This window comes from Nonomuraea antimicrobica (genome assembly GCF_039536965.1).
GTDB lineage: Bacteria > Actinomycetota > Actinomycetes > Streptosporangiales > Streptosporangiaceae > Nonomuraea > Nonomuraea antimicrobica.
Genome location: NZ_BAAAZP010000009.1, coordinates 116,035 through 169,745, shown reverse-complemented (window position 1 = coordinate 169,745; position 53,711 = coordinate 116,035). Strand labels below are relative to the sequence as shown.

Below are 53,711 nucleotides of genomic sequence, written 5' to 3'. Positions count from 1 at the left end.
ACCGACCTGACCCTGGTCAGCGCGAACCTCGGCGGGCACGTCGAGGTGCTGGAGTTCGACGACCTGCGGGTTCGCACGGAGAAGGTCACCGGTGCCGAGACCGCCGAGCGGGTCGCGCTGACCCGTGAGGTGTTCGAGCTGGCCGACTCGGTCAACGAGGAGGACCTCGAATGGGCCGCCCGCGTGTCGGTCGGGCTGGACCGCCTGGTCGAGGACTTCGCGCTGGACAGCCTGGCCTACTACCACCGGGGCCTGGACGGCGAGATCCACGAGCGGCTCGGGGCGGGCATGATCCTCGGCTCGTCCCTGCTCACCGCGCGGGGCGTCCCGGCCGCCGGGGAGTACGAGCTGCGCACCTCGCTGGCCATGCTCATCATGGACCGGCTGGGCGGCGGCGGCTCGTTCACCGAGTTGCAGGCGCTCGACTTCGCCCGCGGCCACGTGGAGATGGGTCATGACGGCCCCGCCCACCTGGCGATCAGCTCCCGCAAGCCGCTGCTGCGCGGGCTCGGCGTCTACCACGGCAAGCGCGGGTGGGGCGTGTCGGTGGAGTTCGACGTGACGCGCGGGCCGGTGACCGCGTTCGGGCTGCGCCAGTCCCGCGACGGCAGCTACGGCTTCGTGGTCTCGGAGGGCGAGGTCGTGGCGGGGCCGCTGCTGCAGATCGGCAACACGACCTCCCGGGTGGACTTCGGGTGCGACCCGGGCGAGTGGACCGACGAGTGGAGCGCCACCGGCATCTCCCACCACTGGGCGCTGGGCACCGGGCACCGCCTGGCCGACCTGCGCGCGGTCGCCGACCTGCTCGGCGTCGAGGTGGCGCACGTGCAGCCCTGACGCCCTGCGGGGCTCAGGCCGTACGCGTCGAGAAGGGCGCCACGCCCAGCCGGGACGCCAGCTCGAACGCCACCGCGCCGGCGAACACGCTCGACCGCAACGCCGAGAACTCCTCCCGGACCGTGCCGCGAAGCGGCAACACCAGGTCGGCGAACGCGGCCGGCCCGTCACGATCGTCGGCGACGACCACGACGGGTCGGCCGCGTTCGCGTGCCCGCGCCGCCACCTGGACGGCACGGGCCCGGCTGCGTCCCGGCGCGGCGATCACCAGCGTCGGCAGGCCGGAGGGGCGCGCCAGCGCCTCGACGTGCTCCCACTCCTCCAGGTCCTGCGCCGTCGCGAACGCCCCCGCTGCCTCGACGAGCTTGGCCGCGGCGAACCGCGCGCCGCCATAGCCCGGCCCGCTGCCCAGCACCATGGTCACCGGCGCCGCCGCGATCAGCTCGGCCACGTGCCGGGCCCGCGGCCACGTGGCGGCGGCCGTCTCCTCCACGGCCCCCGCCACTTCCCGCAGCTCACGGGCCAGGTCGTCCCGGCCCGGCGCGGCGCGACCGCGCACCCGGCCCAGCTCGACCGCCGACAGCAGCAGCGCCAGCAGACTGGCCTGGTAGGTCCGCAGCCCTGGACAGGGACGCAGGCTCGGCAACGGCGCCACCAGCGCCGCCTCGGCCGCCGCTGTCACCGGCGAACCCGCCGTCGAGGTGACCGCCAGCGTGCGGGCGCCACGGGTGTCCGCCTGCCGGAGCGCCTCGGCGACCAGCGGGTGACCGCCCGACGCGGACACCCCCACCACCAGCGCGGCGCGGGCCGTCTCCGCGCGTGGCAGGCCGTACTTCAGCAGGCGCAGCGCGCTCAGCGGCAGGCAGACGACGCCCGCCAGCTCCGTGAAGGCCATCTCCGCCGCGAGCGCGGCGTGGTGGGAGTCGCCGCTGCCCGTCACGTAGACGTGCTCGACCTTCGCCCACCCGGCGGCGACCTGCCGTGCCGCGGCCAGGACGGGGCCGTGCAGGGCGCGCACGTCACCGCCGAGCGCGTCGACCTGCGCCGCCATCTCCTCCAGCACGTACGCCATCGCCGCCTCCTTCGGCCGGTCTTCTTCAGCCGGTCTCCTTCGGCCGGTCTCCTTCAGGCGCCGGGCCGCCCGCGCACCGCCCGCAGGTACGTCTCCACCCGGCCGGCGTCGATCGGGCTGCCCCACCCGGCGCGTTCCAGGCAGGTGCCCACGAATGCGCCGTCGGCGCCCTGCGGGGAGCCCAGCAGCCGGGCCGCGTTGTCGTGGTTCGTGTGCCCGGCCAGCAGGATCGGCAGGCCCGGCACCGCCGTACGCACCTGGGCGACCAGGTCGAGGGCCACCTCCTCGCGCGGGCTCGACACGGCCACCGCGTCCGCCCCCACCTGGCGGGCCGCCGCGGCCACCTCCGCCACCGGCTTCCCGCCGCCCAGCCACGTGAAGTGCATGGACGCGATGTCGGCGATGATCCGGACGTCCCACGCGCCGATCTTGCGCCGGTACTCCATCACCGCCAGCGGGTCAGGCTGCACCAGGCCGTGCGAGGTCAGCGTCGCCCCGACGAGCGCGCCCACCCGTACGAAGCCCGCCCCCGTCACCTTCGCCACCGCCAGCGAGGCGCGCACCGCGTTCCGCATCACCTGCACGCCGACCAGGAACTCCGGTCCGGTCGCCGCGACGACGGCACGGACGACCAGCGTGAAGGCGGCCAGCCGCGCCGGATCCACGTCCTCGCCCGTGGAGTACACCCGGTCGACCGTCTGCACCAGGCAGCCGTCGGCGCCCCCGTCCCGCAGGGCGCGCGCCGACGCGACGGCCGTCTCGACGATTTCCTGAAGGCTGCCCTCCCGGTGGTAGGGCGTGCCGGGCAGCGGCTGGAGGTGGACCATCCCCAGCACGAGCTTGCCCTCCGGCCACCGCACTGTCTCGCCCACCCCTCTCCCCTTTCCCGGCGGAAGAGGCCCGGCGGACGAGCCCGACCCCGCCCGCCCGGACCGCCCCGGAGAGGCCCGCCCCCTCCAGGGGACAGGAGGAGCGCGCCTGACGCAAGACCGACGGGTCAGGGTTCGCCAGGATCGAAGCGGCGGCCTTTACAATGTAGATTCCGTTCCCGCCGCGTTCAGCGACCGCTCCACGGCGGCGTCCACGAGCCGGTGGACCTCCTCCTCGGTGAAGAGACCGGGCAGGGTCAGGCGTTCCAGGATGAGCCAGTTGAGCGCGAGGTAGACGAGCAGCACGGAGGTGGCGTCGCCGGGCAGGCCGGAGGCGGCGTGGAAGCCGAGGTTGGCGTCGACGTCCTCCCTGATGCGCTTGGTGAGGACCGCGCGGAGGTCGGGACGGCGGGTGGCTTCGAGGCGCAGTTCGAGCAGGGCGAGGTAGCCGGAGTTGAAGGCCGAGACCCGGTCGACCAGCTCGTGCATCAACTCGGCGAAGCGGGCGGCGTCCTGGACGCCCGCGCGGCCGCGGGCGATGGTGGCGTCGTCGGGCAGCAGCCGTTCGTAGATACGGCCGCCGACCTGGGTGAACAAGTCGTCACGGTTGGCGAAGTAGTTGGAGGCGGTGCCGGTGGGCACGCCCGCCTCGGCGTCGACGGCCCGGAAGGTGAGCCCGCGCGCCCCCTCCTTGGCCAGGACCTCGATGGCCGCGTCGATGAGCGCCTGCCGCCGCTCGGGGTTTTTCCGCATTGACACCACTCCACATGTAGTACTACCTTCAAAGCACTACAGACAGAGTACTACACAAGGAGTTGTGAGATATGCGAAAGCTGGTCTACTACATCGGCGTATCCCTCGACGGCTACATCGCCGGCCCCGACGCCGAGGTCGACTTCTACCCCCTGTCGGACGAGATGGCCGCCTGGATGAACGCCCGCTACCCCGAGACCGTGCCCACCCAGATCCGCGGGCTGATCGGCCTCGACGCCCCCAACCAGGTCTTCGACACCGTCGTGATGGGCCGCGGCACCTACGAGTTCGCCCTCGCCGAGGCCAGCACCAGCCCCTACGCCCACCTGCGCCAGTACGTGCTGTCCAGCACCCTGAAGATCGACGACCCGAGCGTGCACGCGGAGACCGGCGACGCGACCGCGCTCGTCCGGCGGCTCAAGGCCGAGGACACCGGTATGGACGTCTACCTGTGCGGCGGCGGCAGACTCGCCGCCGCCCTGCTCCCGGAGATCGACGAGATCATTCTCAAGAGCTATCCCGTCGTGGCGGGCGGGGGCATCCCGATGTTCGCGGGCGAGTTCCGTCCCACCCTGTTCAGCCCCACCCGCCGCGAGTCCTTCGACAACGGCGCCCAGGTCACCTGGCTCACCCGCCGCACCTGACCGGTGCCGGGCACGACGCGTCTAGGGATCCGTCGCGCCCGCCGCCACGGGAGCGGGGTCGCGGCGGAGCGGGCCGCGGACCTGGGCCGCAGCCTCCCTCGACGGCAGCGCGGCGACCAGCAGGGCGATGACCAGCAGGGAGGACAGGGACCAGAAGGTGTGGAACTGCCACCACGTCATCCCGAGGAGCGTCTCCACATGCAGGTAACCGGCGGCGGCCCAGGCGCTGGCCGCCGTGATCGCCGGCCACACGAATCGGGGCGGGCGCGCGATGAGGTACGGCACCGGCCACATCAGGTATTGGGCCCCGAGCCGGTACGTCACGACGAGGAAGACGAGGATCAGGACCGCGGTCAGCGCGACCGGATCGGCCTTCCGCCACCACCATCCGGCCGCGAGCAGCCCGATGAGCAGCACCGGCATGCCGATCTGGCCGAGGGCCGGCGAGACCGTCATGGTGCCGCCCGTCGCCAGGGCCGTCCAGCCCCAGTCGCCCACCACGGGGCGGGTGGACATGATGGCCTTCGCCAGCTCGACGAGCCCGGTGACCGGGGTGTCCAGGAACACCGTGCTGCTGACCAGGAACGCCCCGGGAACGGCCGCCGTCCAGCCGAGCACCGCCAGGCATTGCCGCCGGGCAGTGCCCGGCCGGCGGGCGTTGCCCGCCCAGACGGCCATCAGCACGCCGGGAACGAGCAGCACCGACCAGTTGGCGCAGGTCACCGAGAGGCCGATGAGCAGCCCGGCCCAGTGGGCGCGGCCGGCGCGGGCGGCGACCAGCGCGCCCACCCCCAGCGCCAGCGTGATCGGCGGGAACTGGCCGTGGATGCCGCTCACCATGATGCCGAGGGGCACGCACGCGTACTGGAACGCGCGCAGCGCCCCGCGCTCGTCGGCGAGCCTGGCCACCAGCGGGATCAGCGCCAGGTCGGCCAGGACGGGGACGATCCGGCCGCTCACCCCCCAGGAGAGCCCCACCAGCTCGCCCAGCCCCTGCTGGCCCGCCAGCACGTAGGCGAGGAACGGCAGGAAGTGCCAGCCGCCCTCGCGCATGTGCATCGTCGGGTTCAGGCCGTCGAGCACCTTGCCGGCCGCTTCGGAGAAGTCGTTGGCGAAGTCGTACGGCTGGCTCTGGTCGGCCACGGCCCAGGCCATGGCCGCGATCCGCAGCACGGCCCCGGCGCACAGCGCCGCCCACAGCGGGGGCGCCCATCCCCGGCGCTGGGCGAGCACGGCCAGCACGAGCCCGGCCGCCAGCAGGGGGCCTATCACCAGGGCCGGGCTCACTCTTCTCCTTCTGACCGGGTGCGCGCGGCTCTTCGCCGTAGGGGCCGTCCGCGAGACAACAAGACCGTAGCTTACGCATGAACCGCAGAACGTTGCCTGGAAATGAGCTGTGGGTCTCCTGAGTCCGATGAGAGAGGTTCGTCCCGTGGCGGTAGGGTCGCTGGGACGTGAAGGAAGGGAGACCGGGCATGCCGGAGTTGGCTGGAGCACGCGTACTCGTCACGGGTGGCGCGGGCTTCATCGGGAGGCGGTTGGTCGCGACGTTGCTCGCCGAGAAGGCCGAGGTGACGGTGGTCGACCTGAACGCCCACCCGGATCCGGCGGTGCGGTCGGTCGTGGGCGACCTGCGTGATCCCCAGGTGCGCGAGAGCGCCGTCTCGGCCGGGCTGGACGGGGTGGTTCACCTCGCCGCGGTCACCTCGGTGCTCCGCTCGGTGGCGGACCCGGCGGGGACGTACGAGGTCAACGTCGAGGCCACCGCGGGGCTGCTGGAGCTCGCCAGGCAACACGAGGTGCCGCGTTTCGTGCTGGCCTCGACGAACGCCGTGACCGGCGACGTGGGCAGCGCCCGGATCGCCGAGAGCCTCGCGCTGCGCCCGCTCACGCCGTACGGCGCGACCAAGGCGGCGGCGGAGATGCTGCTCAGCGCCTATTCCGGGGTGTACGGCATGCGCACGAGCGCGCTGCGCTTCGCCAACGTGTACGGGCCGGGCATGCTGCACAAGGACAGCTTCGTCCCGAGGCTGATGCGGGCCGCCGCAGCGGGCGACGGCGTCGAGGTGTACGGCGACGGCGCCCAGTTGCGCGACTACGTGCACGTCGACGACGTCGTCCAGGCCGTGTTGACCGCCTGGCACGAGGGGCACAACGGGCCCCTGATCGTCGGGTCCGGCACGTCCGTGAGCGTGAACGAGCTGATCGAGGCGGCCAGGAAGGTCACCGGGGCGCCCATCCCCGTCGAGCACGTGCCCGCGAAGCAGGGCGAGATGCCGGCGGTGGTGCTCGACATCTCGGCGGCGCGCGCGCTGGGCTACCGGCCCCGCCACGACCTGACCTCGGGCCTGGCCACGGTCTGGCCCGACTTCGCGCCGTCCCCCGCAGAATCGCCTGCGGACCGAAGAGACCCAACGGAGGATGCCGCATGACAGGCCCGGAGACTTTGGTGGACCCCGACGCCGCCGCGATGGTGGAGTTCGCCGCCCAGTACGGCTCGGACCTGCCGCCCGTCGCGATCGTCATCGCCGCCTACAACGAGGAGAACGGCATCGGCGAGGCGCTGGCCGGGATCCCGGCGGTGATCGACGGGATGGAGACCGCGACCATCGTGGTCGTCGACGGCTCCACCGACCGGACGGCGGCCGAGGCGCGCAAGGCCGGGGCCATGGTCTGCGACGTGCCGGTGAACCGCGGGCAGGGCGCCGCGCTGCGGCTGGGCTACCGCCTCGCCCGCCAGGGCGGCGCGCGCTACGTCGTGACGACGGACGCCGACGGCCAGTACGACCCGGCCGACATCACGCGCGTGCTCGCCCCGGTCGTGCGCGGCGAGGCCGACTTCGCCACCGGCTCCCGCATCCTGGGCCGGCAGGAGACCCACGACAAGGTACGCCGCCTGGGCGTGCACGTGTTCGCGTGGCTGATCAGCCGGATGACCGGGCAGCGGATCACCGACACCTCCTTCGGCCTGCGGGCGATGCGCGCGGAGGTCACCGGCGCGGTGACGCTCGCCCAGCCCCAGTACCAGGCGTCCGAGCTGCTGATCGGCGTGATCTCGCACGGCTTCCGGGTGATGGAGGTGCCGGCGACGATGCGACTGCGCGCCGCCGGCACGACCAAGAAGGGCGGGAACCTCGTCTACGGCTACCGCTACACGCGGGTCGTGGTCGGGACCTGGCTGCGCGAGCGCCGCCGCGCCTCCTCGTCCTCGCCCGCCGAGTCCTCGCCCGCGCCGGCGTCCGCGTCCGCGTCCACTGGGGCCGGGGCGGAACCCGTGCCGGTGCCGGCGAAGACGAAGTAGTGGAACAGGACGAACTTCGCGATGAACAGCACGCCGTAGACCCCGAGGAAGACGGCCCCCACGAACACCACGCGAGGGCCGTCCGTCGTGAAGATCTGCTGCCCCATCCGGTCGGCGACCCCGGTCGCCCAGGAGGAGACGAGCAGCCCGGCCACCGCGGTCAGCCAGTACGGCAGCAGCTCCCGCAGCGCCTTGGGCCGCCCGCGCAGTTGCCAGGCCCACCACCGGTTGAGCACGTAGTTGACGACGGCGCCGAGCGCCCAGGCGGCGACCGACGCGCCCTGCGGGCTGAGCAGCTCCAGCCCGTAGGTCGTCAGCAGGGTCAGCTCGCTCACCACGGCCGCCACCACCGAGCCGATCGCGTACCGCCCGAAAATACGCCCCATGGCGGTCTTCAGGAGACGGCGGAGACGGATCACGGCGCCGATCGCCCCGAACGGCCGGGCACCCGGACAACGCCCAGGACCGACTGGCCGAAGGGCACCGGGAGCACCCGGTCGAGCACCCGCGTGACCGGGACGACGACCCGGTCGTAGAGGCCCACCGCCCCGGCCTTGGGAGAGCCCGCCTTGCCCATGCGCACCGCGGCCCACCAGGCGAGCCCGCCCAGCAGGTTGACGGGGCGGGCCAGCTCGACGCCCAGCCCGGCGCGCCGGGCGGCGTCGGTGAGCGTGGCGGGCGTGTAGCGGCGGAAGTGCCCGACCTTGCGGTCGAACTCGCCGTACAGGCTCTGGTAGGCGGGCACCCACAGGACGATGGTGCCGCCGGGGACGACGGAGCGGGCGAGCAGGGTGAGCACGGCCGCGTCGTCCTCGAAGTGCTCCAGCACGTTGATCGCGATCGCGGTCTCGACCGGACGCTCCAGGCTGGAGCCGTGGGCCAGGTCGAACTGCGCCGCCTCGACCTCGCCGCGCCCCGCGAAGCGGGCCCTCATCACCTCGACGGCGTCGAGGTCGACGTCGGTGACCACGAGCCGGTCGAGGCCGGTGAACTGGCTGGCGAACTCGCCCAGCCCGGCCCCCACCTCCAGCACGCTGCGCCCGCAGTGCGGGGCGATCAGGTCGTGCTGGTAGCGGCGGTAGCGGGGCTTGTCGGGCCCGCCGTCCTCGCGCTCCGCGCTGCGGCCCGTGGCACGGGCGAACGCGCCCTCCGCGGCACCCTCGGCAGCGCTCACCGTGTCACTCCGTCCAGGGCTCCCCGCCAGTTCACCCGGGGCTGCATGGCGTTCAGATCGACCCGGTCAGAGTAGCGCTTGGCCACGTCGAACAGCGAGGTGATCAGCGTGTCGGAGAGCAGGTGCGGCTCGAGACCCAGCTCGACCAGGCCGCTGTGGACCACCTTGTAGTAGTGCTCCTCCTTCTCGACCCGGGGGTTGTCGAGGTTGTGGACGGTCACTTCGCCGGGGTAGCTCTTGGCGACCGTCGCGGCGATGTCGGCGACCGACAGGGACTCGGTCATCTGGTTGAACACCCGGAACTCGCCGCGCTCGGCCGGGTTCTCACAGGCGAGCTGGATGCAGCGGACGGTGTCCCGGATGTCGATGATCCCCCGGGTCTGGCCGCCCGTGCCGTAGACGGTGAGGGGGTGGCCGAGCACCGCCTGGACGACGAACCGGTTGAGCACCGTGCCGAACACCGCGTCGTAGTCGAACCTGGTGGCCAGCCGGTCGTCGAGCACGGTCTCGGCGGTCTGCTGGCCGTACACGACGCCCTGGTTGAGGTCTGTCGCGCGCAGGCCCCAGATCCGGCAGGCGAACTCCATGTTGTGGCTGTCGTGCACCTTCGACAGGTGGTAGAAGGAGCCGGGCCGCTTGGGGTAGAGCATCCGGTCCGTACGGCCGTTGTGCTCGACCTCCAGCCACCCCTCCTCGATGTCGATGTTGGGCGTGCCGTACTCGCCCATGGTGCCGAGCTTGACCAGGTGGATCTCCGGGTCGATCTCGGCGATCGCGTACAGCAGGTTCAGCGTGCCCACCACGTTGTTGACCTGCGTGTACACCGCGTGCTTGCGGTCGATCATGGAGTAGGGCGCGGCCCGCTGCTCGGCGAAGTGCACCACCGCCTCCGGACCGAAGTCGCGGATCATCTCGTAGGTGAAGTCGGCTTCCGTCAGGTCGCCCACGTAGACCTTGATGGTCTTGCCGGTCAGGTCCTGCCACGTCGAGACTCTGGTTTGCAGCGACTCGATCGGCACGAGGCTGTCCATGCCGAGTTCGAAGTCGTACTGCCGTCGGACGAAGTTGTCGGCGACGGCGACGTCGTGACCGCACTGAGAGAGATGCAGTGCGGTGGGCCACCCGAGATACCCATCACCGCCGAGGACCAAGATCCGCATTTACCTGATTTCCTGACTGCTCTACGACAAGCTTTCCGGACAGAGACTTCGTGCCTGCGTCGGCGCCCGCAGCCCAGGTGGGGGAACGAGTACCGTGCACGGCACGTACCCCACTCGTACCATATGGTGGGTTTGTATCTGTCCGTCTCGCGGGACTTCACAGCAGGTTGTGATGAACGGCCCCGGTTCGGTGACCCCTGCGCCCTGACAGATGTCCTGTCAAGTTCCGGTCAGGTCCTGTCCTTGATCTCGCAGAGGGCCGCGCCCGCCGTCACCGTCGCGCCGACCTCGGCGGAAAGACCGACCACGGTGCCGTCCTTGTGGGCGGCGAGCGGCTGTTCCATCTTCATGGCCTCCAGGACGACGACCGTCTCGCCCGCGCTCACGTCGTCGCCGTCGGCGACCATGACCTTGACGATGGTGCCCTGCATGGGGCTGACCAGGGCGTCGCCACCCGCCGCCGGAGCGGCGCCCGCACTCCTGCCGCGCCTTCCCCGGCGGCGGGCGGCGGGCGTCCTGGCGGCGCCGAGACCGGCGGGCAGCACGACCTCCAGGCGCCTGCCCGCGACCTCGACCGTGATGCGCTCCCGCTCGGCCGGTTCGGCGGCCGCGACCGGACCCGCGTAGGGGGCGAGGTCGCCCGCGAACTCGGTCTCGATCCAGCGGGTGTGCACGGTGAACGGCTCCGCGGTGAAGGCCGGGTCGCGCACCACGGCCCGGTGGAAGGGCAGCACGGTGGGCATCCCGTCGATCTCGAACTCGGCCAGGGCCCGCCCGGCCCGCCGCAACGCCTCCGTACGGGTGGCGCCGGTGACGATCAGCTTGGCGACCAGGGAGTCGTACGCGCCGGGGACGGTCTCGCCCTCCTCGTAGCCGCTGTCGAGGCGGACTCCGGGGCCGGAGGGGGCGCGCCAGCGGGTGATGGCGCCGGGCGCGGGCAGGAAGCCGCGGCCGGGGTCCTCGGCGTTGACCCGGAACTCGATGGAGTGGCCGCGGGGCCGGGGGTCGTCGTAGCCGAGCGGTTCCCCGTCGGCGATCCGGAACATCTCGCGGACCAGGTCGATGCCGGTGACCTCCTCGGTGACCGGGTGCTCGACCTGCAGGCGGGTGTTGACCTCCAGGAAGGAGACGGTGCCGTCCCGGCCCACCAGGAACTCGCACGTACCGGCCCCGACGTAACCGGCCTCGCGCAGGATCGCCTTCGAGCTGTCGCGGAGCAGCGCCTCCTGGCCCGGCGTGAGGAACGGGGCCGGGGCCTCCTCGACCAGCTTCTGGTGACGGCGCTGGAGCGAGCAGTCGCGGGTGGACACCACGACCACGCCGCCGTGGGCGTCGGCCAGGCACTGGGTCTCGACGTGACGGGGGCGGTCGAGGTAGCGCTCGACGAAGCACTCGCCCCGGCCGAAGGCCGCCACCGCCTCGCGGACGGCGCTGTCGTACAGGCCGGGGATCTCCTCCAGCGTGCGGGCCACCTTCAGGCCGCGCCCGCCGCCGCCGAACGCCGCCTTGATCGCGATCGGCAGGCCGTGCTCCTCGGCGAACGCGACCACCTCGGCCACGTCCGCGACCGGGTCGGCGGTCCCGGCCACCAGCGGGGCGCCGACCTTCTGCGCGATGTGCCGGGCCCGTACCTTGTCGCCGAGCGCGGTGATCGCGGCCGGGGGCGGGCCGATCCAGGTCAGCCCGGCGTCGATGACGGCCTGGGCGAAGGCCGCGTTCTCGGCCAGGAAGCCGTAGCCGGGGTGCACGGCGTCGGCGCCCGACCGCGCCGCCACCTCGATGATCTTCTCGATCGCCAGGTACGTCTCCCCCGGCGCGACCCCGCCCAGCGCGTACGCCTCGTCGGCCAGGCGGGCGTGCAGCGCGTCGCGGTCAGGGTCGGCGTAGACCGCCACGCAGCCGATCCCGGCGTCCCGGCAGGCCCGGATGACCCGGACGGCGATCTCACCGCGGTTGGCGATCAGCACCTTGCGCAGGCTCACAGTTGTCCTCCAAGACTCCAGCTCGACTCCCGCCAGCCGTCCGGGCCGGGCAGGAGGGGGCCGCGCGGCAGGCGGCGGGGGCCGCGCCGCACGGGCGGCGAGACGGGCGCACTACGGACGAGGTGGAGGGCCACGACGAGGGGCGCCCACTCTTCCAGCGTCGGAACGCCCCTGGTCACGCACATGGCGACGGCGGTGAACGGCACGGCGGGACGTTCACGCTCGGGGGATGTCACGGCGGGACGCTCCCGGTCGGCGGGTGTCACAGCGGGATGTTCCCGTGCTTCTTGGGCGGCAGGGCGTCGCGCTTGCCGCGCAGCAGCCGCAGCGCCCTGGTGACCTCACGGCGGGTCTCGCTCGGCCGGATGACCGCGTCCACGTAGCCGCGCTCGGCGGCCAGGTAGGGGGTGGCGAGGGTGTCCTCGTAGTCGGCGATCAGCTCGGCGCGCAGCGCGTCGGGGTCGTCGGCCTCGGCCAGGCGCCTGCGGTGCAGGACGTTCACCGCGCCCTGCGCGCCCATCACCGCGATCTGGGCGGTGGACCAGGCCAGGTTGACGTCCGCGCCGAGGTGCTTGGAGCCCATCACGTCGTACGCGCCCCCGTACGCCTTGCGGGTGATGACGGTGACCAGCGGGACGGTGGCCTCGCCGTAGGCGTACAGGAGCTTGGCGCCGTGCCGGATGATGCCGTTCCACTCCTGGCCGGTGCCGGGCAGGAAGCCGGGCACGTCCACCAGTGTGAGCACGGGGACGCTGAAGGCGTCGCAGGTGCGTACGAACCGGGCGGCCTTCTCCGAGGCGTCGATGTCGAGCGTGCCGGCCAGCCGCATCGGCTGGTTGGCCACCACCCCGACCGGCCGGCCCTCGACCCGGCCGAAGCCGACCACGATGTTCGGCGCGAACAGCTCCTGCACCTCCAGGAACTCCCCGTCGTCCAGCAGCGCGGCGATCACCTCGTGCATGTCGTACGGCTGGGCGGGCGAGTCCGGCACCAGCGCGTCGAGCGCCAGATCGGCGGCGGAGGGCGCCAGGTCGGCCGGGACGTCCTGGTGCGGCGGCTCGTCGAGGTTGTTGTCCGGCAGGTAGGCCAGCAGCGCGCGGGCGTAGTCGAGCGCGTCGTCCTCGTCCTCGGCCAGGTAGTGGGCCACGCCGCTGCGGCTGTTGTGCACCCGGCCGCCGCCCAGTTCCTCGAAGGAGACGTCCTCGCCGGTCACCGTCCTGATCACGTCGGGACCTGTGACGAACATGTGGGACCGCCCGTCCACCATGATCGTGAAGTCGGTGAGCGCCGGGCTGTAGACGTGGCCGCCCGCGCACGCGCCCATGATGAGCGAGATCTGCGGGATCACGCCGGAGGCGCGGATGTTGCGGCGGAAGATCTCGCCGTACAGGCCGAGCGAGACCACGCCCTCCTGGATGCGGGCGCCCGCGCCCTCGTTGATGCCGACGATCGGGCAGCCGGTGCGCAGCGCAAGGTCCATGACCTTGCAGATCTTCTGGCCGTACACCTCGCCGAGCGAGCCCCCGGCCACGGTGAAGTCCTGCGAGAACACGCACACCCGGCGGCCGTCCACCGTCCCGTGGCCGGTCACCACGCCGTCGCCGTAGCCGAGCGAGCCCTTCGCGAGGGCGTCCAGCTCGACGAACGAGCCGTCGTCCAGCAGGCGCTCGATGCGCTCGCGGGCGGTCAACCGGCCCTTGGCGTGCTGTCTGGCCGCCGCACGGGCCTCACCGGCGTGAACCGCCTCGTCCAGTCGTTCCTTCAGGCGGGCCAGGCTGCCCGCGGTGTCCTGCGATGCCATCATCACCACCGATAAGACTGAGTACCATAATGACGGTACTCAGTTTCTAAAGCGATGAACACCCCCGTCTTCCGGGGAGGATGACCTCTGTGCCGAAACCGCCCAGCAAACAGCCCACCGAGCGGCCCAGTAAGCGGCCCAGCAAGCGGCCCATCAACCAGCGCCTCGCCGAGGCCGCCGTGGCGCTGTTCGACGAGAACGGCTACGACGCCACCACGGTCGACGACATCGCGGCCCGCGCGGGGGTGAGCCGCAGCACGTTCTTCCGCTACTACCGGTCGAAGGAAGACGCGATCTTCCCCGACCACGACGCGCTGCTGGAGAGGATCGACGCGCGGCTGCGGGCGTCCACGGCCGACACCGCGATCGTCGCCATCACCGACGCCGTACGCATCGTGCTCGCCCACTACGTCGACGACGCCGAGGTGTCGCTGCGCCGCTACCGGCTCGTCCGCCGGGTGCCCGCGCTGCGCGACCGGGAGATCGCGAGCGTGGCCCGCTACCAGCGGCTGTTCCGCGAGTTCGTCGGCGCCTGGCTGGGCGACTCCCCCGACGCCGGGCTGCGGGCCGAGCTGATGGCGGCCTCGGTGGTGGCCGCGCACAACCAGGTGCTGCGCGGCTGGCTGCGGGCGGGCGGCACCTACGACCCCGCCGAACCCCTCGACCACGCGCTCGGTTACGTCATCGCCACTTTCCGTCACCTCGAACAGCCCCAGGACAAGGATCAGGTCGTCGTCGCCGCCTTCAGCCGCGGCGCGACCCCGCAGGCCGTCATGGCCGCCATCCGCCGCCATCTCGAGTCCCGCGCCTGACCGCCGGACCCCCTGTCCACCCGGCCCCCACCGGCCCGGATAACGGGCCGCCGACCGGGTCGGCGGCCGCCCGGCACGAGGCCGCTGTCCGCCATGCCATGTCATGGGACTTTCATTCATTAGTACTGACGTTTGCCACTTTTTGGTCGTGGCTCTTCCCGGAACCGGCAAGGATCGAGGTGGGGAGTACCTCGGTGCTTCTGATCACGACGGGGGGTGATCAGAGTGAGCTGGTGGCGACGTTGCTCGATCAGGACCCGCCTGGCCGTGCTGGCGAGCGCCGTCGTGGCGCTGTTGTGTGCCGCCATGGCCGTGTTCATCGTGGTCATGGTCCGGCAGGCGACCACCGAAGCCCGCTCCGACCGGCTCTTCGTCGAGGCGACGACCCTGGGCGCCCAGACGCGCCGGCACGTCCCCGATCTGAGCGAGAGCGCCCCAGGGCGGACGATCCAGGTGTTCGACCAGGCCGGCACCATGGTCGCGGCCACCCCCGACATGGCGGACAAGCCGCCGATGACGAACGTGCGCCCCGATCCCGACGCCTACTACACCACCGTCTCCTGTGACGAGCGGGTCTTCCCCCACGGGTGCATGATCGTGGTCGCCTACCCCTTCCACCGCCAGGAAGGCGTGTGGCAGCTCGACCTGGCCGTCCCGGCCGTCCCCTGGTACGTCGGCCCGGCGCTGATCTTCCCGCTCGTCGGCGGCTGCGCGCTGCTGGTCGCCGCGACCGCGGCGGGCGGCTACCGCCTGGTGGGCAAGGCGCTGCAGCCGGTGGACGCCGTCAGCGGCCACCTCTCCCAGATCACCGCCTCCAGCGACCTGTCGCACCGGGTGCCCGTGCCGAAATACCGCGACGAGCTGCGGAACCTGGCCGAGACCGCGAACCGGACGCTGGAACGCGCCCAATCGGCCGTGGACAAGCAGCTCCGCTTCGCCTCCGACGCCTCCCACGACCTGCGCAGCCCGCTGACCGCCATGCGCACCCAACTGGAGGACGCGCTGATGGACCCGCGGGGGACCGACTGGCCCCGCACCGCCGACGCGCTGCTCGACAGCGTGGGACGCATGCAGGCCCTGATCGGCGACCTGCTCCAGGTGGCCCGGCTGGACGCCGGCGTCACCGACCACCACGAGACGATCGACCTGACCGAGCTGGTGGCCGGCGAGCTGGAACGCCGCACCGCCACGACCGAGCTGCGCCACCGCCTCACGCCCGGCGTGCTGGCCGACTGCTCGCGGACCGCGCTGACCCGGCTGCTGAACAACCTGCTGGACAACGCCGAACGGCACGCCGCCTCCGCCGTCACCGTCACCCTGACGCTGGAGCCCGGCGCCGCGGTGCTGGAGGTACGCGACGACGGCGAAGGCATCGCCCCCGAGCAGCGCGAGGCCATCTTCCAGCGGTTCACCCGCCTGGAGGCGTCCCGCGCCAGGGACCCGGGCGGCACCGGGCTCGGGCTGCCGATCGCCCGGCAGATCGCCCAGGCCCACGGCGGCAGCCTGACCTTGCAGGACAGCCCTCGCGGTGCCCGGTTCGTCCTGCGCCTGCCCGCCCGCGCCGCCACCGGGCCGGTCCGGGCGGCGGCGCACGGGGCTCCCGCATCTCGCCCTCAGGACCGGCCGGAGGTCAGGTGATGAGTCCAGTCAGGTCCAGGTGACCGTGGAAGGGCGGGAGGCGTTCGCCCAGGAGGAGGCGGCGGGCGACGTGGGCGACCTGCCCGGCGGCGTAGCGGGCTTCGCCGGCGAGCTGGGGATATCCGGACAGCTCGCCGCCGATGAGGCCGACCGAGTGCCTGGAGCGTTCGGACAGGGCCGACGGGCCGCCCAGCCACTCGACCAGGGCGGTGAGGCGGTCGGCCGAGGCCGCGAGGTCAGGGCCGACCAGCCCGTGGAACGGGGGCAGGCCGGGGTGCGTGGCGTAGGGTTCCACGCTGAGGAACCCGCGTTCGTCGGCCGCGTAGACGACGTTCAGGCCGAGCTCGCGGGCGGCCGTGCGCGTGTCGTACTTGGCCGCGGCGCTGTCGCACTCCTCCACCAGGAGGTCGAGGCCGTGCAGGAAGCGCCCGGCGTTGTCCCGGGTGATCTCGTCCTCGACCAGGCTGACCTCCAGGTACGGATCGATCGCGGCGATGCGGCGGGCGGCGATGCGCGTCTTGGGCAGGCCGATGTCGGCGTGCCCGGCCCCGAGCCGGTTGAGGTTGGACAGCTCCAGCCGGTCGAAGTCGGCCAGCACGAGGTGCCCGCACAGATGTTCCTGGGCGATCACGACCGCCGCCTCCGCGCCCACCGACAGCCCGAGCACGCCGACGCGTTTGGTGCGCAGGAGCCGCTGCTCGGCGCGGGTGATCTTGTCGCGGTTGCGGTCGGTCACGACCTGGAGGTACTCGTCGGGGGGCAGCAGGTGCGCGACCTGCGCCGTCCAGGGCAGGTAGGCCCAGCATCCGTACGCCGCCAGGTCCGCCGTCTCGACCGGTCGTGACCGTTCGCCGTCCGGTGCGCCCAGCCCGGCGAGTTCGTCGAGCTGGCGGTCGATGGTGTCGAGGAGCGCGATGCCGTGGTCGCGGCACAGCGCGCTGAACCGGGGGTGCTCACCGGCCGCCAGCCGCACCAGGCATGGCCGCCAGCTCTGCTCGGGCGCGTGGCCGGGCGACGCCAGGATCTCGGCGAACCGGTCGAGGCCGATGGCCGAGGTCACCGGGCGCCTTCCGCGAGCGGGTCGCCGACCTGGTCGCCGAACGCGTCGCCGGTCACGGTCGCCGCAGCGCGCAGGTCCAGCTCGAAGACCTGGCCGACGAGGTCCACGCCGAAGCTGTGGTGCCGTTCCTCCTCGACCTGGCGGAACCCCCGCGCGAGATAGATCTTGCGGGCGGCGACGAGCGGGTGGTTGGTCCACAGCTTCATGCGTTCGTAGCCGGCCCGGCGGGCGAAGGCGAGGCACTCGTCCACCAGCCGCGCGCCGACCCGGTGCCCCCGCGCCACCGGGTCGACCAGCAGAATCCGCAACTGGGCCGTCGCCTGACCGGCGTCGACGCAGAACACGCAGCCGACGCGGCGGCCGTCCAGCTCGGCGATCCAGGCGGCCTCGCGGGCCGGGTCGTGACCGGTCGTGTAGTCGGCGACGATGCGCGCGACGAGCGCCTCGAAGGAGGAGTCCCAGCCGAATTCGGCGGCGTAGATCTCGCCGTGGGCCATCACCACCCAGCCGAGGTCGCCCGGCCGTCCCAGGCGGCGGATCACCGCCGTCTCCCTCGCCGTCTCCGTCGGTGGCGCTGTCGGTGGGTCGATCGGACGGTCACTCATAGGCCCTCCCTGTGGCGCGGGTCTCGGTGCCCCGGGCACTGAAACAGTCGTTTCAGTGCCAGAGTAGCCTCATGAGCCAGACCGCGCGACCCTCGTCCGCCCGCAAGCACGAACTCCTCGAACGCGCCTACCGCTACGTTCTGGAGCAGGGGCTGGTGGGGCTGTCCCTGCGGCCGCTGGCGACCGCCATCGGCTCCAGCCCTCGCGTGCTGCTGTTCCTCTTCGGCTCGAAGGAGGAGCTGATCAGGGCCCTGCTGGCCCGCGCGCGCAGCGACGAGCTGGACTTCCTCGCCCGTACCCGGGCCCAGGCCCAGGACCTCGGGGAACGGGCCGACCTGGCCACGACCGTACGCACCATCTGGCACTGGCTCTCAGGAGAGCCCACCCGGCCGCTGCTCAAGCTCTGGGTCGAGGCGTACGCGCGCTCGATGGTCGAGCCGGACGGCCCGTGGGCGCGGTTCGCCCGGCAGACGGTCGAGGACTGGCTCGCGCTGCTGGCCACGGCCCAGCCCGAGAGCACCGCCACGACGGCGGCGGCGGCGGAACGTACGCTCGCCCTGGCCGTGCTTCGCGGCGCGCTGCTCGACCTGCTCGCCACCGGCGACCTCGACCGGGTCAGCGCCGCGATCGATCACTATCTGCGCCTCGTGAGCGGATCGCCCATGAAAGCCGATTCGGCGGGTGCGACCAGGCCCGTCTCGTAGGCGTACACGATGGCCTGGGCCCGGTCGCGCAGGCCGAGCTTGGCCAGTACGCGGGTGACGTGGGTCTTGACCGTGTGCTCGGTGACCACGAGGGCGGCGGCGATCTCGGTGTTGGACAGGCCGCGCGCCAGCAGGCGCAGAACTTCGAGCTCCCGCGCGGTCAGCCGGTCGTACGCGCTCGGCGCGGGCGGCCCCGGCCGGGCGAGCCGGGCGATCAGCCTGCGGGTGACGCCGGGCGCGAGCAGGGCGTCGCCCCGGGCCACGACCCGCACGGCGGTGGTCAGCTCGGCGGCGGTGACGTCCTTCAGGAGGAATCCCGACGCGCCTGCGGCCAGCGCGTCGTACACGTAGGCGTCCAGGTCGAACGTGGTGATCATGATGGCCCGGGTGGTGCCCGCGGCGGAGATCCGGCGTACGGCGTCGATGCCGTTCATTCCGGGCATCCGGATGTCCATGAGCACGACGTCCGGAGCGGTCTCGCGTATCAGGCGCACGGCCTCCAGGCCGTCGGCATCCTCAGCTCGGTACGGCCGCGTACGATCTCGGCGGCCAGCCCCACGCCGACGACCACCGCGGGGCCCGCGCCCATGACGACGAGGTTCTCGAAGGCCGGCACGTCGAGACCGGCGGCGGCGAGCAGGGGGCGATGCGCCATGGCGGCCACCGCCGCGACGGCTCCCACGATGATCCAGGCGATCTGCCGGTCGACCAGGCGCAGCAGCGTGTACAGGGCGAGCGCCACCGAGCAGAAGACCACGGGCACGACGTGGCCGAACCCCCTGTCGTACGTCATCATGGCGCCGAAGGCCGTCAGCGCGGCGACACCGGACATCGTGAGGAGCACGCTCGCCCACGGCCGCAGACGCCGCAACGCGTGCGGAAGGGTGGCCAGCAGCACAACGGCCATGAGACCGACGTCGAGGAGCGGGTCGTCGAAATAGCGGTTCGTCAGGGTGCCGAAGGTCAGCGGCAGGGCCGGCGCGATCCCGAGTGCGAGGTCCAGCGGCGGGACGTTCCGCAGGGTCCGGACAGCGATCGGGGCGGAGAGCGGGAAATGCATGCCGCTCAGTGTGGTGGCCGCGCTCACGGGGGCGCGTCACTCGATGGTGTGATCTTCGCCCTTGCGGACTCGGTCCTGACGACTCAGCGCTGACGGTGGCGCCTGGCCACGGGGGCGGCGGGCGGCGGGGTCGAGCCGTCGGTCGGCCGTACGAGCGCAGCTGACCGCACCACGCGGGCGAGGGCGTGGTCTGGCTTGGCGGTGCGGGGTGACGGGTGTGTACCCCGCGACCGCGGTGACGACAGGCGAACCCCTTCCGGGGCCCGCACGATCAGTGAGCGGCCTCGTACTGCTCCACGACGGTGGCGGCGATGCGGCCGCGCTCGCTGACCGGCAGGCCCTGGGCCTTGGCCCACCTCCGGATCTCAGTGGCCCGCTCACGGCTCACCGTCCTGGACGAGAGGCCACGACGGCCACGCACGGTGCGCTCGGCGCGGACCGCGCGTGCCTTGGTGATAAACGGGGCGAGAGCCTTCTCCAGCTTCTCCCTGTTCGGTCCCGAGAGGTCGATCTCGTAGTTCGTGCCATCGAGAGCGAACCTTGTCGTCCCGTCGGCATCACTGCCGTCGATGTCATCGAGAAAGGACTCAACAATGCGCTTCGCCATAAGGGTGCTCCATTTACGTCAGGTTGCAGGTACTGTAGCCCGATTCAGCAGATCATGCACCTCCTCCCGGCCCCGTGCCCGTACAAAGGAGCTTCACGAGCCGGTCCAGGACTAGGACGGCATAAGGCTATCCGGCGCAGTTCTGGCAGTTGTCGGGGGTTGGCATTCATCGACCCATCTGACCTTCTCCCCGGCGGCGGGCCGGGCGTGGGGAGCCGCATCGTCCGAGGCCGGGCGGATGTGCCTAACCTGCGAGTCAGTCCGCCCAGCGGTCGTCGGCGCGTCCTGGCGGGTGCTCGCGGCGCCTTCGCCGCCCGCGTCCGGCCTGCCGGCTTCCCTTATTGGGGCGGCCTTGATGATCGTCCGGCCGCCGAGGACGATGAATCCGCTCTTTTGAATTCCAATTCAAAGCAGGTCGCGGCACTTCAGCCATTGGCCGCCGGGAGTCGTAGTATCATCCGCCGGGCACCCCGGCGAGTCGGACGCGCAGGCCGGCGCCGCCGTCACGGAGGGAATTGTCGTGGCCCGCGTTCCTGGCCGCCCGACGCCCTGTCATGCCGGGAAAAACCGCTTGCGGTCGTGCCGGGGCGAGGCCCGTAAGCGACGGCCCCATGGCGAGAACGGCGTCATTGACGCTCCCGTACGGCGGCGGCCGGTAGGCCGGAGCGCCGGTGATCACGCCGAGGGGGCGTCACCGGCTCCGGCCGGGAAAGGCACACCACTGTCTACCGCAAAAAGCCGGGCGGCGAAGGGGATACGAAGGTGAAGTTCGCGGCAGGCGGGCACGCGCGTCCGCCCTCCCGGTGCGACAGGCGGGCACGCGCGCCCACCCGCCGCACCGGGAGGTCCGGCTCAGGCGAGCTTGGCCAGGAACTCCTCGATGCCGTCCGCGTCGGGCACGCCGAGCTCGGTGTAGCGGTCGAGGGCGCGTTCGGCGTGCTCGCGGGCCTGCTCACGGTCGCCGCGGTCGCGGTGGACGCGCGCCAGCCCTTCGTGGGCGCGGGCCTCCTCCGGCCGGTCGCCCAGCTCGCGCGCGACGGCGAGGGCCTCCTCGTGGCAGGCCGCGGCCCGGCCGTGGTCGCCGAGGGCGCGGGCGGCCTCGCCCAGCCCGTTCAGCGGCGCGGGCTCGTCGCCGCGGTTCCCCAGCTCGCGGCAGAGGTCGAGGGCCTGCCGGTGGTGCTCGTTGGCCTGCTCGTAGCGGCCCAGCCGCTGGTGGACCCGGCCGAGGAGGTCGAGCACGCGGGCCTCGCCGTTGCGGCTGCCCAGCGAACGGTGCAGGTCGAGGGCGCGGAGCTGGTGGTCGAGTGCCTCGGTGTGGCGGCCCTGCCGCTCGTGGCTGATGCCGAGGTTGCTCAGCGCGTACGCCTCCCCCACCCGGTTGCCGATCTCGCGGCTGAGGGCGAGCGCCTGGCCGAGGTGGTGGTCGGCCCGTTCGTACGCGTGCTGGCGCAGGCACACGTTGCCCAGCGTGTTGTGCGCCCGCGACTGGCCGAGCGGGTCACCGGCCTCGCGGCACAGGTCGAGGGCGGGGCGGCAGGTCTCGTACGCCTCGTCGTAGCGTCCCTGCCGCCAGTACGTCCACGCCAGGTCGAGCAGCGCCAGCGCCTCGGCGGCCCGGTCGCCCCGGCCGCGGGCGGCGGCCAGCGCCTTGGTGTGCAGGGTGACCGCGTCGGCGTGATGGGCGTGGTCGTCGAGGTAGGGGTGCAGGGTGGTGGCGAGGTGACCGGCGTGCGCCGGCCAGCCGTCACCGGCCGCGTGCCCGGCCACGGCGACGAGGTTGGCCCGCTCGGCGTCCAGCCACGCGACGGCCCCCGCGGCGTCCTCGAACGGCGAGGGCTCCTGCGCCGTGCCGGGAAGGTCGGGCCTGCGGAGCCTGCCGAAGGGGTAGAGCAGGCCGATCGCGGCGACGGCGGTGTGCCGGTAGTAGTCGAACAGCCGGGTGAGCGCCTCGCGCCGCGACTCGGCGCTCTCCTCGGCCGCCGCCGTGCCGCGCGCATGCTCGCGCAGCAGGTCGTGGAAGGTGTAGCGGCCGGGCACGTGCTGCATCAGGACGTGGGCGTCCAGCAGGTCCTCCAGCAGCGTCTCCGCCTCGTCGGCGGGGATCCCGGCCAGCGCGGCGGCGGCGTGGATGTCGAGGTCGCGGCCCGGGTGCAGGCCCAGCAGCCGGAACATGCGCCGCCGGTCGGCGTCCAGGTGCGCGTACGAGAGCGAGAACGCGGCCCCCACCCCCCGGTCGGGCGTGGACAGCTCGGCCAGCCGCCGGCGTTCGTCACGCAGCCGGCCGGCCAGGTAGGCGACGCTCCAGCGCGGGCGGTGCCGCAGCCGCGCGGCGGCGATGCGTACGGCCAGCGGCAGGAACCCGCACAGTTGCAGCACGTCGAGGACGGCGTCCGGCTCGGCCTCGGCCCGCTCCCCCACGATCGAGGCGAACAGCCCGACGCCGTCCCTGGCCGGGAGCACGTCGATGGAGACCGCGTGGGCGCCGTCGAGGTCGATCAGGCGGTGGCGGCTGGTGATCAGGACGAGGCTGCCGGGGGCGCCGGGCAGCAGGGGCCGTACGTGGGCGGTGCCGGACGCGTTGTCCAGCACGACCACCGCGCGACGACCGGCCAGCTCGGCCCGCCACAGCGCCGCCCGCGCCGCGTCGGAGGCGGGGACGCGCTCGGCCGGCACCCCGAGCTGGCGCAGCAACGTCTCCAGGGCGGCGCCCGGCTCGACCGGCTCGTGCCCGGCGGTGTGCGCCTGGAGGTCGACGAAGAGCTGCCCGTCGGGGTAGCGGTCGGCCAGCCGGTGGGCGGCGTGGATCACCAGGGCCGTCTTGCCGATGCCGGCCATCCCGTCGATCGCCAGGATCGGCACGTCGGGCCGGTGCGCGGCGATGCGTTCCAACTCGGCCGCGCGACCGGCGAAGTCGGGGATGTCGTACGGCAGGAAGTTCGCCCGGCGGGCCGGTTGCCGCGCCTCGGCCTGGGCCTGGGGCTGGGGCTGGGGCGCCTGGAGGGCGGGGTCGTCGCGCAGGATGGCCTGCTCCAGCGCGGCGAACTCGCGACCGGGGTCGAGCCCCTGCTGCTCCACCAGCGCCTCGCGCAGCGACCTGGCCACCGACAGGGCCTCGGCCTGCTGTCCTGCGCGGTGCAGGGCGAGCATGAGGCGGCCCGCCAGCCGCTCCCGCAGGGGGTGGGCGGCCACGTGCGCGGACAGTTCGTCGATCAGCTCGGCGTGGCGGCCCAGTGACAGCTCGGCGTCGGCCAGGCGTTCGACGGCGGACAGCCACCGCTGTTCGAGCCGGGTGCGGGCGCTCTCCACGTAGTCGGCGTGCACGTCCGCGAGCGGCCGGCCCTGCCACAGGGCCAGCGCCTCGCGTATCCGCCGCGCGGCGGTGCCGGGGTCGGCGTCGCCCGGACTCGCCTGACCGCCTCCGTGCGCGCTTTCGTGAAGGTCTCCGTGAACGGCCGCGCCGTCCCCGTGAACGCTGTCCTGGCCGCTGTCCTGGCCGCTGTCCTGGCCGCTGTCCTGGACCGTGGCCATCCGGCCGGTGAACTCGCGCAGGTCGAGCCAGGGCGGGTCGATCACGTACCCGCCCGCCCGGGTCGCGAGCAGCCGCTCCGCCCCCACCTCGCGCAGCACCCGGCGGATCGCGGTGACGGCGGCCTGGATCTGGGCGCGCGCGGTGTCGGGCGGCGTCGGCCCCCACAACGCGTCGATGAGCTGATCGGCGCTGAGCACGGCGCCGGAATGCAGCAGCAGGTACGCCAGCACCGCCCGGTGCCGGGGCGCCAGACCGGTCAGCTCGCGGTCTCCGGCCGTGACCCGAACCGGCCCCAGGACCGCGAACCGTACGTCCAACCTCGTCTCCTCCAGGCCCCGCAGAACGCCCATAGCGGACGCATCGCGAATGTATCAATCCCACCTCGCATGCTGAGAACCAGGTCAGCGAGCAGACAGCAGGAAAGAAGGGACCATCGGCATGGAAGCACGGATGAAGAACCCCGCGTTCGTCCTCCCCGACACGGTGAAGGGCATCCAGACCATCTACAAGTCCATCTATCAGGGCGGCGTCCCCCAGGAGCTGCTGGAGATCATCGCCCTGCGCGCCAGCCAGATCAACGGGTGCAGCGCCTGCGTGCACGCGCACGTACTCAACCTCAAGAAGTCGGGCGAGTCTGACGAGCGGGTGGGCAACGTGGCGGCCTGGCGGGAGGCGCCGTTCTACAGCGACGTCGAACGGGCCGCGCTGGAGCTGACCGAGGCCGTCACCCGCGTGGCCGACCGGTCGGGCGAGGCCGTGCCCGACGCCCTCTGGGACGAGGTCGCCGGCCACTTCGACGAGAAGCAGCTCTCGGCCATCATCCTGACGATCTCCATCACGAACTTCTTCAACCGCATCAACGCCACCGTCAAGGAGCCCGCGGGCGCGTCCTGGACCTGACGGGCGGACTGCCCCCCGTACCGCGGTCTGCGCCCATTGACGAAAGTCAAGGGTGGTCGGCGACGATCGGGGACCGTGTGCCGCACCTCCTGATTTCTACCTTTGCAGGGCTGTTGATCAGGAGAAACGAGGAGAGTGTGGTGGACGACGGCGTGTATCGGGACGTCGTGGAGATCGCCGCCTCCGCGCCCGGGTGGGTGCGGTCGCTGGCGGAGGCGGGCACGGACGGGGTGCTGGTGGTGTTCGCCGCGCTGATGGCGGCGGCGTGGTGGCGGGCCCGCCGGGCGCGGGCCGAGGGGATGGCCGCGGCGCTGCTCGCGCCGGTCGCCGTGGTCGCGTGCTACGTGGTCAGCGAGCTGGCCAAGGCGGTGGTGCGGGAGGACCGGCCGTGCCGGGGCCTGGGCGGGGTGACCACGATCGTGCCGTGCCCCGCGTACGGCGACTGGTCATGGCCCAGCAACCACGCCACGCTGGTGGCCGCGGCGGCGGCCGGGCTGGTGCTGGCCTGGCGGGCGCTGGCGCCGTACGCGGTGGCGTTGGCCTTGCTGGGAGGGGGCTCGCGGGTGTTCGTCGGGGTCCACTACCCGCACGACGTGGTCGGAGGGCTGCTGCTGGGCGGGCTGCTGGCGCCGATGCTGGTGCTGGCGCTGCGCGGGCCGGTGACGACGCTGGTGCTGCGGCTGCGCGGCCTGACCTGGTCGCGACCGCTGCTGGAGGCGTCCGGCTTCGCCTCGGGCCCGGCCGATCGGCGGTGATCCCCTGGTGCGGCGGGGTCACTCACGCGGCACCAGGGCGGCGTCGTGGGCGATCACGGCGGCCTGGACGCGGTTGGCCACCCCGAGGCGGCCCAGGATCGTGCTGGTGTAGGTCTTGACGCTGCCTTCGGCCAGGTGCAGGCGGCGGGCGATCTCGGCGTTGGACAGGCCCAGGCCGATCAGGGCCAGGACGTCCCGTTCGCGCTGTGTCAGCGCGGTGACGCGGTCGCGGGCCGCCACCGTCCTGGCCAGGTGGCCGCCGGTCAGCTCCCTGATCACCCGGGCGGCCACGGCGGGCGAGAGGTAGGCCCCGCCCCCGGCCACGGCCCGTACGCCCAGCGCGAACTCACGCGGGTCACCGGTCTTGAGCAGGAACCCGGCCGCGCCGTCGCCCAGCGCGCGGGCGATGTAGGCGTCCGACCCGAACGTCGTCATGATCAGCACGGCGGTGGCAGGGGCGACAGAACGCAGTTCGGCCGTCGCGGTCAGGCCGTCGAGGCGGGGCATGCGGATGTCGACGAGCGCGACGTCGGGGCGGTGCGCGCAGACGGACTCGATCAGGGCGCGCCCGTCGGCGGCCTCGGCGACCACCTCGACGTCCGGGTCGGCCGAGAGGATCATCCGCACCCCGGCGCGGACGGCCGCCTCGTCGTCGGCCAGGACCACTCGCAGCACGTTCACACCTCCTTCGCGAGGCCGGTCATTACGCGTCCTGGGTGCTGGGCAGGAAATCCTTGGCGACCAGGCGGCCGTCACGGAAGCACAGCCGGAACAGCCCGCCGCGGACGCCGTCGAACGGATCGGCGTGGGTGCCGTAGAAGCGGCAGCGGGCCCCGTACGGCCTCGGCGGTTCACCGGGCGGTGCGGCGTCCAGGCGGGTACGGGCGGGCAGGGCGGCGTCCACCACCGCCTGCGCCTCCCCCAATCGCAGGCCGTGGAAGACGGCGGGGGACAGCGCCGAGGTGACCGAGTCGTAGACCATGAAGCCCAGCACCAGCACCGTGACCGTGGCCGTCGCCGCCACGGCGGTGGTGAGGGCGGCGAACCGGCTGCGGTGCGCCCGGCGACGCGCCCTGTCCAGACGTGACGCCGACGTCGAAGGCCGGTCCGGCTCGTCACCGAGGGGGCGGCCGGGCTCACGGGGCACCCTGGCGCGCACCTCGAACCCGTCGGCCGTCGCCCCGGCCCACAGCCTCCCCCCGCACAGGCGCACCCGCTCCCCCAGCCCCACCAGCCCGTTCCCGCCCCTGGAACCCACCGGCCCATACCCACCATCTCCGCGTTCTCCGCCTTCTTTGGGCAGGGGCGGGGTGTGCGTGGTCACCGTGACCGCGCTCTCATCCTCACGGTGCTCGACCACGATGCTCACGGGGGCGCCGGGGGCGTGTCTGGCCGCGTTCGTCAGGCCCTCCTGGACGACCCGCCGCAGGGCCCGCTCCGCCATGGCCTCCGGGGGCGGCCCGCCCCCTTCCGTACGCAGCTCCACCGGCAGGCCCGCCGCCTCGGCCCTGGCCACCAGGTCCGGCACGTCCTCGGTGGCGGGCTCGGCGTCCTGGTGCAGCAGGTTCACGATGTCCTGGAGGCGCTGCGAGGCGGCGGTCACGGCCCGGCGCGCCTCGCCCGTGGCCTCCCGGTAGGGCTCCGGGAGGCCGGGCGCCACCTCCAGCCCGCCGATCCGCAGCGCGACCAGGCTCAGCTCGTGGCCGAGCAGGTCGTGCATGTCTCCGGCGATCCGGGTGCGTTCGCGCGCCCGCGCCTGTTCGGCGATCACCCGCTGGGCCCGTTCCAGCGCCTCGGCCCGCTGCCAGCCCTCGCGGGCCATCGCCACGTACTGGCGCCGGGCGCGTCCGGCCAGCCACGGCACGACCGCGCCCAGCAGGATGCCCGCCGCCGCCACGAACCACGTGCCCGCGTCGCCGGTCAGCACCGGCACGGCCACGCCCACGCCCGCGCTCCCTGCCGCCGTCGCGAACGCCCCGGGCCGCCCGTCCCGTACGCCACCCAGATACGCCAGCACCACCATCGCCGCGAACGCCACGAACGGGCTCCCGGCCACCACCGCCGCCACCCACAGCGCGACCCCGACCGGCATGGCCGCCCACGCCTTCGCCCGTGCCAGTGCCACCCCTGCGGCGATCCCGGCCAGGAACGCCGGCACCTGCCACCAGGCGAGCCGGTGGTCGGCGCCGGAGACGAACCCGGCCCACAGCACCGGCAACCCCAGCCCCGCCACCACCAGGACGTCACCGACGCGCCTTGCCTTTCCCCTCATGCCGGGCAACGGTATCCACGCCCGTCGCGGGCTCCCACTGCCGAAAGTCAACCCCCCGCCCCCAGGTTCGGCCCCAGGCCCAAAGGGGGCCGGTGCGCTGGTTCCTCGCGGCGGTGGAGGATCGCGACATCCGTAGGATACCGGAGGTATTGGATGCCGTTGGTATCGTCGCATGTCATGGATACCGATGAGGGTCAGGGCGGGGGGCGGCGGTGGGTCGCGCCCGTGATCGACACGGCGGTGCCGGTCCTGGGCTTTCTGGCCGGATACTCCTGGGCGGGGCTCGGCGCGGGAGGGGCGGCGGCGATGGGGGCCGCGGCCGTCCTGGTGGGGGTGCGCCTGCTGCGCGGCGACGGGGTTCGCGTCGTCCTCACGGCCACGGGCATGGTCGGGCTGGCCGTGGCGGTGGCCCTGCTGACCGGGGAGGCCAGGAACTTCTTCGTGCTGAAGCTGGTCAGGGTCGGCGCGACGGCGGCCGTGCTCGGCGGGTCGGTGCTGCTGGGCAGGCCCGTCACGCGGTTCGTCGACCGGGCCAGGCTGTCGTTCCTGCCGTCGTCCTGGCGGCGGGCCGTGGGGCGGGTCACCGGAGCCCCGCACCGGGCGCACGTCGTGGTGACGGCGGCGGCGGCGCTGGTGTGCTGCGCGCGCCTGACCGTCATGGTCCCGCTCTATCTGGCGGACGAGGTCTGGCTGCTGGGCCTCGCCGACTTCGCCCTCGGCGCCCCCGTGAGCCTGGCCTGGGGCTGGTGGTCGATCCGGACGCTCGCCCGCGCCAAGGCACGCCACGGGCAGACCCACTCGGAGGCGGCCGCGTGACGGCGCCTGCGATACCTTTAGTACCGAGTTCTGGTGGTACCGGGTTCTGACGGTATCGCCGGCCGGACGGCACGGGGGTAGGGCGATGAGTCATCCGGGAGGGCCCGGGCCGGGCGCTCCGATACCACGGGTGCCCCGGCACGACGTGCGCCGCCGGCTGCTCGACGCGGCGGCGCGAGTGTTCGCCGAACGCGGCTACCGGGCCGCCACGCTCGCCCAGATCGCCCGCGAGGCCGGGTTCACCAAGGGCGCGGTCTACTCGAACTTCGACAGCAAGCACGCCCTGCTCGCCGACCTCGTTCGCGAGCACGACTCCGCCCGCCTGGCCCTGGTCTCCGCCGAGTTCGCGGAACGTGGCGCGGGCCGTCCGGCGACGGCCGACGGGTTCGCCCAGGTCCTGGCCCGGCGGATCGTCGAGCGGCTGCCCTGGAGCCGGCTGATGATCGAGCTGGCGCTGCACGCGGCCGACGACGCCGACGTACGGGCCGCGTACGCCGGGGTCCGCCGCCCGATACGCGACCAGGTGGCCAGGCTGCTGGACGACACGGCCCGGGAGTTCGGCGTCGAGTTCACGATCCCCGTCCCGCAGGCGGCGCTCACGGTCCAGGCGCTGCGCTACGGCCTGACCCTCGAACACGGCGCCGACCCCGGCGAGGTCGGCGACGAGGCCATGACGGCCTGCCTGGCGTCGGTGCTGCACGGGCTCGTCCGCCCCCGCGACCCCGAGCCGTCCAGGAGCGCGACGTAGGGCGGGCCGGTCACCGCAGGTCCGCGGTGAGCACGCCGTTCTGCCAGGCGACCGGTGTGCCGAGCTGGGCGGACGCGCCGATGAAGCGGCTGCCCATCCAGGCGCGGTCCGCGCCGCGGGCCAGGACCGTACGGCAGTAGTCGAGCTTGAGCGGCACCGCCCGCAGCCGTACCGGGCCGAGCGCGTCGAGGGTGACCAGGAACAGCAGCGACAGGTCGTTGCGCAGCTCCGGGTCCACGGCGTAGTCGTCGAGGAAGTCGCCCAGGTCGAACAGGACGGGCGGCGCGACCCCGTGCGGCACGTGCGCGGAGTGGCCGGCGACGAGCGTGGCCCCGGCGTCGGCCAGGACGGTCGCCGCGGCCCGGACGTACGACAGCGGCTCTGTCGTCATGTTCGGGCCCCAATGAGGGCTGACCACGACAGCGTCGGCCGCCGTACGCGCTCGGGCGATCGTGTCCGTCAGCCACGACGGCACTCCCGAGGACAGGTCGGCGTGGGCCACGCCGGGCCGTTCGCGCGTGGCCGCGTAGTCGGCCGGGTGGTCGGTGACGGAGACGACGGCCAGCCGTAGCCCGCGTACGTCGAGGACGACCGGCTCGCGCGCCCGCTCCAGGTCGGGGCCCGCGCCCGCCGCGCGGATCCCGGCCCGCGCGAGGTGGGCGCGGGTGTCCAGCAGGGCGTCGCGGCCGTAGTCGAGCGCGTGGTTGTTGGCCAGCGTGACACAGTCCACGCCCAGCCCGGCCAGCAGTCCGGCGGCCTGCGGCGGGGCGCGGAAGTGGAAGAGCTTGCCGGGCGCGGGCCACGGGCTGCCGCGATCGGACAGGCAGCATTCGAGGTTCAGCAGCGTGACGTCGGCCTCGGAGAGGTACGCGCGGACGCCGTCCGAGACGTACGCCTCCAGGTCGGCGGACCTCGCCAGCAGGTCGGCGACGCCCCTGCCGAGCATCGTGTCGCCCGCCAGCGCGAGCGTGACGGTCACCCCGCCCTCCTGCCCGTCACGACCTGCCCAAACACGCCCGCGCCCGGCCTCTGGGGATCAGCAGGGGCTCTCGTCGAAGGTCAAGTAACCGGTGCGCACGCCCCACGTGGACGTGTTCCCCTCGCAGTCCTCGAACTTGCCGCCGACCACGGTGGTGTGCGCGGAGTCGCTGTAGTAGGTGGTGACGCAGGTGTAGCTGAGCTGGCAGGCCCGGGCCTGCGCGGGGCCGGTGGTCACGGCGGTGACGGCGGCCAGGCCGAGGATCGTGGCCAGGAGTGCGCGGCGGATCATGACGGTCCTTCCTCGTGGGGGGTTCCTGGCTCGATGGTGGGCGCCGGAGGCCGGTCGATCAAGGGGCAGGGCACCCCGGAATCCGCTGGTGGATAGCCGTTGATTCGGGGTAGAGGGACCGCGCTGGACAGAGGGAGGTCGATCATGCATCTTCCAGTACGCAAGCGCAGGAACGAGACGCAGCAGCGCCGCCGGGGCGACGCGACGTGGTGGCAGGACCCGTTCGAGGAGTTCGAGCGCATGTGGAACCGGATGGGTTCGCTGTTCGAGCAGGCCGCGCAGGGGCGCAAGAACTGGGTGCCCGCGGTGGAGATGGACGAGGAGCGCGACGCGTACCTTATCCGGGCCGAGCTGCCGGGCATCAAGAAGGATGATGTCAGCATCGACCTCGACGACCGTCGCATCAGCATCAGCGGTCACACCTCGGAGGAGCAGCGGGGGGACGTCCTGCGCCGCCACAGCGGGCAGTTCTCCTACTACGCCTCGCTCCCCTCCGACGTGGACACGGACAAGGCGGAGGCTACGCTGCGCGACGGCGTCCTGACCGTACGCGTGCCGCGTACGGAGGGCCGCGGCCGGCGCCGCGTCGAGCTCACCCCCTGAACGGCCTCAACGGCACGCCTGGGGGAACCCGATGGCGGGAAACCTGGTGGAGGCCGCCCGGCGGACGGGGGTGAGCGACCCCCGTCTGCTGGGCGCGATAGCGGCGATCAGGCGCGAATTGTTCGTGCCCGCGCACTCGGCGGCGCGCGCCCGGTTCGACCAGCCGATCCCGATCGGGCACGGGCTGCCGACCTCCCAGCCGTCCCTGGTCGCCCAGATGATCGACGTGCTGCGGCTGGCGGGCGAGGAGAGCGTCCTGGAGGTCGGCACCGGCTACGGCTACCAGACCGCGCTGCTGGCGCGGATGGCCCGGCGGGTGTACTCCGTGGAGCGGCTCGCCGACCTGGCCGAGCACGCGCGGGCCAACCTGGCGGCGGCGGGCGTGACGAACGTGGAGGTGGTCGTCGGCGACGGCACCGCCGGGCTGCCGGGACGGGCGCCGTTCGACGCGGTGATCGTCTCGGCCGCAGCACCGAAGGTGCCGCGACCGCTGGTCGCCCAGCTCGCCGAGGGTGGGCGTCTGGTCATGCCCATGACCGGGGGCGTGGCCGACATGGTGACGCTGTACGGCAAGTGGCAGGACCGCCTGGTGCGCATCCGTACGGTGACGCCCGCCCAGTTCGTCGCCCTGATCGGGGAGTACGCGCCGGCCCGGTGATCGGCGGCGTGCCGCCCCGCCCCGGGGTCATGGGTGCGGGGCGGCCGGGTCGAGGCGGATGAAGGTGGCGCCCTGGGTGGCGGCGCGGGCGCCGAGCACGTGCCCGTCGCACATCCGCGTCTCGGTGCCCGCCCGGTCGAACACCTTCCAGGTCACCGGCTCCTGACACGGCTGGCTCATCCGGGTGTAGTTCCAGGTGCGGCCGCACACCCGGCACGTGGAGACGCCCGCGGCGGAGGAGAGCGTGTTGCCGTGCTCGGGACAGACGCTCCACGGCATTCTGCACGGCTGCACCTGGAACCTGGCCAGGTCGGCGGCGGCCCGCTCCAGGTCCTCCGCGCCCCGGGCCAGCCACTGCGCCGCCTGCCGCGCCTCGGCGAGCTGCTCACTCTCGGGCGATCCCGCGGGGACGCTCTCGCACAGGGCCCGGACCTCGGCGGTCAGCGCCTCGGCGCGGCTCGCGAGGGTGCGAAGGTGCGCTGGGGTGACGGACATTCAGGCTCCCATCTCACCGTGCGGCCTGATCACGGCCGGACCCGGTTGCTGAGATGGACCCTACGTCCTGCCCGGCGGCCCCGGACGTTCCGGCTGGACGGACGCCCGTTCCAGCCAGGCGGACGACCGTTCCGGCCGGACGGACGCTTGTTCCCGGCAGGCGCGAGTTCCCGGCACGCGTGGCAGTGGGCTGTGCGGCCCCGCGCGAGCGGAGGCCGGGCGCAGGGGCGTGACACGTGGTGGGTGGATGGGGATACCATCGGGATCGGCCGGGTCGGCGCAATGCTCGCGACACCGGCCCGATCCGCCGCAAAACGCGTTGGTTCTGGTGAGTTGGTTTGGCTGGGGGTTGTTGTGGCGCAATCTGGAAGAATGCTGCGATTCGATGATATTCGCGGCTTTGGGTTCATCGTCCCTGATCACGGCGGGCAGGATGTCTTCGTCCACGCGAACGACCTGCTCGACGACAAGGCCGCCTTCACGGCCGGCACCCGGGTCGAGTTCGAGGTCCTGGAGAGCGATCGGGGCCTCAAGGCGTACGACGTACGCCTGACGCAGGGGGCCGGCTCCCCCGCCGTGGTGACGCCGGCACCCGTGCACACGCCCGTGCACACGCCCGTTCATGCGCCCGCGCACGCGGACGACGACGACGGGATGTGCGACGTGCTCGCACCGGAGGAGTTCCGCCAGGAGCTGATCGAGACGCTGCTCAGCGGCCTGCCCGACCTGACGGGCGGGCAGATCGTACGGCTCGCGGACAACCTCCTCGTTCTCGCCCGCAAGCACGGGTGGGTCGAGGACTGACGGTCCGGGCCGGGGCGGCGGCGCCGCCCCGGCCGCGGGACGTGAGGCCGGGTTCCGGCGTCGCGGCGGCCGGTCACGGCGGCGGGATCTCCACCTGTGGCTCCGCGGACAGTTGTGGTCCGCGGGTGTAGGGATGGTGCAGGTCGAAGGCCGGGCGCTCGGAGCTGATGCGGGGCAGCGAGGTGAAGTTGTGCCGCGGCGGCGGGCAGGACGTGGCCCATTCCAGGGAGTTCCCGAAGCCCCACGGGTCGTCCACGGTCACTGCGGGGGCGTGGCGGTAGGTCCGGTAGACGTTGTAGAGGAACGCCAGGGTCGAGGCCCCGAGCAGGAACGCGCCGCTCGACGAGATCGCGTTGAGCGTGGTGAATCCGTCGGCCGGGCTGTAGTCGGCGTACCGGCGCGGAAAGCCGGCCATGCCGAGCCAGTGCTGGATGAGAAACGTGGTGTGGAATCCGATGAACAGCGGCCAGAAGTGCAGCTTGCCCAGCCTGTCGTCAAGAATCCTGCCGGTCATCTTCGGCCACCAGAAATAGAACCCGGCGAACATCGCGAACACCACGGTGCCGAAGACCGTGTAATGGAAGTGGGCGACGACGAAATAGGTGTCGCTGATGTGGAAGTCCAGCGGCGGTGAGGCGAGGATGACGCCGGTGAGCCCGCCGAGCAGGAAGGTCGCGAGGAAGCCGACGGAGAACAGCATCGGCGTCTCGAAGCTCAGGTGGCCGCGCCACATGGTGCCGGTCCAGTTGAAGAACTTCACCCCGGTCGGCACCGCGATGAGGAACGTCAGGAGCGAGAAGAACGGCAGCAGCACCTGTCCGGTGGCGAACATGTGGTGGGCCCACACGGTCATGGACAGCCCGGCGATGGCGATGGTGGCGCCGATCATCCCGAGGTAGCCGAACAGCGGTTTTCTGCTGAACACCGGGATCACCTCGGTCACGATGCCGAAGAACGGCAGCGCGATGATGTACACCTCGGGGTGGCCGAAGAACCAGAACAGGTGCTGCCACAGGATCGCGCCGCCGCTGGCCGCGTCGAAGACGTGGGTGCCGAGCTTGCGGTCCGACTCCAGCACCAGCAGCGCCGCCGCCAGCACCGGGAACGCCAGCAGCACCATCATGCTGGTCAACAGGGTGTTCCAGGTGAAGATCGGCATCCGGAACATGGTCATGCCCGGCGCTCGCATGCAGATGATGGTGGTGATGAAGTTGACCGAGGCGAGGATGGTGCCCAGCCCGCTGAGTGCCAGCCCCATCACCCACAGGTCCCCGCCGATGCCGGGGCTGGGGGTGAACTCCAGCGTTGACAGCGGAGTGTAGGCGGTCCAGCCGAACGGAGCGGCTCCGCCGGGCACCAGGAAGCCGCTGACCACGATGAGCCCGCCGAACAGGAACAACCAGTAACCCACCATGTTCAGCCGGGGGAAGGCGACATCCGGGGCGCCGATCTGCAAGGGCATGACGAAGTTGGCGAACCCGGCGAAGAGCGGCGTCGCGAACAGCAGCAGCATGATCGTGCCATGGATGCTGAAAAGCTGGTTGAACTGCTCCCGCGTGACCACCTGCAACCCAGGGCCGAGCAACTCGGCGCGGATCACCATCGCCATGACACCGGCCAGGAGGAAGAACACGAAGCTGGTCGTGAGATAGAGATACCCGACCACCTTGTGGTCGGTGGTGGACAGCCAAGAAACGATCAACCGCCCGGCCCTGGCCCGGCGGCCGGCCTGCACAGGGGTCGTGGACGCTGGCTGCTCGTCGATCCCGGCCACGACATGTCCCCCTCCCACCGACTGCCCGGGGGGACACGAACTTGGACTTCCCCCTGCACCGAATGCCTAATCGATGCCGAGCCCCCGGAAGCCGTGCCGTTCGGCCCGCGACAGTCCCGCCCGACCCGCTCAGCTTGAACAGGCCGTGGCGAAAACCCGGGAAGGGTTTTCGCCACGGCCTGTTCGACAGCCGGATCACTTCTTCTTGAAGGCGTCCTTCACCTTCTCCTTTGCCTGCCTGAGGTTGCCCTTGACCTTTTTGGCATGCCCTCTGGCCTGCAAGGATTCGTTGCCGGTGGCCTCACCAAGACGTTCCTTGGCCCTGCCTTTCACCTCTTCCGCCTTGCCCTTGATCTTTTCGTTCCGAGCCATATCGGCCTCCCTGTCACGGCGTGTTGTCCGGACTCCGGGGATCGACAAAATCCTCACTGCCCGGACGACGGGCCATTACGCACCCGGGCGTCAAGAGACCGAGGGGCAGCAGCGCCCGCCCTGTAGCGCCATGCCCGATATGTGTTTGCTTGTCCGCATTGACGGGTAGGGGCGGTACTTGATTGCAGGGCTCACAGGGGCTCTGGTTGATCTCTTCAGAAGCAGCACTCTTGCGATGTTTCTCCCCCGCACGGCGTGGCCGCTGGGGCGGGCGAGGCAGGAGAGCGAGGCGTATCCATCATGAAAGACAGCATCCGCGTGGCACTGGCCATCATCGCCGGGTACTACCTCGGCCGGCGTCACAAGCTGCGGTTGGCGACCGCTCTGGTCGCGGCAGGCGTGGCGGGGAAGATGCGGCGACAAGGCGGTGGCGGCCTGCTTGAGCAGGGAATGAAGGCGCTCGGCACGTCACCTGAGATCGAGAACATCGTCGGGCGTCTCCGCGGCGACCTCATGGAGGTCGGCAAGGCGGCCGCCGTCGCCGCGACAAGTAAGCAGATCGACACTCTCAGCTCGAAGCTCCACGATCGCGCGGAATCGTTGCGCGCTCCTTCCGTCCCCAGGCAGAGGACCGGAGAGGAAGGCGAGAAGGAGACACACGAGAAGTACGCACGAGAAGAGCGTTACGAGGAGGAAGCACCCGAGCAGAAGCCTTCCCGCGGGAGGATGCGCGAAGAGGCGGTCAAGACCTTGCGTGAGTCGCGCCTGGCCGGCAGGACCCGGAGGTGAGTCGGGTGACCCAGGAAACGAAGGTCGGCCCGGTCCGGGAGCTGGTCCGGGAGTTGCCGACGCAGCACTTGACGGACGAGTTGCGGAACCTGGCCCAGGCCGTGGCGGAACGGTCGCTGGTGTCCCTGACGGACAAGGTCGAGGGCGTCACCGGCCGGTTGACCGACTACGCGGAGGGAACCGGATCGGGCCTCGTGTCCGCGCTCACCGGGAAGCCGGGCGGCGGGTCGGTATCGAAGGACGCCGTCAAGGGAGCCGTCAAGGGAGTGGCCCGCGGGCTCTTCGAGCGCGGCCGGCAGCTACTGACCGGCGGCGGGAAGAAGGGCAAGGACAAGGGCAAGAAGCTCAAGCTCACCAACATCGTCGAAGAGGTCGACATCGGCGCCCCGGTGCGGCTCGTCTACAACCAGTGGACGCAGTTCCAGCAATTCCCGAACTTCATGAAGAAGGTCGAGATGGTGGAGCAGTCCGCCGACGAGAAACTCATGTGGCAGGCGCGCGTCTTCTTCTCCCGGCGGACGTGGGAGTCGACGATCGTCGAGCAGGTGCCCGACCATCGGATCATCTGGCGGTCCAAGGGCGCCAAGGGCCGGGTCGACGGCACCGTGACCTTCCACGAGCTCGCGCCTGAGCTGACCCGGGTCGTGCTCGTACTCGAGTATCACCCGCAGGGCTTCGTCGAGCATGTCGGCAACCTGTGGCGGGCCCAGGGCAGGCGGGCGCGTCTGGAGCTCAAGCACTTCGCGCGGCACGTGATGACCGCGACCATGCTGCACCCGGACGAGGCGGTGGAGGACGGCTGGCGCGGCGAGATACACGACGGCAAGGTCGTCAAGGACCACGAGACCGCTCTGAAGGAGGAGCAGGCCGAAGAGCGTGCCGAAGAGGAGGAAGCGCCGGCGGAAGAGGGCGAAGAACCCGAGGAAGAAGAGGAGCCTGAGGAGGAAGAGCCTGAGGCGACGGCAGAGGAGGAACCGGAGGAGGAGAGAGAGGAAGAGATCGCCCGGGAGCGCCGTCCGCGGATGGAACGCGAAGAACCGCCGCAACGGCCGGTCCACGCGGAGGGACCCACGTCACGGCCGGTGCGTCGCAGGCCGGTAGCCCGGCGGTCATGACAGGACACCGCCAGCGACAGATCATGGGGAAGAGGGAGAGACATGACTGTCCAGCCCGCGGCGGGGGGAGTGGCCAGAGGTCCGTCTTCATCGAGTCTGGCCGACGTCATCGACACGATCCTGGACAAGGGGCTCGTCATCGATGCATATGTCAGAGCTTCGCTCGTCGGCATCGAGATTCTGACCATCGACGCGCGCATCGTCGTCGCCAGCGTGGACACCTACCTGCGCTTCGCCGAGGCCGTGAACCGGCTGGACCTCGCCGAGTCGAAGCCACCAGGCGTTCCCGAGATGGTGCAGGCCGCGAAGCAGGGACAGATCGGCAGCAGGAGCAAGGACATCGCTCAAGGTGTGCTCGAGGCGGCCGGAGAGAAGCTGCACGACCTCGTGGAAGACCGCGCAGAGGAACGCCGGGAAGCGCGGTGGCAGGAGAGAGAGGAGCGCTGACATGGGTGCCGCCACCGAACCAGCCGTCGGCGTCTACGTCTACGGCCTCGTCCCGGAGGACGTCGAGGTGGCCGAGGACGCTCAAGGCGTCGGCGACGGCGCGAAGGCCAAGGTCACGTCCATCCCACACGGCGAGATCGCCGCTCTGGTGAGCGACGTCGCGCTCGACCGCCCGCTCGGCACCCCCGCGGACCTTCTCGGGCACGAAGAGCTGCTGGATGCCACGGCGGCCGAGGTCCCCGTGCTGCCGTTGCGGTTCGGCTCGGTCGTATCGAGCCCGGAGGCGGTCGTCGAGGAGTTGCTCGCCCCTCATCACGACGAGTTCCTCCACGCGCTGCAGGAGATGGAGGGACGGGCCCAATACGTCGTCAAGGGCCGTTACGTCGAGGAGACCGTGCTGTGGGAGGTGCTCGACGAGTACCCCGAGGCCGCGAAACTTCGCGACCAGATCCGCGAGGTGGGCGAAGAAGCGGCCCGAGACCTGCGGGTGGAGCTCGGGGAGCTGGTCGACGACGCGATCGCCGCCAAGCGCGAGGCCGACACGGACGCGGTCCTTGAGGCGGTGGAGCCGGTGAGCGTGCTCGCCGCCGTGCGGGCGCCCTCCCACGAGGAGGACGCCATCCACCTGGCGCTTCTCATGGAGAAGGACCGGCAGGACGAGCTCGAGCAGGTCGTGGCGGACTTCGCCGAGCGATGGGCGGGCCGGGTGGACTTCCGCCTGCTGGGCCCGATGGCCGCGTACGACTTCGTGGCGTCCGCGCGGGGAGGTGTCTGATGGGGCTGATCAGCCTGCTCTTCGGCTGGCCGGTGGCTCCCGTCAAGGGCGTGATCAAGCTGGGCGAGCTGATCCAGAAACAGGTCGAGCGCGAGGTACGGGACCCGGTCGTGGTCCGCCACCGGCTGGAGGAGATCGAGCGGCTCAAGGCCGTCGGCGCGATGTCGGAGCAGGACGCAGCCCGCGAGATGGAGCTGCTCCTCCAGCAGATGACCGGCCGATCAGGTCCCGCGAGCGCCGGCACGGTGACCGGCGGCCAGGAGAGGGGATGATCGTGTGCCTGCCAGACGCGACGAGGCTGAGCGCAAGGAGCAGGCCGGCGTGCGGACCCGCGTCCTGTCGGCGATGGCCGCCGGAGCGGCCGGGCTGCGGTACATCTCCGAACTGACCGCCAGGGAAGTGGAAGGCGCCACACGGGTGCAGGCGGTCGAGAACGGCTGGATGGTCGACGTCGAGGTGGTCGAGGATCGTCGCATCCCCTCGTCCGGCGACATCCTCGCGCTCTACCAGGCCGAGCTGGACAGGGAGGGAAATCTGATCGCCTACCAGAGAAAGCGGCGCTACAGGCGCGGGAGCAGCGACAACGCGTGAGGCAACGGCGACATGACCGAATCGAGCCCGATGATCCGCCAGTCCCACGCTCCTGCCAGCCGGGAGCCGGCGAACCTTGGTGACATTCTGGAGCGAGTCCTCGACCGGGGGATCGTGATCGCGGGTGACATCCGCGTGAACCTCCTGGACATCGAGCTGCTGACCATCAAGCTCCGGTTGATCATCGCGTCGGTCGACACGGCCAGGGAGATGGGCATCGACTGGTGGGAGCACGACCCCTGGCTGACCGGGAAGAACCAGGAACTGCTGGAGGAGAACCGCAGGCTCCGCAGAGAGCTGGCCGCCGCGGAGGGCACGCGTCGCGCGCTGCCGGGGAGAGTGGAGAGCGCCAGGACGCGGCCGCGGGAGCCGCAGGAGCCGGAACGCGTCAGGAAGCCGCGGTGGGAGGAGCAGCCCGATGAATGACGTGGTGGGCACCTACCTCTACGCGGTCGCCCTGGCGCGGGACGCCCCGCCGTTGGAGGGCCTGACCGGGGTGGCGGGCGGACCGGTGTGGGCCATCTCCCACGCCGGTCTCGCGGCGTACGTGAGCGCCGTCTCGCTGACGGAGTTCGGCGAGGAGCCGCTGCGGGAGTCGCTGGAGGACCTCGACTGGCTCGGTGAGACCGCCCGGGCCCACCACCGGGTGGTGGAGGCGGTGGCGGAGAAGACCCCTACCGCTCCGGTGCGGCTGGTCACGGTCTACCGCGACGAAGCACAGGTCCGAGAGCTTCTGGAGCAGCGGCATGACGACTTCGTCGAGGTGCTGTCCCGCATCGCCGGTCACGACGAATGGGGGGTCAAGGTGTTCGTCGCCCCATCGGCGGCGGCCCCGGCGGAGGAGACGGCCGCTCCGAGCAGCCCGGGCACGGCGTACCTGAAGAGGCGGCAGGCCAGCCTCCAGACCCGCGAGGAAGCCTGGCACCAGGCGGTCGCGCGGGCCGAACGGATCCATGACACGTTGAGCGCCGTCGCCGTGGCGAGCTGCCGCCACCGCGCCCAGGACCCGCAGCTCACCGGCCGCGAGGAGTGGATGGTGCTCAACGGCGCCTACCTGGTCGACGCGGCACGCGCCCAGGAGCTTGGACGGCTCGTCCAGGAGCTGCGCGGGGAGGGCGTCGACGTCGAGCTGACGGGTCCGTGGGCGCCCTACTCCTTCACCACGCCTGTCGAGCCGTTGGAGAGCTCGGAGAGCGAGGCGCGTGATGACGTACTCTGAGCCGCGCGGCGACGTTCTGGCGCGTGAGGGCCGTCTGCCCTCCGAACGGGTGGCGCTTGTGGACCTGCTGGATCGGCTGCTCGCGGGCGGTGTGGTCGTCAGCGGCGACCTCGTGCTGTCGATCGCCGACATCGATCTCGTCCGCATCTCCTTGCGCGCTCTTGTCATGTCCGTACGGGAGTCCGACACGATCGTGGGCGCGCGTCGCGGTGAATGAGATCAGGAACGTGGAGAGCGCCCGCCAGGCGGACCGCGTGCCGTCGAGGCGGCTGCGCATCGAGGCCGACCGCGAGGCGGTGGAGCGGGACCTGTCCCGCCTCGTCCTGACACTCGTCGAACTCATCCGCCAGCTCATGGAGCGCCAGTGCATCCGGCGGATGGAGCAGGGGGACCTGTCGGACGAGCAGGTGGAGGTGCTGGGCCTGACGCTGATGCGTCTGGAAGAGGCCATGGCGGAGCTGTGCGAGCGGTTCGACCTGACTCCCGCCGACCTCAACATCGACCTCGGTCCCCTCGGGCCGCTCCTTCCCCGCTCCTGACCGCCGTACGGCTGCGCCCGGCCTGCTCGCCGGGTCTCATCCGGTGTCGTACGGGTCGTTGACGATGCTCTGTACGGTGCGTTCGGCGCCAGACGCTTGATAGCGACTCGCGAAATCTCTTGCATTCCCCCTGTGACTACAGATAGTTATTTGCCAACTACTCACAGCGAGGATGGCAAGTTGAACCCCACACCACGTCCGCCGCGCAGCCTCCCCAACCGGGTCAAGGCCATGGCGACGGCAGCCCTCACCGGCGCCCTCATGATCCCCCTGCTCGCGGCGGCCCCCGCCGCGTCCCAGACGCGGGCGGTCGTCGACGCCACCCCGCGCAAGCCCGTCCACCAAGCCGCCGGCACGCCCTGCGTCCGGCAGGGACAGGCCAACTACCCGGTCGAGTACTACTGGAAGAACGCGCTCGGCATGCGCCTGGGCAGCGGTTCCATCTCGGTCACCACCTCACCCTCCCTGTGGGGCGGCCAGATCGCGCCGGGCGGCACCTTCACCCTCACGCTGACGCACCGCACGGCACAGTGGCCGCTGCTCGTCCGCACCTACACCACCATGTGGGACCTGTCGTCCCTGCTGGCCAACGCCCAGGTGGTGGGGCAGGTGCAGAACGGCGCCCTCAGCGGCAACACCCTGAGCGTCCAGTCGCCGGGCACCAAGACCGACCCGGCGCCGACGGTCATCACCTTCCAGGTCAGGCAGGGCACCGTCGGGCGCAGCATGACCATCCGGCCGAGCGGAATCAGCAGCGTCGTCGCCGCTCCCGGTCAGCTCGGCAACAACACCGCCGCGCCCGCGATCCAGATCGTCGACGGGCAGTCCATCTCGCCCACCAGGGCCGCCGACGACACCGCCACCACCACGGAGGACACCGCCGTCACCGTGCCCGTACTGGCCAACGACACCGGGACGGCCCCGACGATCAGCAAGGTCACCCAGCCCGCCCACGGCACCGTGAAGATCTCCGGCGACAAACTGATCTACACGCCCGACAAGGACCGCGCCGGCACCGACACCTTCACCTACTCCATCGAGACCGCCTGCGGGACCAGCACCGCCACGGTCACCGTCACCGTCGCCTGCACCCGCGAGCCCATCAACCTGGTCAACGGCAGCTTCGAGACACCCGCCGTGAACCGGTACGACTGGAACATCCCGGACGCCTCCACCAACCCCGGCGTCGGCTGGCACACCACCGCCTCCGACCGCAAGCTGGAGTTCTGGAACAGCTCCAGCGGCGTCCCGGCCGCGGACGGCCAGCAGTTCGCCGAACTCAACGCCAACGAGGTCTCCACGCTCTACCAGGACGTCCCCACCGTTCCAGGAACCGTGATGACCTGGTCGCTGTACCACCGCGGCAGGGCGGGGACCGACGTGATGCGCGTCCTCATCGGCACGCCGGGCGCCACCACCGCGCAAACCCCCGACGGAGCCGCCTCCCCCGACATCTCCGACGGCAACACCGCCTGGGGCCACTACACCGGCACGTACGTCGTCCCTGCCGGCCAGACCGTCACCCGCTTCGCCTTCGAGTCGGTGTCGGCCGCCGGCGGCAACCCGGCGATCGGTAACTTCCTCGACGGCGTCGTCTTCCAGACGCCGCCCTGCCTTCCCATGACCGCCAAGACGTCATCCAAGAACGCGGCCAAGGCGCATCGTCCGTAGACGAGCGGTGATCAGCAGCTAACAGTCCGACCACTCTTCGGCAGGAACCTGCGGCCCCAGAGATGAGGGGTCGGCCGCAGGCAGGGAAACGGGTGCGGTGTCGCGCCAAGGGCCGGACAGGTGGAGATCTCCTGTCCGGCCCTACTTACCGGCCCGTCGGCACCGCCTCTCGGCCTTGCGGATCAGCTCTGCTTGCCCAAGGTCTGGCGGATGACGTCGCGGACCCGGTCCATCATCGCGACAGGGGTTCCCATGAGCACGTTCTTGGTCGCCGATTCGGTGCCGGGGTGCGGGTGGGTGGGAGCCAGCGCCTCGGCGGCTTTGACGCCGAGTGCCATGCTCCGGCGCTCAGCCTCGGTGGTGAGGGCGCGCAGTTGGCTGAATTCGTAGCGTTCCTCGTTGCGTGCGTGCGCTTCGACGGCGATACGCAGAACGGCGAGCTGCTCGGTGAAGTCAGGGGCGTCGGGCCCGGCCTCGTCCATCTGCTGCAGGAGCTGCTTGGCCTGGTTCTCCTCGTCCAGGCGGGCCTCGACGATGGCGTCACCGCCCTCGATCTTGCGGCGGGCGTAGGGGTGCACGATCTCCTCTTCGGCCGTCTCGTGCACGGCCAGCAGCCGTACCAGCCGGGTGAACGCCTCGCCACGCCGGTCGGGCGTGGCCCGCTCGACCTCGTCGAACAGATTCCTGATCATCGAATGCTGAGCCACCAGCAGGTCGATGACGTCGCTTTCGCCCATAGTCTCGGGCTTCGTCTTCTGGGTGGTCATGGTCGGTCCCCTCTCGGATACCCGCCGGCGACTACCCCTGTCTTGACTGGTCACGCACTGCCTTACCGACTCCGGAGCTTTCCTGGGCGGGGTGCGGAGATTGCCCTGGATGCCCTCTGGCGGGCCCCGGCCTGCGGAGGTCGCCCACCGGATCCCAGACGCTGCGGCTGCCGCGCGCCTGGGCGGGAACCCGATCGTCAGAACCAGTGCCGTCTGTCAGAACCAGTGCCGTCGGCCGGCGACCGGGTGGCCGACGAAGCCCAGAAGGAGCAGGACCAGGCCGATGACGATGGCGATGATGCCGATGGTGTACAGCACCGAGATGCCGAGTAGCCACCCCAGAAGCAGGAGGATTATCCCAACGATGATCATGATTTCTCCTTTTGAGAGAATTGAACATCTGCGACTCGGTTCACGTTCTTCGCAGAATATGCAGGTCGGCTCAGGCTGACTTCCTTTCGACTTCCTTTCGACGTGCGAGCCGATTGCCGACGCTGACGCCAGTTCCGTTGATTCAGCTGAGGGCGCACCGACCCACGGGAGGCCACTACCCGACGTGCTCGAAGTAAACGAGCCGCACGGTAGAGCTTTGATGGCGAGGAATGCTGAGGCGTAGCCTGGAGAGGTGGCTTCATTCGTATGGGGATGCGCCGTTACGGGACGCCACATCACGAGGTGATGTTTCAATGAACACACTGGACCTGCGCCTGGTCGTCCATGCCCCTGCCGGTGCGCTGACTCTGGACGGCGATCTCGACCTCTCTTCCTCACCGCTTCTTCAACCGCTCGTGGACACCGCCCTGGAGAAGGGCTGCACGTGTCTCACCATCGACACCGCGGGCCTCGAATTCTGCGACTCCAACGGGCTGGAGGCCCTGCTCCACGCGCAGAGTTGCCTTCTCGCGGCAGGCGGTCACATGGAACTGACCCACGTACACGGCATGTTGCGCAGGGTCCTGGACGTGACCGGTCTGTCCAAAGCCTTCTCGACCTCTCCATGACCCGCATCAGACGTATCTCACTACCGAACGAGTGCCGCCGTGCGGGCGGCCTCGGGGTCTGTCAGAGGGCGTTCCCGCCCTGGATCGCCGACAGATGAGGAGAGCGCCGGGCGGAGTTATGGAGCCGGTCGAGCAGAATGCCCTCGCGCAGCGCCCACGGGCAGATGCGCACACAGGTCAGGTTCAGCGCGGACATCGTGGCCTCGGCGACGACCGCTCCAGCGAGGATCTGCTGGGCACGGGCGGCCGAGACGCCTGGAAGGCGGGCTCGCTGCGCGGACGTCCTGGCAACCAGGAGGCCGATCGCCTCGTGCAGATCGTCGTGATCCAGCGTGCGAGGGACGTGCGGTCCCGCCTTGCCCTTGGGCGCCCCGCACAGACGGGCGAGCTGGTGGAACGTCCTGGACGTGGCGATGGCGGTGGCCTGACGGCCACGGTGCCGGGCGGAGACCTCGTGGATGTCCTTGGCGAGCACCGAGCGCACGTGTTCCCGCAGTTGCCGGAGGTGTTTCTTCTTGACCTGGTCCGGATCCGGCAACCGGTGGCGGGTCAATCGGCCGGCGCCCAGCGGCAGTGAAAGTGCCAGCTCCGGGTTCTCCCCCGATCCGTAGGCGATTTCCATGGAGCCGCCGCCGATGTCGGCGAGCAGGATGGGGCCGGCCGACCACCCGAACCAGTGCCGTGCGGCCAGGAACGTGAGCCGTGCCTCCTGCTCGGCGTCCAGATAGCCGACCTGTACACCGGTCTCGGCCTCGACCTCCATCAGGATCGGATCACGGTTGGCGGCGTCGCGTACGGCGGCGGTGGCGAACGGCACCAGTTCGTGCACGCGGTGCCGCGCAGCGACGGCGGCGGCCTCGCTGACGGCCGCGGTGAGCCGGTCGATAGCCGCCCGCCCCACGATGCCGTCCCGGCTGGTTCCCTCGGCCAGGCGAATCGGGCGTTTCAGGGTCGCCACCGAAAGCGGCGGATAACCTGTCGCGAGGTCGGCGATGCGCAGATGCGCGGTGTTGGAACCGATGTCGAGCACGCCCAGTCGCATGGATGGTCGCTACCCCGTCACCCGTGCGGTCAGTCGCGGATGAGTCGACCCCAGCTCTCGACGTGCTCGGCGCGGCAGCACCAGCGCCCGCTCCGGCCGACCAACGGTCAGCGATCCCACGGCGGGGTGTCGCCCATCTTCTCGTAGTAGCGGGCGAGGTGGGCCTTGACCCGGCCGACCTCGTCCGTGGGGAGGTCGGCGCCACCGCGGGCGCCCTGCATGATGTTGCCGGCAGCCATGACAGCCCGTGGCACGGTCATCAGCCGGCCATCGACGACGTCGGCGATCAGCAGCTTGTAACTGGTGAAATTCTCGGGCTTGTCGCCGTCATACCAGATGTGAGCGTCACGGCTCGATGAAGTCCCTGAAGCGTCGCATGTCGCCCTCAACCCGCAGGCGAACGGGTTGCAGCCAGTCACCCGCGGTTTCGACGAAGCCCTCAGGGTCGTAGACCATCTGGAGGTCGACCCGGGTGGTGGCGTCGTCGAGCCGCTGGAAGGTGACGACTCCGGCGTGGTGCGGCACGTCGAGTGTGCGCCAGGCCCGCTCTGGGTCTGACACGGCGTCGTGCCGAGCGGATTGGGCGCCAGGCCGTGGGATTGCCGAGCCGTACGGCAGAGACAGAAAGGCGTCGAGTCTGGCCGCTATCGTTCGTCCGCGACGTTGTAGCCCTTGGCGCCCGCTCCGTTCTCCGGCGCATCGCGCCGGGTGCCGGCGCGGGTGAGGGCCGGCTGCAGGAACCACGTCCACCCCGTCAGGACGGCCAGTACGCCCGCGGTGATCCAGGAGAGCAGGCTGCCGAACAGGTAGTCGATCACCAGCGCGGCGGCGCTCGTCATGGATAAGGTCAACGCCAGCGCGCCGATGATCGCGTAGGAGTTCGAGCGGCGCACCAGCGTCTCCTTGCGGCCTTGGCGAAACAGCACGCGGTGCTGGTGGGCCGGGGCGATGTAGCAGATGGAGGCGACGGCGGCGCTGATCAGCGCCACGTAGTACAGCCGCCGGTCGGCCGGCGCCAGTGCGGAGAAGCCCGGGGAGAACGGCACGGTGAGCAGGAAGGCGAACAGCACCTGCACGCCGGTCACCGCCACCCGGGCGCCGTGCAGCAGCTCGATGAAGTTGCGGTCGGCGCGTTCCCCGTGTGATTCGGTGTTCGCGTCTTGATCCACGATGGACCTCACAGCATGTGATGGGTGATTCGGGCCGCCGGTGGCGTGTCGCCCCGGCAGGGGACATCCCGGGACGGCGCACGGCATGCCACGGCCCCTGGGGGATCAGGACCTGCAGGAGCCTTGTCGATCGGCCGGCGCCAGGTCCTCGGCCGCAATCGGAGGCGGCGGCCGGGACCTGGCTGGGGGTCAGACGTTGAAGATGCTCACCCCGCCGGGACCGACCAGTAGCCCGACGACGATCAGGACGATGCCCCAAAGGAGGTCGCGGCGAGCCAGGATCACGTAGATACCGGAGACGACGAGGATGACAGCGATGATCCAGAGGAGGGTAGCCATGGACGGCCCACTGCCCCGAGCCCCAGGCCGTAAACGAGCAGAGGCTCTCGCGTTCATGTCGCTCTGGGCGCGCTGCGGGCGGCTTGCCCCGCATCGTACGGTGGCCCGTCGCACGGTGCGCACCGTCAGGCCACCGCGTCGCGGTCGCTCAGCTCCTGCCGCGCGCGAACAGTTCCTGGGCCTTGATCCTGAGCCCCTTCCTGACCACGCCGACCGCGACCACACGGGGCACGGCCGATTCGACCACCGAGCCAAACCACGCAGCCTGCTGCTCACCGCACAGACCTGACGCCCTCGCCCACTGCTGGAGCGAGCACACCGGTTCGGGCCGGTTGTCGATCCGGCCCTGCCAAGCGTTCACCGGATTTGATCACACGGCTCGCGGACGGGGGAAGCACTGACGCCCTGGTCGAGTGCTGCCGTCGGCTCGGCAGGGCCGGGCTCGGTGATGGGGGTCCGCGTGCGGAGGAGCGCCAGAGCGAGAACGACCAGGACCAGGGTGACGGCTGCCCCGATCCCGGCGACGAGATTGAGGCCGGAGGAGAAAGCCGCCCTGGCGGAGGCCATGACGGCGTGCGTCAGAGCGGGCGGAAGGTGCGCGGTGGCGGCGACGGCGGCCTCGATCGAGTCGCGGACGGCGGAGGTCGTCTCCGGCGGCAGGCCGACGGGAAGGGCGCCGGGCACGGTGTGCCGGTAGACGGCGGCCCCGACGCTCCCCAGGGCGGCAACGCCCAAGGCGAGGCCGAGTTCGGCGCTCGTTTCCGACATGGCGGCGGCGGACCCGGCCTTCTCGGGAGGAGCGGAGCCCACGACGAGGTCGGTGCCCAACGCCATGATCGGGCCCTGGCCGACGTACACGACGACGATGCCGGCGATCAGGAGGGGCAGTCCCGCTTCCTGGTCGAGCAGCGCCAACAGGAGGAAGCCGACCGCCGACACCGCGAGGGAGCCGGCGACCACGACCCGCGTGGGCGCCCGCCGGGCCAGGGCGGGTGCCGCCAGGGAGGTGAGGATCATGGCGAGCGACGAGGGCACCAGCCACAGGCCCGCCGCCAGCGGGGGGAGTCCCTCGACCCCCTGGAGGAACCGCGTGACGAACAGGTAGGTGCCGGCGGTGGCGGTCATGGCCAGGAGCAGGACGAGCAGGGCACCGGTGAAGGCCCGGTTCCGGAAGAGCGCCACGTCGAGCATCGGGTGGGCGAGCCCGCGCTGGCGTCGCCAGAACACCGTCCCAGCGACGAGACCGGCCAGGACGATCCCGCCGCTCAGGACCGGGTCGCCTCCGTGGGACAGGAGCTTGACGCCGTACACGATCGCCAGCATGGCGACGAGGGAGAGCACGACGCTGAACAGGTCGGGCCGTCCTGCGGTGGTGTCGCGGTGCTCCGGGAGCAGCAGCGGGCCGCCCACCAGCAGCAGCGCCATCACGGGCACGCCGATCAGGAAGGCCGCCCCCCACCCGAACGACTCCAGCAGCGCCCCGCCGACCACCGGCCCCAGAGCGGCCCCGCCGGACAGACTCGCCGCCCAGACGCCGATGGCCGTCCCCCGCTGCCGGGCGTTCTGGAACATGTTGCCGATCAGCGCCAGCGTGGACGGCATCAGCGTGGCGCCCGCGATCCCGAGCAGCGCTCGGGCGGCGATCAGCGCCTCCGCGCTGGGGGCGTACGCGGCGGCCACCGACGCCACGCCGAACGCCGCCGCTCCCCACAACAGCAGCCTGCGCCGCCCGATCCTGTCGCCCAGCGTCCCCATGGTCACGAGGAACCCGGCGATCATGAACCCGTAGATGTCGGTGATCCACAGCATCTGCTCGCTGTCGGGCCCCAGATCCGCCACCAGATGCGGCACGGCGAGGTAGAGCACCGTGACGTCCATGGCCAGCACCAACGTGGGCAGGGCCAGCATCGACAGTCCGATCCACTGGCGCGCCCCGGCGACCTCCTGCCGCCGACCTGCGGTTTCTCCCTTGGGTTGCGATCTCATGCGGCCAAGCTAAACTGTCACACGGATGTGACAGTCAAGTCTTGAGGCGGAGCACATTTGCGAACCGCAGAGTTCGAACGCCGTACCGGCGTCAACCGGCGCCTCTTGCGCTATTACGAGGAGCAGGGCCTCCTGAGCCCCGGGCGAACCTCCGGCGGTTACCGCGAATACGAAGAGTCGGACGTGCTGAAGGTTCGCCACATCCGCAACCTGCTCGCCGCCGGCCTGTCCACGGCGACCATCGCCGACCTGCTGCCCTGCATGGGCAAGGACGGCGACGACCTCATCGCCGACTGCCCCGAACTCCTGCTCGACCTCCACCGCGAACGCGCCCGCATCCAGGCCGCCATCCACGAGCTGGAGACCGCCCGCACCACGCTGGACGCGGTCATCGCCACCGCGCCCCCGGAGACCGAGCGGGCCGCCCGCGCCCTGCTCCTGCCGTGACGCTCGGTGCCGGCATGGCGCATTTGAGCACGTCGGCGCGCGTAGGGACGTTCGGAGCATCGGCGTCGTGACACCATGCTTGAACCGGGCCCCGCTGGTGATCGTCTTCAGGGGCATGAGATGGAGTTGGGTCGTCGCACTGGTGCTGGCGCTCGCGGCGTGCGGCGGACCGGGAGTTCAAGAGGCCGGGACCGGGACGAGTCCGGAGCGGACGGGCCGGCCCGTTCCCGAGCCGGTCTCGTCCGGACCCGCGCGGCGTCCTGTCGCCGAATGGCTGCGTGTGGGTGGTTTGGCGGCCCCCGGCCTGGCAGCCGTCCGCCCTCCGAGGCTGGTGGTCTATGCCGACGGCCTGGCCATCGTGGACGCCGCGTACGAGCTGCGCCTGCCACCTGCCGAGGTCGAAACCCTGGTAGAGGCCCTGGACCACGACCTGGCAGGGCAGCCCGCCACCGCTTCGCCCCGGCCGGGATCCGTGAGGGTCTATGACATGCCCACGACGGTTCTCGGCGTCGACGGCGGTGACGGGATGCGTGAGGTGTACGTGCCGTACCTGGAAGCCGGCGCGGCCCGCTACGACGCTGCGCTCGTCACCGCCCGCGACCGCCTCGCCGGCCTGGCCGACCGCGTCGCCTCGCAGGGACGGAGCTACTCCGCCGACCGCGTTCGGCTGTCCGCCGAGCGGGTCACGGCCCCTGCGGCGACCGCCAAGCCCCTGCCGGAGGGCGTGCCCCTGCCAGCCGAGGCGCAGGGGCACTCGGCGAGCGAGAACCACAAGGACTACAAGGGCAGCAAGGCGCACGCGATCGCCCGGCTGATCCCGGGTGACGGATCCTGGCACGTCTATCGGACGTCAACCGGCGAGCCCATCGCGCTGTCGTGGCGTTACCTGCTCCCCCACGAGTAGGACTCCGGCCGCGCGGTACGGCCCGGCGGCGGGTGGGCTGCACGTCCGTGAGACGCTTCAGTGGTGTGCGGAGTGGGCCGCCTGGAACTGGCCGGGCTGGTAGTCGCCGGCGGGCTGCCGGGTGATGACGTTCAGCCGGTTGACGGTGTTCATGAAGGCGACCAGGAACACGAGGGCGGTGAGCTGGTCCTCGTCGTAGTGCTTGGCGGCGTTCGCCCAGACCTCGTCGGAGACGCCGCCGACGGCGTCGGCGATGCGGGTGCCCTGCTCGGCCAGCTCCAGCGCGGCCCGTTCTGCCTCGGTGAAGACCGTCGCCTCCCGCCAGACCGTCACCAGGTTGAGGCGGGTATGGGTCTCCCCCGCGTGCGCGGCGTCCTTGGTGTGCATGTCGACGCAGACGGCGCAGCCGTTGATCTGGCTGACCCGCAGCGCCACCAGTTGCTGCGTCGCGGCGGGCAGGGCCGAGTCCAACACGATCTTGCCCGCGGAGACCAGGTGCTTCAGGAGCTTCGCCGAGAGCGGGTTGGTGAGGTGGTTCAGCCGGGCTTCCATGGTGATCTCCCTTTGGGGTCGGTGGTGACACCACTGGAGACGAGGTGGCCCCGGCGGACTGTGACAGCGGCCGGGGATGGTCTGACGCGGATCTCCCCGCTCGGCGGCAGTCATTTGGAGGGTGGCGGGCGGACACGGTCGTCCCGCCCTTGTCACAGACGGCCGCGCTGTCTCGTCTCAGGTAGGAGAGCCGGACTCGGGAGTCAGGAAGTGACGGCCATGGGGGAGTTCGTGACCGGTGGGAACGGGGGGCGCGCATGAGCCGGACGGAGGAGTTCGAAGGGCTGCGCCCGCTGCTGTTCGCGATCGCGTACCGGATCCTGGGCAGCGTGACCGAGGCCGAGGACGCGGTCCAGGAGACCTGGCTGCGTTACGAGGGCGCACCGGAGGAGCCCAGGTCGGTCAAGGCGTTCCTCTCGTCGGTGGTGACCCGGATCTCGATCGACGTGCTGCGGTCGGCCCGCGTACGGCGGGAGGAGTACGTCGGGCCGTGGTTCCCCGAGCCGCTGCTGAGTGACCCGTACGACGACCCGGAGCGCTCGGCCGAGCTGGCCGACTCGCTGTCGATGGCCGCGCTGCTGCTGCTCGAACGGCTGACCCCGCCGGAGCGGGCGGTCTTCGTGCTGCGGGAGGTGTTCGGGTTCGGCTTCCCGGAGATCGCGTCGGCCGTGGGGCGCTCGGAGGCCGCCTGCCGCCAGCTCGCGGTGCGGGCACGCCGCCACATGGACGCGGGGCGGCCCAGGTTCGAGGCCGACCGCAGGGAACGCGACGAGCTGGCCGGACGCTTCTTCGACGCCTTCAGGGAGGGCGACGTCGACGGGCTGCGGGAACTGCTCGCCGCCGACGTCCGTATGGTCGCCGACGGCGGTGGCAAGGCCCCGCAGATCGCCAGGGACATCGTCGGCTCCGACAACGTGACGCGGGTGCTCGCCGCCTTCGTCGCGCCGTTCGTCGCGATCGGCATCGTCGTGGAGCCCCACGAGGTGAACGGCCAGCCGGGCGCGATCTTCCGCGACCGGGACGGCAAGGTGCTCACCGTCCTCGTTCTCGACGTACTCGACGGGCAGGTCCAGACCATCCGTACGGTGATCAACCCCGACAAGCTCGGCCACGTCGGCCCGGTCGCGGACGCCTGGGCCATCGCCCGCGAGGCGAACCGCCTCCGCCGTCCCCGCCCCGACCGGCGGCCCTGACCGCAGCCCGTTCGCGGTCCTCGTTCAGCGGTAGGCGTCGGCGATCAGAGGAGCCGGCTGATCTCGTCGTCCAGCGATCGGTCCGGCCCGGCGGGCTGGTCGGCGATGCCCTGGGCGAGCATCCCGTCGTTGATCTCGATGACGCGGCGGTACAGCCGGTACTCGATGTCGAGGATGGCGAACGGCTCCCACCCGCGCGGCCGGTGCAGGGCTATCTCCGGCGTGGCGGCCCGCAGGTCGGACCACAACGGATACAGGCGCCGGTAGGCGCGCAGGAATCCGAGCCGCCTGCGGAACGCCGCGATCGCCGTGCCCGCCTTGGGCAGGGCCAGGCCGGGGGCGCCGAGGATGACGGACGTCAACGCCAGCGGCGTGGAGACGGTGTTCTCCCCTATCGACGGAGAGGTCCCGAAGAACCGGACGGCGACGTAGAGCCCCTTGAAGAGGCAGTAGACGACTCCGGAGAACGCGGCGGCGGAGACCAGCCGGACGCTGACCCGCAGGTAGGGGGTCGCCCCCTGCCGCGCCCGCCGCCCGTGTCTCCAGGTCGAGACCGCGATGTCCGCGCAGGCCAGCGCGATCACGGCGAGGAACAGGGACATGTAGGCCGGAATGAACGGCGCCGCCGAGTAGCGCTCGGCGAAGAGCACGTGGTGGGCGACGCCAACCCGTACACGAAGGCCGCCGGTCTCATCCGGCTGGCGGGCGCGAGCGCCGCGCTCGGCAAGCCCGACGCCGCCTCCCACGCCGACCAGGCGCTCCGGCTCGCCCGCGAGCGGTCCTTCCGCGTCATGGAGGGGCTCGCGCTGACCGCGCTCGCCGACCTCGCGCACGCGTCCGGGGACCACGCTCAGGCGGTACGGCAGGCGGAACGCGCGCTGGAGATCCACCGCGAGACCGGCCACCGCCTGGGAGAGGCCAGAACCTTGCGCACGCTGGCCGACGCCCTCGGCGACCCCGCCTACCGCGAGCGGGCGATGGACGTGTTCGACGGGCTCGGTCTCCCGGACACCCACGGGGTCGTGCGCTGACGACCGCCACGAGGACCACGAGGGCCGGGGTCCTCATGGTCCTCGTGGTCCTCATGGTCCTCGTGGCGGCAGGCAGGCCCGCTGCCCGGCGGCCGGGCCCGAGGGCGGGCCGTGTCGCGGGTGAGCCCGGTCCCGACCGGGGTTCAGGGGTCGACGAGCCGGGCCGTTCCCTGGTCGACCGAGGCGTAGTAGGCCGCGATCACCGACTGGACGTGCAGCGCCGACTCCGCCGACACCGCCCGCTTCATCGGCTCGCCGCTCCGCAGATGCTCGACGAAGTAGCGGGCCTCCTCGCCGTACCCGGACCTGGGCCGGACCGATCGCCGGAAGCCGTGCAGGCCGGGCGGGGCGGGCATCGGGTCCCAGCCGTCGAGCCGGTCCGCCGTGGTGACGATCTCCCACCGGTCGTAGAAGCACGACACCGTGCCCTGGCTGCCGTGGAAGGCGTACCGGAGGGGCAGCGGCCCGATCTGGCCCCACCGGGTGTCGAGGCTGCCCAGCGCCCCGGACTCGAACTCCACGATGGCGGCGGTGTTGTCCTCGATCCCCGCGGGCAGGCCGGGATCGATGCGGCCGCCGAACCCGCTGATCCGGCGGACGGGGCCGACGTAGTCCGCGAACGCCGTCAGCAGGTAGCCCGCCTGGTCCACGAACGACCCGCCCCCACCGAGCTTCGGGTCGGTCAGCCAGGCGCGGAAGTCCGCGGACACGCCGAGCGCGGCGAAGCCCGCGTGCCCGGCCAGCCCTCGGGCGAACCGGACGTCGCCGATCAGCCCGCCGCGTACCAGGTCGCGCACCTCGTCGTACAGCGGGTCGAAGACGGTGTGGAAGGCGCACATCACCGTCCCGCCGTGCTCGGCCAGTGCCGCGGCGACGGCCGCCGCCTGCTCGGCGGTCGCCGCCAGGGGCTTGTCCTGGTAGACCGCGACACCGCGGGCGAGGGCGGCCGGGACGGCGACGGCCTTGGCCGCGTTGTCGCAGCAGACGAGCACGGCGTCCAGTGTTCCCAGGTCGAGCAGCTCAGTGGCCGACTCGTGGCAGGTCACGCCGCCCAGCTCG

General features: G+C 71.5%; 63 protein-coding genes and 2 pseudogenes (1 of these 65 running past the window's edge). 30 read left to right on the top strand and 35 right to left on the bottom strand.

All coding sequences use genetic code 11. From position 1 onward, the window contains the following. A protein-coding gene (locus tag ABD844_RS03665; RefSeq protein ID WP_344872913.1) for an L-fucose/L-arabinose isomerase family protein crosses the window boundary here: on the top strand, nucleotides 1-837 show its 3' portion. Its footprint begins 588 nt before the window's first position; the window shows 837 of its 1,425 coding nt (coding positions 589-1,425); its start codon lies off the left edge, out of view; the stop codon is at nucleotides 835-837. A 13-nt stretch (nucleotides 838-850) separates the two neighbouring features. Here ABD844_RS03665 and ABD844_RS03660 read toward each other — a convergent pair whose 3' ends face one another. The 3 genes from ABD844_RS03660 to ABD844_RS03650 form a co-directional block, all read right to left on the bottom strand. Then, entirely contained in the window at nucleotides 851-1,909 is a 1,059-nt protein-coding gene (locus ABD844_RS03660; protein ID WP_344872911.1) for an SIS domain-containing protein, read from the bottom strand. Nucleotides 1,910-1,962: 53 nt separating this feature from the next. Beyond that, nucleotides 1,963-2,781 (bottom strand): BtpA/SgcQ family protein, encoded by an 819-nt coding sequence (locus ABD844_RS03655; protein WP_344872909.1) that lies wholly within the window; start codon nucleotides 2,779-2,781, stop codon nucleotides 1,963-1,965. Between the two features lie 156 nt (nucleotides 2,782-2,937). Further along, nucleotides 2,938-3,531: a TetR/AcrR family transcriptional regulator gene (locus ABD844_RS03650; protein WP_344872907.1), complete on the bottom strand. Its 594-nt coding sequence runs from the start codon at nucleotides 3,529-3,531 to the stop codon at nucleotides 2,938-2,940. A 71-nt stretch (nucleotides 3,532-3,602) separates the two neighbouring features. Here ABD844_RS03650 and ABD844_RS03645 point away from each other — a divergent pair, with 71 nt between their 5' ends. Then, entirely contained in the window at nucleotides 3,603-4,175 is a 573-nt protein-coding gene (locus ABD844_RS03645; RefSeq protein WP_344872905.1) for a dihydrofolate reductase family protein, read from the top strand. A gap of 21 nt (nucleotides 4,176-4,196) precedes the next feature. On the opposite strand, the gene ABD844_RS03640 is transcribed toward ABD844_RS03645, so the two are convergent. Then, nucleotides 4,197-5,462, bottom strand: a complete 1,266-nt coding sequence (locus ABD844_RS03640) for a hypothetical protein (protein ID WP_344872903.1) — start codon at nucleotides 5,460-5,462, stop codon at nucleotides 4,197-4,199. A 188-nt stretch (nucleotides 5,463-5,650) separates the two neighbouring features. On the opposite strand from ABD844_RS03640, the gene ABD844_RS03635 reads away from it, so the two are divergent. Both ABD844_RS03635 and ABD844_RS03630 read left to right on the top strand, forming a co-directional pair. Then, a complete protein-coding gene (locus ABD844_RS03635; RefSeq protein ID WP_344872901.1) occupies nucleotides 5,651-6,607 on the top strand; it encodes an NAD-dependent epimerase/dehydratase family protein in 957 nt (318 codons plus the stop codon). Continuing rightward, nucleotides 6,604-7,155: pseudogene (locus tag ABD844_RS03630) on the top strand (glycosyltransferase family 2 protein); the annotation flags it as partial. The gene ABD844_RS03635 and the pseudogene ABD844_RS03630, both read left to right, overlap by 4 nt. Before the next feature lie 170 nt (nucleotides 7,156-7,325). Here the strand turns inward: ABD844_RS03630 and ABD844_RS03625 are convergent. The 6 genes from ABD844_RS03625 to ABD844_RS03600 all read right to left on the bottom strand — a co-directional run bounded on the left by ABD844_RS03625 (nucleotide 7,326) and on the right by ABD844_RS03600 (nucleotide 13,593). Beyond that, entirely contained in the window at nucleotides 7,326-7,862 is a 537-nt protein-coding gene (locus ABD844_RS03625; RefSeq protein ID WP_344872899.1) for a GtrA family protein, read from the bottom strand. A 29-nt stretch (nucleotides 7,863-7,891) separates the two neighbouring features. After that, complete coding sequence (locus tag ABD844_RS03620; protein WP_344872897.1) at nucleotides 7,892-8,650, bottom strand: class I SAM-dependent methyltransferase; 759 nt, start codon at nucleotides 8,648-8,650, stop codon at nucleotides 7,892-7,894. Beyond that, complete coding sequence (locus ABD844_RS03615) at nucleotides 8,647-9,810, bottom strand: NAD-dependent epimerase/dehydratase family protein (protein WP_344872895.1); 1,164 nt, start codon at nucleotides 9,808-9,810, stop codon at nucleotides 8,647-8,649. Before ABD844_RS03615 ends, ABD844_RS03620 begins: the two co-directional genes overlap by 4 nt. A 230-nt stretch (nucleotides 9,811-10,040) precedes the next feature. Then, nucleotides 10,041-11,786: an acetyl/propionyl/methylcrotonyl-CoA carboxylase subunit alpha gene (locus tag ABD844_RS03610; RefSeq protein WP_344873037.1), complete on the bottom strand. Its 1,746-nt coding sequence runs from the start codon at nucleotides 11,784-11,786 to the stop codon at nucleotides 10,041-10,043. 2 nt (nucleotides 11,787-11,788) lie between these two features. After that, complete coding sequence (locus tag ABD844_RS03605; RefSeq protein WP_344872893.1) at nucleotides 11,789-12,028, bottom strand: hypothetical protein; 240 nt, start codon at nucleotides 12,026-12,028, stop codon at nucleotides 11,789-11,791. A 26-nt stretch (nucleotides 12,029-12,054) separates the two neighbouring features. Beyond that, nucleotides 12,055-13,593 carry an acyl-CoA carboxylase subunit beta gene (locus tag ABD844_RS03600; RefSeq protein ID WP_344873035.1) on the bottom strand — a complete coding sequence of 513 codons (1,539 nt, stop codon included), beginning with the start codon at nucleotides 13,591-13,593 and terminating at the stop codon, nucleotides 12,055-12,057. Between the two features lie 89 nt (nucleotides 13,594-13,682). Between ABD844_RS03600 and ABD844_RS03595 the strand changes: the two genes are divergently transcribed. Then, a complete protein-coding gene (locus ABD844_RS03595; RefSeq protein ID WP_344872891.1) occupies nucleotides 13,683-14,405 on the top strand; it encodes a TetR family transcriptional regulator in 723 nt (240 codons plus the stop codon). A 225-nt stretch (nucleotides 14,406-14,630) separates the two neighbouring features. Then, nucleotides 14,631-16,043 carry a sensor histidine kinase gene (locus ABD844_RS03590; protein ID WP_344872889.1) on the top strand — a complete coding sequence of 471 codons (1,413 nt, stop codon included), beginning with the start codon at nucleotides 14,631-14,633 and terminating at the stop codon, nucleotides 16,041-16,043. On the opposite strand, the gene ABD844_RS03585 is transcribed toward ABD844_RS03590, so the two are convergent. Both ABD844_RS03585 and ABD844_RS03580 read right to left on the bottom strand, forming a co-directional pair. Further along, nucleotides 16,036-17,103, bottom strand: coding sequence for a ThiF family adenylyltransferase (locus ABD844_RS03585; protein ID WP_344872887.1), 1,068 nt, complete (start codon nucleotides 17,101-17,103; stop codon nucleotides 16,036-16,038). The genes ABD844_RS03590 and ABD844_RS03585 overlap by 8 nt on opposite strands. Further along, on the bottom strand, nucleotides 17,100-17,708 hold the full coding sequence (locus ABD844_RS03580) for a GNAT family N-acetyltransferase (RefSeq protein ID WP_344872885.1): 609 nt from the start codon (nucleotides 17,706-17,708) through the stop codon (nucleotides 17,100-17,102). The genes ABD844_RS03585 and ABD844_RS03580 overlap by 4 nt, the downstream gene beginning before the upstream one ends. A 71-nt stretch (nucleotides 17,709-17,779) precedes the next feature. Between ABD844_RS03580 and ABD844_RS03575 the strand changes: the two genes are divergently transcribed. Next, nucleotides 17,780-18,412 carry a TetR/AcrR family transcriptional regulator gene (locus ABD844_RS03575; RefSeq protein WP_344872883.1) on the top strand — a complete coding sequence of 211 codons (633 nt, stop codon included), beginning with the start codon at nucleotides 17,780-17,782 and terminating at the stop codon, nucleotides 18,410-18,412. Here the strand turns inward: ABD844_RS03575 and ABD844_RS03570 are convergent. From ABD844_RS03570 to ABD844_RS03555, 4 genes are all read right to left on the bottom strand, one after another. Next, nucleotides 18,343-18,906, bottom strand: a complete 564-nt coding sequence (locus ABD844_RS03570; protein WP_344872881.1) for a LuxR C-terminal-related transcriptional regulator — start codon at nucleotides 18,904-18,906, stop codon at nucleotides 18,343-18,345. The genes ABD844_RS03575 and ABD844_RS03570 overlap by 70 nt on opposite strands. After that, nucleotides 18,897-19,472 (bottom strand): hypothetical protein, encoded by a 576-nt coding sequence (locus ABD844_RS03565; protein ID WP_344872879.1) that lies wholly within the window; start codon nucleotides 19,470-19,472, stop codon nucleotides 18,897-18,899. Before ABD844_RS03565 ends, ABD844_RS03570 begins: the two co-directional genes overlap by 10 nt. A gap of 271 nt (nucleotides 19,473-19,743) precedes the next feature. Further along, complete coding sequence (locus tag ABD844_RS03560; protein ID WP_344872877.1) at nucleotides 19,744-20,079, bottom strand: histone-like nucleoid-structuring protein Lsr2; 336 nt, start codon at nucleotides 20,077-20,079, stop codon at nucleotides 19,744-19,746. 852 nt (nucleotides 20,080-20,931) lie between these two features. Next, complete coding sequence (locus ABD844_RS03555; protein WP_344872875.1) at nucleotides 20,932-23,925, bottom strand: AfsR/SARP family transcriptional regulator; 2,994 nt, start codon at nucleotides 23,923-23,925, stop codon at nucleotides 20,932-20,934. Between the two features lie 121 nt (nucleotides 23,926-24,046). On the opposite strand from ABD844_RS03555, the gene ABD844_RS03550 reads away from it, so the two are divergent. Beyond that, a complete protein-coding gene (locus ABD844_RS03550) occupies nucleotides 24,047-24,508 on the top strand; it encodes a carboxymuconolactone decarboxylase family protein (RefSeq protein WP_344872873.1) in 462 nt (153 codons plus the stop codon). 140 nt (nucleotides 24,509-24,648) lie between these two features. After that, entirely contained in the window at nucleotides 24,649-25,263 is a 615-nt protein-coding gene (locus ABD844_RS03545; protein WP_344872871.1) for a phosphatase PAP2 family protein, read from the top strand. A gap of 18 nt (nucleotides 25,264-25,281) precedes the next feature. On the opposite strand, the gene ABD844_RS03540 is transcribed toward ABD844_RS03545, so the two are convergent. Beyond that, nucleotides 25,282-25,938, bottom strand: coding sequence for a response regulator transcription factor (locus ABD844_RS03540; protein WP_344873033.1), 657 nt, complete (start codon nucleotides 25,936-25,938; stop codon nucleotides 25,282-25,284). A 28-nt stretch (nucleotides 25,939-25,966) separates the two neighbouring features. Then, nucleotides 25,967-27,535 (bottom strand): sensor histidine kinase, encoded by a 1,569-nt coding sequence (locus ABD844_RS03535; protein WP_344872870.1) that lies wholly within the window; start codon nucleotides 27,533-27,535, stop codon nucleotides 25,967-25,969. 177 nt (nucleotides 27,536-27,712) lie between these two features. Between ABD844_RS03535 and ABD844_RS03530 the strand changes: the two genes are divergently transcribed. Together ABD844_RS03530 and ABD844_RS03525 are read left to right on the top strand one after the other, a co-directional pair. Next, nucleotides 27,713-28,351, top strand: a complete 639-nt coding sequence (locus ABD844_RS03530; protein ID WP_344872868.1) for a DUF3159 domain-containing protein — start codon at nucleotides 27,713-27,715, stop codon at nucleotides 28,349-28,351. A gap of 130 nt (nucleotides 28,352-28,481) precedes the next feature. Beyond that, complete coding sequence (locus tag ABD844_RS03525; protein ID WP_344872866.1) at nucleotides 28,482-29,099, top strand: TetR family transcriptional regulator; 618 nt, start codon at nucleotides 28,482-28,484, stop codon at nucleotides 29,097-29,099. A gap of 10 nt (nucleotides 29,100-29,109) precedes the next feature. Here the strand turns inward: ABD844_RS03525 and ABD844_RS03520 are convergent, their stop codons facing one another. Together ABD844_RS03520 and ABD844_RS03515 are read right to left on the bottom strand one after the other, a co-directional pair. Then, on the bottom strand, nucleotides 29,110-30,078 hold the full coding sequence (locus ABD844_RS03520; protein WP_344872864.1) for a CapA family protein: 969 nt from the start codon (nucleotides 30,076-30,078) through the stop codon (nucleotides 29,110-29,112). Between the two features lie 57 nt (nucleotides 30,079-30,135). Further along, entirely contained in the window at nucleotides 30,136-30,369 is a 234-nt protein-coding gene (locus ABD844_RS03515) for a DUF6289 family protein (protein ID WP_344872862.1), read from the bottom strand. Between the two features lie 144 nt (nucleotides 30,370-30,513). Here ABD844_RS03515 and ABD844_RS03510 point away from each other — a divergent pair, with 144 nt between their 5' ends. Both ABD844_RS03510 and ABD844_RS03505 read left to right on the top strand, forming a co-directional pair. Next, nucleotides 30,514-30,972: an Hsp20/alpha crystallin family protein gene (locus ABD844_RS03510; protein WP_344872860.1), complete on the top strand. Its 459-nt coding sequence runs from the start codon at nucleotides 30,514-30,516 to the stop codon at nucleotides 30,970-30,972. 31 nt (nucleotides 30,973-31,003) lie between these two features. After that, complete coding sequence (locus ABD844_RS03505) at nucleotides 31,004-31,630, top strand: protein-L-isoaspartate(D-aspartate) O-methyltransferase (protein WP_344872858.1); 627 nt, start codon at nucleotides 31,004-31,006, stop codon at nucleotides 31,628-31,630. Between the two features lie 27 nt (nucleotides 31,631-31,657). On the opposite strand, the gene ABD844_RS03500 is transcribed toward ABD844_RS03505, so the two are convergent. Beyond that, nucleotides 31,658-32,125: a hypothetical protein gene (locus ABD844_RS03500; protein ID WP_344872856.1), complete on the bottom strand. Its 468-nt coding sequence runs from the start codon at nucleotides 32,123-32,125 to the stop codon at nucleotides 31,658-31,660. A gap of 372 nt (nucleotides 32,126-32,497) precedes the next feature. Between ABD844_RS03500 and ABD844_RS03495 the strand changes: the two genes are divergently transcribed. Then, on the top strand, nucleotides 32,498-32,929 hold the full coding sequence (locus ABD844_RS03495; protein ID WP_344872854.1) for a cold shock domain-containing protein: 432 nt from the start codon (nucleotides 32,498-32,500) through the stop codon (nucleotides 32,927-32,929). Between the two features lie 73 nt (nucleotides 32,930-33,002). On the opposite strand, the gene ctaD is transcribed toward ABD844_RS03495, so the two are convergent. Continuing rightward, the gene (ctaD, locus tag ABD844_RS03490) at nucleotides 33,003-34,664 is read right to left on the bottom strand and encodes an aa3-type cytochrome oxidase subunit I (protein WP_344873031.1); all 1,662 of its coding nucleotides are present in this window, start codon (nucleotides 34,662-34,664) and stop codon (nucleotides 33,003-33,005) included. Between the two features lie 234 nt (nucleotides 34,665-34,898). Next, a complete protein-coding gene (locus ABD844_RS03485; RefSeq protein ID WP_344872852.1) occupies nucleotides 34,899-35,075 on the bottom strand; it encodes a CsbD family protein in 177 nt (58 codons plus the stop codon). A gap of 300 nt (nucleotides 35,076-35,375) precedes the next feature. On the opposite strand from ABD844_RS03485, the gene ABD844_RS03480 reads away from it, so the two are divergent. From ABD844_RS03480 to ABD844_RS03430, 11 genes are all read left to right on the top strand, one after another. After that, nucleotides 35,376-35,864 carry a hypothetical protein gene (locus tag ABD844_RS03480; RefSeq protein WP_344872851.1) on the top strand — a complete coding sequence of 163 codons (489 nt, stop codon included), beginning with the start codon at nucleotides 35,376-35,378 and terminating at the stop codon, nucleotides 35,862-35,864. A 5-nt stretch (nucleotides 35,865-35,869) separates the two neighbouring features. Continuing rightward, complete coding sequence (locus ABD844_RS03475) at nucleotides 35,870-36,979, top strand: SRPBCC family protein (RefSeq protein WP_344872849.1); 1,110 nt, start codon at nucleotides 35,870-35,872, stop codon at nucleotides 36,977-36,979. Nucleotides 36,980-37,021: 42 nt separating this feature from the next. Continuing rightward, nucleotides 37,022-37,426, top strand: a complete 405-nt coding sequence (gene gvpJ, locus ABD844_RS03470; protein ID WP_344872847.1) for a gas vesicle protein GvpJ — start codon at nucleotides 37,022-37,024, stop codon at nucleotides 37,424-37,426. A 1-nt stretch (nucleotide 37,427) separates the two neighbouring features. Beyond that, nucleotides 37,428-38,201 (top strand): GvpL/GvpF family gas vesicle protein, encoded by a 774-nt coding sequence (locus tag ABD844_RS03465; RefSeq protein WP_344872845.1) that lies wholly within the window; start codon nucleotides 37,428-37,430, stop codon nucleotides 38,199-38,201. Further along, nucleotides 38,201-38,473, top strand: a complete 273-nt coding sequence (locus tag ABD844_RS03460) for a gas vesicle protein GvpG (protein ID WP_344872843.1) — start codon at nucleotides 38,201-38,203, stop codon at nucleotides 38,471-38,473. The genes ABD844_RS03465 and ABD844_RS03460 overlap by 1 nt, the downstream gene beginning before the upstream one ends. Nucleotides 38,474-38,477: 4 nt before the next feature. Beyond that, nucleotides 38,478-38,792: a gas vesicle protein GvpO gene (gvpO, locus tag ABD844_RS03455; RefSeq protein WP_344872841.1), complete on the top strand. Its 315-nt coding sequence runs from the start codon at nucleotides 38,478-38,480 to the stop codon at nucleotides 38,790-38,792. Nucleotides 38,793-38,804: 12 nt separating this feature from the next. Beyond that, nucleotides 38,805-39,218 (top strand): gas vesicle protein, encoded by a 414-nt coding sequence (locus ABD844_RS03450; RefSeq protein ID WP_344872839.1) that lies wholly within the window; start codon nucleotides 38,805-38,807, stop codon nucleotides 39,216-39,218. Continuing rightward, a complete protein-coding gene (locus tag ABD844_RS03445) occupies nucleotides 39,211-40,011 on the top strand; it encodes a GvpL/GvpF family gas vesicle protein (protein ID WP_344872837.1) in 801 nt (266 codons plus the stop codon). The genes ABD844_RS03450 and ABD844_RS03445 overlap by 8 nt, the downstream gene beginning before the upstream one ends. Next, nucleotides 39,998-40,228, top strand: a complete 231-nt coding sequence (locus ABD844_RS03440; RefSeq protein ID WP_344872835.1) for a gas vesicle protein — start codon at nucleotides 39,998-40,000, stop codon at nucleotides 40,226-40,228. Before ABD844_RS03445 ends, ABD844_RS03440 begins: the two co-directional genes overlap by 14 nt. Then, entirely contained in the window at nucleotides 40,221-40,550 is a 330-nt protein-coding gene (locus ABD844_RS03435; RefSeq protein WP_344872833.1) for a gas vesicle protein K, read from the top strand. The genes ABD844_RS03440 and ABD844_RS03435 overlap by 8 nt, the downstream gene beginning before the upstream one ends. 180 nt (nucleotides 40,551-40,730) lie before the next feature. Next, nucleotides 40,731-42,221, top strand: coding sequence for an Ig-like domain-containing protein (locus tag ABD844_RS03430; RefSeq protein ID WP_344872831.1), 1,491 nt, complete (start codon nucleotides 40,731-40,733; stop codon nucleotides 42,219-42,221). 182 nt (nucleotides 42,222-42,403) lie between these two features. Here ABD844_RS03430 and ABD844_RS03425 read toward each other — a convergent pair whose 3' ends face one another. Beyond that, complete coding sequence (locus ABD844_RS03425) at nucleotides 42,404-42,988, bottom strand: hemerythrin domain-containing protein (protein ID WP_344872829.1); 585 nt, start codon at nucleotides 42,986-42,988, stop codon at nucleotides 42,404-42,406. Between the two features lie 216 nt (nucleotides 42,989-43,204). Further along, entirely contained in the window at nucleotides 43,205-43,360 is a 156-nt protein-coding gene (locus ABD844_RS03420; protein ID WP_344872827.1) for a DUF6131 family protein, read from the bottom strand. A 314-nt stretch (nucleotides 43,361-43,674) separates the two neighbouring features. Between ABD844_RS03420 and ABD844_RS03415 the strand changes: the two genes are divergently transcribed. Next, the gene (locus ABD844_RS03415) at nucleotides 43,675-43,989 is read left to right on the top strand and encodes an STAS domain-containing protein (protein ID WP_344872825.1); all 315 of its coding nucleotides are present in this window, start codon (nucleotides 43,675-43,677) and stop codon (nucleotides 43,987-43,989) included. 61 nt (nucleotides 43,990-44,050) lie between these two features. Here ABD844_RS03415 and ABD844_RS03410 read toward each other — a convergent pair whose 3' ends face one another. From ABD844_RS03410 to ABD844_RS03380, 7 genes are all read right to left on the bottom strand, one after another. Beyond that, complete coding sequence (locus tag ABD844_RS03410) at nucleotides 44,051-45,031, bottom strand: Ppx/GppA family phosphatase (protein WP_344872823.1); 981 nt, start codon at nucleotides 45,029-45,031, stop codon at nucleotides 44,051-44,053. 107 nt (nucleotides 45,032-45,138) lie between these two features. Beyond that, a complete protein-coding gene (locus tag ABD844_RS03405) occupies nucleotides 45,139-45,270 on the bottom strand; it encodes a hypothetical protein (RefSeq protein ID WP_344872821.1) in 132 nt (43 codons plus the stop codon). 106 nt (nucleotides 45,271-45,376) lie between these two features. Further along, the gene (locus tag ABD844_RS03400) at nucleotides 45,377-45,592 is read right to left on the bottom strand and encodes a hypothetical protein (protein ID WP_344872819.1); all 216 of its coding nucleotides are present in this window, start codon (nucleotides 45,590-45,592) and stop codon (nucleotides 45,377-45,379) included. 83 nt (nucleotides 45,593-45,675) lie between these two features. Next, nucleotides 45,676-46,200: a DUF6328 family protein gene (locus ABD844_RS03395; protein ID WP_344872818.1), complete on the bottom strand. Its 525-nt coding sequence runs from the start codon at nucleotides 46,198-46,200 to the stop codon at nucleotides 45,676-45,678. A gap of 189 nt (nucleotides 46,201-46,389) precedes the next feature. After that, nucleotides 46,390-46,539 carry a GPGG-motif small membrane protein gene (locus ABD844_RS03390; RefSeq protein ID WP_344872816.1) on the bottom strand — a complete coding sequence of 50 codons (150 nt, stop codon included), beginning with the start codon at nucleotides 46,537-46,539 and terminating at the stop codon, nucleotides 46,390-46,392. A gap of 148 nt (nucleotides 46,540-46,687) precedes the next feature. Then, nucleotides 46,688-46,900, bottom strand: coding sequence for a hypothetical protein (locus ABD844_RS03385; protein WP_344872814.1), 213 nt, complete (start codon nucleotides 46,898-46,900; stop codon nucleotides 46,688-46,690). Then, complete coding sequence (locus ABD844_RS03380) at nucleotides 46,897-48,525, bottom strand: MFS transporter (RefSeq protein ID WP_344872812.1); 1,629 nt, start codon at nucleotides 48,523-48,525, stop codon at nucleotides 46,897-46,899. The genes ABD844_RS03385 and ABD844_RS03380 overlap by 4 nt, the downstream gene beginning before the upstream one ends. A 57-nt stretch (nucleotides 48,526-48,582) precedes the next feature. On the opposite strand from ABD844_RS03380, the gene ABD844_RS03375 reads away from it, so the two are divergent. After that, entirely contained in the window at nucleotides 48,583-48,972 is a 390-nt protein-coding gene (locus tag ABD844_RS03375; protein ID WP_344872809.1) for a MerR family transcriptional regulator, read from the top strand. Nucleotides 48,973-49,039: 67 nt separating this feature from the next. Then, entirely contained in the window at nucleotides 49,040-49,876 is an 837-nt protein-coding gene (locus tag ABD844_RS03370) for a hypothetical protein (RefSeq protein ID WP_344872807.1), read from the top strand. Nucleotides 49,877-49,933: 57 nt separating this feature from the next. Here the strand turns inward: ABD844_RS03370 and ABD844_RS03365 are convergent, their stop codons facing one another. Then, entirely contained in the window at nucleotides 49,934-50,428 is a 495-nt protein-coding gene (locus ABD844_RS03365) for a carboxymuconolactone decarboxylase family protein (RefSeq protein WP_344872805.1), read from the bottom strand. Nucleotides 50,429-50,685: 257 nt separating this feature from the next. Between ABD844_RS03365 and ABD844_RS03360 the strand changes: the two genes are divergently transcribed. Next, nucleotides 50,686-51,621: an RNA polymerase sigma-70 factor gene (locus tag ABD844_RS03360; protein ID WP_344872803.1), complete on the top strand. Its 936-nt coding sequence runs from the start codon at nucleotides 50,686-50,688 to the stop codon at nucleotides 51,619-51,621. 44 nt (nucleotides 51,622-51,665) lie between these two features. Here the strand turns inward: ABD844_RS03360 and ABD844_RS03355 are convergent, their stop codons facing one another. Continuing rightward, nucleotides 51,666-52,271, bottom strand: coding sequence for an MAB_1171c family putative transporter (locus ABD844_RS03355; protein ID WP_344872801.1), 606 nt, complete (start codon nucleotides 52,269-52,271; stop codon nucleotides 51,666-51,668). Between the two features lie 3 nt (nucleotides 52,272-52,274). Between ABD844_RS03355 and ABD844_RS03350 the strand changes: the two genes are divergently transcribed. Next, nucleotides 52,275-52,652, top strand: coding sequence for a tetratricopeptide repeat protein (locus tag ABD844_RS03350; protein WP_344872799.1), 378 nt, complete (start codon nucleotides 52,275-52,277; stop codon nucleotides 52,650-52,652). Between the two features lie 143 nt (nucleotides 52,653-52,795). On the opposite strand, the pseudogene ABD844_RS53035 reads toward ABD844_RS03350, so the two are convergent. Beyond that, a pseudogene (locus ABD844_RS53035) lies at nucleotides 52,796-53,711 on the bottom strand (Gfo/Idh/MocA family protein); the annotation flags it as partial.

What these genes read in the sequence shown, in the direction of transcription:
- ABD844_RS03560 (WP_344872877.1), bottom strand. Translation starts at nt 20,079, where the DNA reads ATGGCGAAGCGCATTGTTGAGTCCTTTCTCGATGACATCGACGGCAGT.
- ABD844_RS03535 (WP_344872870.1), bottom strand. Translation starts at nt 27,535, where the DNA reads ATGAGGGGAAAGGCAAGGCGCGTCGGTGACGTCCTGGTGGTGGCGGGG.
- ABD844_RS03515 (WP_344872862.1), bottom strand. Translation starts at nt 30,369, where the DNA reads ATGATCCGCCGCGCACTCCTGGCCACGATCCTCGGCCTGGCCGCCGTC.
- ABD844_RS03425 (WP_344872829.1), bottom strand. Translation starts at nt 42,988, where the DNA reads ATGACCACCCAGAAGACGAAGCCCGAGACTATGGGCGAAAGCGACGTC.
- ABD844_RS03625 (WP_344872899.1), bottom strand. Translation starts at nt 7,862, where the DNA reads ATGGGGCGTATTTTCGGGCGGTACGCGATCGGCTCGGTGGTGGCGGCC.
- ABD844_RS03440 (WP_344872835.1), top strand. Translation starts at nt 39,998, where the DNA reads ATGACGTACTCTGAGCCGCGCGGCGACGTTCTGGCGCGTGAGGGCCGT.
- ABD844_RS03650 (WP_344872907.1), bottom strand. Translation starts at nt 3,531, where the DNA reads ATGCGGAAAAACCCCGAGCGGCGGCAGGCGCTCATCGACGCGGCCATC.
- ABD844_RS03505 (WP_344872858.1), top strand. Translation starts at nt 31,004, where the DNA reads ATGGCGGGAAACCTGGTGGAGGCCGCCCGGCGGACGGGGGTGAGCGAC.
- ABD844_RS03530 (WP_344872868.1), top strand. Translation starts at nt 27,713, where the DNA reads ATGGATACCGATGAGGGTCAGGGCGGGGGGCGGCGGTGGGTCGCGCCC.
- ABD844_RS03645 (WP_344872905.1), top strand. Translation starts at nt 3,603, where the DNA reads ATGCGAAAGCTGGTCTACTACATCGGCGTATCCCTCGACGGCTACATC.
- ABD844_RS03565 (WP_344872879.1), bottom strand. Translation starts at nt 19,472, where the DNA reads ATGCATTTCCCGCTCTCCGCCCCGATCGCTGTCCGGACCCTGCGGAAC.
- ABD844_RS03460 (WP_344872843.1), top strand. Translation starts at nt 38,201, where the DNA reads ATGGGGCTGATCAGCCTGCTCTTCGGCTGGCCGGTGGCTCCCGTCAAG.
- ABD844_RS03420 (WP_344872827.1), bottom strand. Translation starts at nt 43,360, where the DNA reads ATGATCATCGTTGGGATAATCCTCCTGCTTCTGGGGTGGCTACTCGGC.
- ABD844_RS03550 (WP_344872873.1), top strand. Translation starts at nt 24,047, where the DNA reads ATGGAAGCACGGATGAAGAACCCCGCGTTCGTCCTCCCCGACACGGTG.
- ABD844_RS03480 (WP_344872851.1), top strand. Translation starts at nt 35,376, where the DNA reads ATGAAAGACAGCATCCGCGTGGCACTGGCCATCATCGCCGGGTACTAC.
- ABD844_RS03405 (WP_344872821.1), bottom strand. Translation starts at nt 45,270, where the DNA reads ATGGCTGCCGGCAACATCATGCAGGGCGCCCGCGGTGGCGCCGACCTC.
- ABD844_RS03600 (WP_344873035.1), bottom strand. Translation starts at nt 13,593, where the DNA reads ATGGCATCGCAGGACACCGCGGGCAGCCTGGCCCGCCTGAAGGAACGA.
- ABD844_RS03495 (WP_344872854.1), top strand. Translation starts at nt 32,498, where the DNA reads ATGCTGCGATTCGATGATATTCGCGGCTTTGGGTTCATCGTCCCTGAT.
- ABD844_RS03575 (WP_344872883.1), top strand. Translation starts at nt 17,780, where the DNA reads ATGAGCCAGACCGCGCGACCCTCGTCCGCCCGCAAGCACGAACTCCTC.
- ABD844_RS03415 (WP_344872825.1), top strand. Translation starts at nt 43,675, where the DNA reads ATGAACACACTGGACCTGCGCCTGGTCGTCCATGCCCCTGCCGGTGCG.
- ABD844_RS03510 (WP_344872860.1), top strand. Translation starts at nt 30,514, where the DNA reads ATGCATCTTCCAGTACGCAAGCGCAGGAACGAGACGCAGCAGCGCCGC.
- ABD844_RS03380 (WP_344872812.1), bottom strand. Translation starts at nt 48,525, where the DNA reads ATGAGATCGCAACCCAAGGGAGAAACCGCAGGTCGGCGGCAGGAGGTC.
- ABD844_RS03360 (WP_344872803.1), top strand. Translation starts at nt 50,686, where the DNA reads ATGAGCCGGACGGAGGAGTTCGAAGGGCTGCGCCCGCTGCTGTTCGCG.
- ABD844_RS03450 (WP_344872839.1), top strand. Translation starts at nt 38,805, where the DNA reads ATGACCGAATCGAGCCCGATGATCCGCCAGTCCCACGCTCCTGCCAGC.
- ABD844_RS03390 (WP_344872816.1), bottom strand. Translation starts at nt 46,539, where the DNA reads ATGGCTACCCTCCTCTGGATCATCGCTGTCATCCTCGTCGTCTCCGGT.
- ABD844_RS03445 (WP_344872837.1), top strand. Translation starts at nt 39,211, where the DNA reads ATGAATGACGTGGTGGGCACCTACCTCTACGCGGTCGCCCTGGCGCGG.
- gvpJ (WP_344872847.1), top strand. Translation starts at nt 37,022, where the DNA reads ATGACTGTCCAGCCCGCGGCGGGGGGAGTGGCCAGAGGTCCGTCTTCA.
- ABD844_RS03660 (WP_344872911.1), bottom strand. Translation starts at nt 1,909, where the DNA reads ATGGCGTACGTGCTGGAGGAGATGGCGGCGCAGGTCGACGCGCTCGGC.
- ABD844_RS03465 (WP_344872845.1), top strand. Translation starts at nt 37,428, where the DNA reads ATGGGTGCCGCCACCGAACCAGCCGTCGGCGTCTACGTCTACGGCCTC.
- ABD844_RS03410 (WP_344872823.1), bottom strand. Translation starts at nt 45,031, where the DNA reads ATGCGACTGGGCGTGCTCGACATCGGTTCCAACACCGCGCATCTGCGC.
- ABD844_RS03485 (WP_344872852.1), bottom strand. Translation starts at nt 35,075, where the DNA reads ATGGCTCGGAACGAAAAGATCAAGGGCAAGGCGGAAGAGGTGAAAGGC.
- ABD844_RS03615 (WP_344872895.1), bottom strand. Translation starts at nt 9,810, where the DNA reads ATGCGGATCTTGGTCCTCGGCGGTGATGGGTATCTCGGGTGGCCCACC.
- ABD844_RS03500 (WP_344872856.1), bottom strand. Translation starts at nt 32,125, where the DNA reads ATGTCCGTCACCCCAGCGCACCTTCGCACCCTCGCGAGCCGCGCCGAG.
- ABD844_RS03365 (WP_344872805.1), bottom strand. Translation starts at nt 50,428, where the DNA reads ATGGAAGCCCGGCTGAACCACCTCACCAACCCGCTCTCGGCGAAGCTC.
- ABD844_RS03580 (WP_344872885.1), bottom strand. Translation starts at nt 17,708, where the DNA reads ATGAGTGACCGTCCGATCGACCCACCGACAGCGCCACCGACGGAGACG.
- ABD844_RS03635 (WP_344872901.1), top strand. Translation starts at nt 5,651, where the DNA reads ATGCCGGAGTTGGCTGGAGCACGCGTACTCGTCACGGGTGGCGCGGGC.